Here is a 56,773-nt window from a genome sequence, read left to right on the forward strand (position 1 = left end):
TCACCCCGATATCAACGAACGCCCCAAAGTCGATGACGTTTCGCACCGTCCCTTGGAACTCCATCCCCACTTGAAGGTCCTCCAAGTTCATAACGTCGATCCGAAGCAATGGTTTCTGAATATCTTCGCGCGGGTCACGTCCAGGCTTCGCGAGCGACTTCAAGATATCTTCGACTGTCGGTAATCCGGCATCTAGCTTCTCACTTAGCACTTTGGCATCGACCGTCTTTAATCGTTCCCGCAGTTCGGCCGTGCCTACCGCTTGCTTCGAAACACCGAGTTCCTTCAATAGAGAGAGTGTCAATTTATAGCTCTCTGGATGAATCTCCGTCTGGTCGAGCACATCACTCCCATTCGTGATCCGTAAAAAGCCGGCTGCTTGTTCATACGCCTTCGCTCCAAGACGTGGTACTTTCTTGATTTCTTTCCGTGTATCAAACCGGCCGAACTCGTCACGATACGCGACAATATTTTTAGCCGTCGTCTTATTCAATCCGGATACATACGTGAGCAGTGACTCCGAAGCCCGGTTCACATCGACGCCGACCATGTTGACGACACTCTCGACAACGAACTCGAGCGACCCTTTCAACTTGTTCTGACTGACGTCATGCTGATATTGCCCGACCCCGACAGACTGCGGATCGACTTTGACGAGTTCCGCCATCGCGTCTTGAATGCGTCGAGCAATCGAGACGGCCGAACGTTCTTCCACTTTCAATTCCGGGAACTCTGATCGGGCAATTTCTGAAGCCGAATAGACACTCGCCCCCGCCTCGTTGACGATGGCATAGGCTATCTCGCGTTCCGCCTTCTTTAGCCAGTTCGATACGAACTGTTCCGTCTCACGGGATGCGGTCCCATTCCCGATGACGATAACCGAGATTGGATAACGTTTCACGAGTGACGCCAACACTTTCTCTGAGCCCGCGACATCGTGTTTCGGTGCCGTCGGATAGAAGACACCGACCTCTTCGACTTTTCCGATTTCATTGACGACGGCCCATTTACAACCTGTGCGATAGGCTGGGTCAATTCCTAGGACGACGACCTCACGAAGCGGTGGTTGCATGTAGAGCTGTTTCAAGTTTTTTGAGAACACGTCGATTGCCTGTTCTTCAGCCGTCTCAGTCAACTCGCTCCGGACCTCGCGTTCGATGGCCGGGAACACCGACTTCTTGAAGGCGTCCTTCACGGCGAGCGTAACGAGTTCACGTTTCTCCGTCGGCAAGCGGTCAAACTTGCCGAGCGCTTGTCGCATGAAACCCGTCTCGTCGAAGACGATCTTCACTTGCAACACATCCGTGCGCTCTCCACGGTTCAAGGCGAGGATTCGGTGTGGGACGATTCCTGCGATTTTCTCTTCATATTCATAATACTGGGCGAACACTTCTTTCTCATCTTCCGCCTGCTTTTTCTTCTGTGAACGAAGGAGCGCCTCTTTCCGGACTCGTGTACGGAGTGATTGTCGAAGCGTCGCCACTTCGCCCCACTCCTCCCCGATAATCGATTGGACGAACGGAAGTGCTTCTTCAAGCGAGAGGTCCCCTGCTAACGACTGCGCTTCGGTCACCGAATATGGTGTTGGTTGACGATACCAGTCAGCGAGCGGTTGGAGCCCTTTCTCCCGACCTTGTTCGGCTTTCGTCCGTCGTTTCGGACGATACGGAAGGTAGATGTCATCGACTTGTTGCAGGCTCGTCGCCGTTTCAAGCGCACGGGTCAACTCTGGTGTCGCCTTCTCGAGTTCTTCGAGTTTGGCGAGGACGTCCGTCTTACGTTTGTGCAAACTCTCTTCATATTGTAAGGCATCGAGAATGGCTTTGATTTCCACTTCATCGAGATTACCGGTCATTTCTTTACGGTACCGGGCCATGAACGGAATCGTCGCTCCGTCCGCGGCGAGTTGTTGCACCGTCTCGACTTGACTCGTCTTCAACTTCAAATCTTTTGCGATTTTCGTAATCAATCGAATCACTTCCTTTTCTCTTCTCTCTTGAAGTGTAGCAAACTCACGCGTGGACGACAAAAAAACGATGACCGTTTAGTCATCGTTTGAGAATACTTCATTGAGCGGGACTTTGATGGCCTCGCGTAATTTCTCGAGCGCACGACGCTGTAAGCGCGATACGTGCATCTGTGAAATCCCAAGGAGCTCACCCGTCTCTTTTTGGCTCATGTTTTTATAATAAGCACATTCCAGAATCGCCTGTTCCCGTTCATTCAACACGCTGAACGCTTTTTCAAGGATGAGGCGCTGGTCAACCGATTCGTAACCACGTTCTTGACTCCCGACGAGGTCTAGGAGCGTGACGGTCGAACCTTCGTTGTCCGCTTCGATTGAGCTGTCGACGGAAAGGGCTTGGTAGCTCTTACCCATCTCGAGCGTTTCGAGAATCTCTTCATCCGATACGCCAAGATAATCGGCAATCTCATCTATGCGCGGTGAGCGTTGCAATTCGGTCGTCAATTCTTCGACCGTCTTCTTGATTTTCGGTCCAAGCTCTTTGATTCGGCGTGGGACGTGGACGCTCCACGTCTTGTCCCGGATGAAACGCTTGATTTCACCGATAATCGTCGGAACGGCGAACGACTCGAAACTGCGTCCAAACTCAGGGTCGAAACGGCGGAGGGCAGCGAGAAGTCCGATCATGCCGACTTGAACGAGGTCGTCATGAATGGCCCGGCCTCGCGAAAACTTTCGTGCAAGCGCCTCAACGAGGTCCGAGTATCGGTTGATGAGGAGCATTTGGACTTCTTCATTTTGATCGTCCTGTTGATAACGCTCGATCCACTCTAATACTTCATCATCACTGTGATGGCGTTGTTGAGATTTTGCTGGCACTCTGATCCACCTCGTCCCTGTTAAGGAGTTTCGTCATCGTCACCTTGACACCATTGTCCTTGTTGATCGAGACGTCATCCATTAAGGCTTCAATGAGGAAAAGACCGAGTCCTCCTTCGTGAAGCGATTCGATTTCAGCCGTCTCTTCGACTGGCGCCGCTTGGCGTTTCACGTCGTCGGCAAATGTTTTGCCCGAGTCCTCGATCGTCATTTCGAGACGATCTTCATAGACGCCGCACGTGAGCTTCACTTCACCCTCTTGATCTTCATAGGCATGTTGAACAGCATTGCCACAGGCTTCCGAGACCGCGATTTTAATATCCTCGATCTCGTCGTACGTATATCCCATACGGTTAGCGATTCCTGAGACGACTAAACGGACCACACCGACATACTCCGGTTTGGCCGGGAACGTCATCACCGTCTGTTCGATGTTACTCATTGCGTGCCACCTCTTACGTTTGTATTGATTGAAAGCAACTTGTGCAGTCCTGTCAATTCAAAGAGACGGTTGACGCGGTCGGTGACGCCGACGAGCGACAACTCTTTCTCATTACGTTTGGCTATTTTAAGGGCACCGACAAATACGCCGAGTCCAGTTGAATCCATATAGTCCACTTCATCCAAATGAACGGTAACATCTTGTTCCGTAATAGCCGGGTGCAAGACTTCCTTCAATTTTGGTGCGGTATATGTATCCACTTCTCCGGATACGTAAAGGTGTAATTGGTCTCCAATGACTTGCTCGCGAATCGCTAAATCCATCGTATATTCCCTCCTAATGTGCGTACAGAAAAATTGAGTACGATTAAACTAAATTCCCGTTTTACAGAATTCTAAACTATTTTTTAAGATTTTTTTGAAAAAAAACCGATACCCATGTATCGGTTTCTTTATATGTAAGCTAGAGAGGGATTAATCCCAGACTAATCTCTAGCGCTCGGTCAACTTTGTGCATCGTCTCATCATCGAGATGAGTGACTTTATCTGTCAGACGACGCTTATCAATCGTTCGAATCTGTTCAAGCAAAATCACGGAATCTCGTTCGAGACCATGTTTGACTTGATATACCTCTACATGAGTCGGCAGTTTTGCTTTCTGGATCTGAGCCGTAATCGCAGCGACAATGACGGTCGGGCTAAAGCGATTGCCGATATCGTTTTGAATGACGAGAACCGGACGAACTCCACCTTGCTCTGAACCGACTACGGGCGACAGATTCGCATAAAACACGTCACCACGCTTTACGATCACTCCGCTCACACCCCGCTTACTTGACGTAAGAGAGCATGTTCGGCTTCCGTCTCAATCATCAGCATCTCTTCTGCCATATTCAAATTAAACGCGGCCATCTCTTGATAGCCCCTCGCCAATTCTTCGCGCAGTGTTTGTTGTCGATCAGCAATTTCTTTGGACAAGTACGTCACTACATCGTTCAATGACAATGATTCACGATCTTTCATCGAAATCGGACCCACATGTTGCGAGAACCGATCTGGAACGGACGCTAAAGCACCCGCAGTTCGCTGTTTCAACATCTTACACCTCCAGAATCGTTTCAATGACTGGCGGAAATCTTCCCGCGTTCTTTACCAATATAACACGCGAGTTTGGGAAAATATAGAGGATTCCCGAAAGAATTCAGATAATTTCACACGTTTTCCGCTTTACACATAACGTCGTGGGAGGCGGCTCGTCAATTGACAGACGACCTCGTAGTTGATTGTCTCGAGATGCGTGGCCAGTTCATCAATCGCGACCGGTCCACCGATGAGCGTGACGACCGTCCCGACCGGAACTGACTCGGGAAGCCTCACCATGAAGCGGTCCATACAGACACGACCGACAATCGGACAACGGTGACCGTTTACGTCGACTTTGAATCCGCTCGCTTTACGAATCCAGCCGTCGGCATATCCGACCGGCACGGTACCAATCCACTCATCTTCAGTCGTCGTATACGTCGCCCCGTAGCTGATCGTCTGTCCGGCCTCGAGTTGCTTCACTTGCATGAGCTTGCTCTTCAACGTGAAGGCCGGACGTAAGAATGAATAGAAGGAAGCCATCTCGGCCGACGGATACAATCCATACAGCGCGATGCCGACCCGGACCAAGTTATACGGCACATCTTGTCCCGCCATACGGATGGCCCCGGCCGAGTTCGATGTATGAATGTAACGGAATCGTGAATGGAGACCGTCCATCAATTGAGCGAACCGCTCCTGTTGCTCATAATACAGCTGGCTGTCCGGCTCATCCGCCGTCGCGAAATGCGTATAGATACCTTCCACAACGAAGCGGTCATCGACCGCCTCGAGCAGCGCATCGAGTTCAGTGCGAGTCCGTAGACCGAGACGCCCCATCCCAGTATCAACTTTCACATGGACGGTGAGCGGTCGGTCAGATAAATAGCTGCTCGCCTCGCGCAACCAGTCGGCTGAAAAGACAGATAACGTCACATCATGCTCGGCCGCGACGCCTGCAAATTCTGGAAACTGGGCTTCCATAACGAGAATCGGTGCTTCAATCCCAGCCTCTCGGAGCTCGATGGCTTCTTCAAGCAAGGCCACGCCGAGCATCGTTGCCCCGTTCTCGAGTGCGATTTTCGCGACTTCGACGGCTCCATGTCCGTAAGCGTTCGCTTTGACGACGGCCATGAGCGCTTGCGGGATCCGTTTTTTGATTTCGATTACGTTATGCTTGATCGCCGCCCGATCAATTTCAATCCAACTTGGACGAAACATCGTGATCCCCCTCTTCAATGATGACTTGTGCCACGGCGTATTGCTCGCTGTGGCTGATACTCACATGAATCCGGCCTGAGTAAGGCGCCGTCATATGTGGTCGCCCGGCCTCATCCGGTAAGATTTCGATTTGTTGCCACGACAGGCCCCGGGCAATCCCGGTCCCGACCGCTTTGGCATACGCTTCTTTCGCCGCGAACCGTCCAGCGACGAATTCGATGCGGCGTTGTTCTGGATAGGCGTCGGCGAGCGCCCGCTCAGCTTCGGTCAACAGACGCGCGACGAAACGGTCATTCCTGATCGAGCGAGCAATCCGCTCGAGCTCGACGATATCGATTCCGATTCCCACAATCACAGGACACTCGCTCCTTTCCTTTTTCACTCGTTTCCTTATACAATTAAGGAAAGAGGTGATGCTATGTTTAGTCGTACTGAGAATGTTCAAACGTTCGTCCGAGCGTATCCGCTCGTAACGCTGTTCATTGTAATCCAACTGCTCGTGTTTGTCATCGATTCTTTGGTACCTGACCTCCGAATCGTCGCACTCGGTGGGTCGTTCCATCTCGCGCTCGCCCAAGGGGAATGGTACCGTCTTTTGACGGCCAACTTCATCCATTTAGGGCTCGGTCATCTGCTGTTCAACTCGTTCGCTTTGATTATCTTCGGTCCTGCCATGGAACGCATGGTCGGTCATATCAAATTCGCCGTGTTTTATCTCGTCGCCGGTGTCGTTGCCAACTTGCTGACGTTCTTCACGGTAAGTGAACTGTTCTACCTGCAGGCCGGTGCGTCAGGTGCGATTTTAGCGATTCTCGGCTTCTATGTGTACATCGGTCGGTTCCGCCGGACGCTCATCTATAGCCAGGACGCGCGACTCGTCTATATTTTCGTCGCCATCAGTGCCGTGTTCACGCTCATCGGGGCGAACGTGTCGCTCTGGGGACATGTGTACGGCTTCCTTGCCGGGTTCTTGCTCGCGATTCCGCTTTCCCGGTTCGCGGTCCCGTACTCGCGCCCGCTCCGTTACGGGAAGTACAAACCTCGCAAGTATTCGCCGCCCATCATTCATACGGGTGAAGGCAAATGGATTTTCTACGTGATCGTCGGACTGGCCGTGTTCGGTCTGTTCGCCCGCTTTTTATGATAGTAATAAAGAGAGGATTCGCCAAAGCGGCGAATCCTCTCTTTTGGGTTAGGCGAGCAGCGTGAGCATGAGCGCTTTTTGCGCATGTAAGCGATTCTCAGCTTGATCGAATACGACCGATTGCGGACCGTCGATGACGTCGGCCGTCACTTCTTCGCCGCGATGGGCCGGGAGGCAGTGCAGGAAAATCGCCTCCGACTTCGCTCGTTGCATGAGCGAAGCATCGACTTGGAACGTCGCGAACTGCGTCAACCGTTCTGCTGCTTCCGCTTCTTGTCCCATGCTCGCGAATACATCTGTGTAAATGACGTCCGCACCCGAGGCAGCAGCAATCGGGTCTTCCCATAAGGCAACGCTGCCCCCTGTCGTCGCAGCCAGCTCGTTCGCCCGTTCGAAAATGTCAGTCTCGACCGTATACGCTTCCGGCGAGGCGATGCGGATATGCATCCCGCTGAGTGCGCCCCCGATCATGAGCGAGTGGGCCATATTGTTCCCGTCGCCGATGTACGTCAACGTCTTCCCTGTTCTCGTGCCGAACACTTCCTCGACCGTCAACAAGTCGGCAAGCACTTGGCACGGGTGATGGGAATCGGTCAATCCGTTGATGATTGGAATCGAGCCTGCCGAAGCGAGCGTCTCGACCGTCTCGTGGGCATACGTCCGAATCATGAGCGCGTCGACATAGCGGCTCATGACTTGAATCGTATCCGTCAGTGGTTCCCCGCGTCCAATCTGTAAATCACTGCTGCTCAAGAACAACGGATAACCGCCGAGTTCGACGACACCGACCTCGAACGACATCCGGGTGCGGGTCGAGGCCTTCTCGAACAAGAGCGCCACTTTCTTGCCGGCGAGCGCCGACTGGAACGCTTCCGGTTGTCGTTTCACCTCGGCCGCCAGTGCAAGCAAGTCGTCGAGGGCGGACGGCGTCAGTTCCTCGAGTGTCAGTAGATGATTGATCGTTTTCGTCGTCATAATGGTAGTCCCTCTCCTGTCTGCATCGTTTGAAGTGAACGTACCGGCATCGGTTCCGCTCGCATCGCTTGTTGATAGTACTCGGCAAGATGTGTCTCTGAGATGACGTGGACGCCGTTTCGGACCGCCGCCTCACGTGCCGCTTGTTCCTCTGGTGCGTTCGAGAATAGGACCGACACGTTTTGGAACTTGGTCGTCTCATCAAGCGGTTGATCACTATATGCCGACCAGCCTTGGCCGGCTACAATCTCAGTCCGATTCATGACGCGCGTCGTCGTCGCGTCGTAACAGAACCGTTCCGACACGTAAGGGGTCATGCTGAATTGGAGTGTCTCCCCGGTCGAGCGCATGACCGGACCGGTGAGCGGGTCGACGCCCGGCAATTTCAAACTCGAGAATACCGGTGTTTTGATGGCATATCCGTTCCATACCGGACGTGCGTCGGGGACGACGGTTGCCAACTCATGGCCGAACGCCGCGAGCGTCGCCCATTCGATGAGCGGTTCGCCGGTCACTTTGCTGACGATCGGGACCGTCCGCGAAGCACGCGGGTTGATTTCGAGCACGTAGATGACGTCGCCTTTCAAGACGAATTGGATATTGAGCGCGCCCCGGTATGTGAGTGCTTGTCCGATCGTTTGAACGATGGCTTCAATCTCGTTTTGTTGCGCGCTCGACGTCTTGACCGGCGGCAGAATCATCGTCGAATCGCCAGAATGGACACCGGCTGCCTCAATCTGTTCGAGCAAGGCCGGGACGTAGACGGTTTTCCCATCGGTGACACAGTCGACTTCGAGCTCACGCCCATCGACATACGCATCGACGAGGAGCGGATAGGTCAAATGCGGTTCGATTTGATGCAATTCCGCCCCGTTCCGGATGATATGCATACCTTTCCCACCGATGACGTAGGAGGGACGGACGACACATGGATAGCTGAGACGATCGATTGCGGACGTCAACTCGTCTGCCGACCCGACCTCTTCACCTGGGATGTGAGCCACCCCGATCTCGTCGAGGAATTGATAGAACCGATCCCGGTCCTCCATTTGATCGATGACGGCTGCCGTCGCCCCGAGCAAATGATAGCCTTTGGCTTCCAGCGCATGGGCGAGTGAGATGCCGGTCTGGCCGCCGAACTGGATCAACACGTCCTGACACCCTTCGGCCTCCAATACGTGGACGACATCTTCAATCGTCAACGGTTCGACGTACAGTTTGTCGGCGACCGTGAAGTCGGTCGACACCGTCTCCGGATTGTTGTTGATCATAATCGTCTCGACCCCGAGCTTTTGAAGGGCCCAGACAGCGTGCACCGAACTGTAATCGAACTCGATACCTTGCCCGATGCGAATCGGCCCTGACCCGATGATGGCGACTTTCGGGCGCTCGCTCGGCACGACTTCAGACGTCCCGTGCCACGACCCGTAAAAGTACGGTGTGTGGCTCTCGAACTCGGCGGCACACGTATCAATCATCTGATAGACCGGATGGATGTCGTGTTCTAGCCGCATCGCTGCGACTGCGTCGGCCGTGACGTTCATCTGTTGCGCAATCTGGGCGTCAGTGAAACCGAACCGTTTCGCTCGCAACAAGTTTTCTTTCATAGACAGGTCCAGACGGATTGTCGTCACGAGTCGCTCGAACGTCATCATGAAGTGCGGGGCGATACCCGTCAGCGCTTCAAGCTGTGACGCCGTGGCGATTCCCCGATCGAGTAACGCGAGGCACGCCAGGAGACGACGATCGGTCGGTGCCGAAATTTCAGCGTAGAGCGCGTCAGGATCAGCTGTCGCCATCCAACTCGGATAGAGCGGACTCTGCTCGACACCGGCACCGCGCCACGCTTTCTGTAGCGCTTCTTCGAGTGTTTTGCCCATCGCCATGCTCTCCCCGGTCGCTTTCATCTGTGGTCCGAGCGTCCGGTTCGTCCCATTGAACAAATCGAACGGGAACGTCGGCACTTTCGCCGTCACATAATCGAGGGCCGGCTCGAAGCTCGCCATCGTCCCGTTCGTGACGGGATTGATGCAATCGTCGAGTCGTTCCCCGAGGGCAAGACGGGTGGCAATCTTCGCAATCGGATAACCGGTCGCCTTCGAGGCGAGCGCCGAGCTACGTGAGACACGCGGGTTCACTTCAATCACGTAATAGGCGTCTTCCGTCGGATGAACGGCGAACTGGATGTTACACCCGCCGACGACACCAAGTGCCGAGACGATTCGGAACGCGGCGCTCCGTAACGTCTGATGCATGACATCCGATAGTGTCTGGGCCGGGGCAAACACGACCGAATCGCCCGTATGGACGCCGACCGGGTCGATGTTTTCCATGTTGCAGACGATGATACACGTCCCGTTGGCGTCGCGCATGACCTCATATTCGAACTCTTTATACCCGGCGATACTCTGCTCGATTAAACACTGCGAGATGGGACTCGCCTCGAGACCACGTTGCGCAAGCGTGTAGGCGGCATCAATCGTCTCCGCAATCCCGCCGCCGGTACCGCCGAGCGTGAACGCCGGACGGACGATGAGCGGGACGCCCGTCTCGGCGATAAAGCCGTCAAGGGCTTCGATCGATTCGATGGTCGTGCTGATCGGGAGCGGTTCCCCAAGTTCGTTCATCTTCTGTTTGAACCGTTCGCGGTCCTCCCCGTCGCGAATCGTCTCGAGCGACGTCCCAAGGAGGGCGATCCCGTATCGTTCGAGCACACCGGCCTCGTCCAAGGCGAGCGCCAAATTGAGGGCGGTCTGCCCGCCGACCGTGGCAAGCAAGTGGGTCGGACGTTCTGTCTCGATAATCAACTCGGCCTTCTCTAACGTCATCGCCTCGATGTATGTGTGATCGGCCAAACCGGGATCGGTCATGATCGTGGCCGGGTTCGAGTTGAAGAGCACGACCTCACAGCCTGCTTCTCGAAGCGCTTGGCACGCCTGTGTGCCCGAATAGTCAAACTCGGCCGCCTGTCCGATGATAATCGGACCTGAACCGATGACGAGTACTTTCTTATGCATAGACGTTCACCCCTTGCTGAATCATTTCGTCGAAGCGGTCAAAGATGGCTTGTGCTTCCTTTGGTCCCGGACTGGCCTCCGGATGAAACTGGGCCGAGAGAATCGGGGCCGTCCGGTGCAATGTCCCTTCGACTGATAAATCGTTAACGTTTTCAAATAGCAGTTCGAGCGGCGTCGCTTCCAAACTGTCCCGTTTGACGACGTACCCGTGATTTTGCGACGTCATCCACACTTCACCCGTCTGGACGTTCCGGACCGGATGATTGGATCCGCGGTGTCCGTAAGCCTGTTTTTCAATCTCACACCCGAAGGCGAGCGCGAGCAGTTGATGGCCCATACAAATGCCGAGTGTCGGATACGCCAATGCCACTTCACGCACATGATCGAGGTAGTCGACCAAATCACGTGGATCTCCCGGACCGTTCGACACGAGAATCCCGGTCGGCGCGAGCGCATGGACTTGGGCGGCCGTCGTATCGAACGGAACGACTGTCACCGCGTACCCTCGCTCCACCATCGCTTGAACCATCGACGCCTTCACGCCGAAATCAAGACAGACGATATGTCCGCTCGCCCCGTCGCCGTGACGCACATGACGTGGCGTCGAAACGGTCTCCGTAATCTGATGTAGATCCCCATCGAACGACACATCTGATTCAGACGTCATCACACCCCACTGATCCCCGTGTTCACGAAGGGCATGGACGAGCGAGCGCGTGTCGACGTCAGACAGTACCGGCACTCCGGACTGCTCCAACCAATCCTTCAAGTCGGTCGCCGCCCCGTTGCCAGCTAACGTCTGGACGAGCACGCCCGCCACTTGAATGTCCGCACTTTCAGATACTGCGTCGGTCAACCCATATTGTCCGATGAGCGGATATGTGAACGCGACGATTTGACCGGCGTACGAAGGATCGGTCAACACTTCTTGATAACCGGTCATCCCTGTGAAGAAGACGACCTCCCCTTTCGCCGAGCGCGCACTCGTCTCCCACGTCCCGTTGAACTGTTGACCGCTTTGTAACGTCACTGTCCCCGTCATGACACCATCTCCTTTGTAATCACATGTCCAATGATTGCGAGCGCCTCATCCACTTCGGCTTCTGTAAGCAACAAAGACGGCAAGAAGCGAATCACGTCAGGACCTGCCGCAACGACCAAGAGGCCAGCGTCTCGCAACTGTTCGATCCATGCCGCGACCGATTGCGTCGCGACGAGCCCGAGCATCAAACCGAGTCCACGTACCTCGGTGAATGTCTCTCCGTCGACAAATTGTTCCAAGCCCGCTCGTAATCGCGCGCCCATCGCATTGACGTGGGCAAGTGCGTCCGCCTCGAACAAAATGTCGAGCGTCGCTTCCGCCGCGGCCATCGCGAGCGGATTGCCGCCGAACGTCGAACCGTGACTGCCAGCCGTGAAGACGTGTTCCGCACCTGCTGCTGTCAAAATCGCTCCGACAGGAAAACCACTACCGAGCCCTTTCGCGAGCGTGACGACGTCCGGTTTAAGCGGTGTCTGTTCGAACGCGAAACGGGTACCTGTGCGGGCAATCCCGGTCTGCACCTCATCGACGACGATTTTGACACCATGCTCAGTCGCTTTCGCTTGAAGCGCTTCGAGCCATGCCGCGTCAGCGACGACGACCCCACCCTCGCCTTGGACGATTTCGAGCCAGACCGCAGCCGTCTCGTCATCGATCATGTCGAGTGCATCCATATCGTTGAACGGCGCGTGTACAAAATCAGACACCATCGGGCCGAATCCGGCTTTGACCTTGTCTTGTCCGGTCGCCCCGAGCATGGCGAACGAGCGACCGTGGAACGATTTCGTGAACGTCACGATTTTTGTCTTGTTCGTCCATTTCCGAATCAATTTGAATGCCCCTTCGTTCGCCTCGGTCCCGCTGTTACAGAAGAACGCATGCGTCAAATGCGTCCCTGACATGAGCGTCTCGGCGACGCGCGCTTGCCCGCTGATGTTGTAAAGGTTCGAGGTGTGCCACACTTTTTGAAGCTGCGCCTCTAGCGTTTGGCTCACGTGCGGATGACGATGACCCGTCCCGCAGACAGCGATGCCCATGACGAAATCGAGATACCGCTTCCCCGCCGTATCGGTCACGTAGGACCCGCTCGCCTGCTCAATCTCAATATGTCGTTGTCCGTATGTCGGTAGTAGTGAATGCATGGTGCACCTCCTGTAGTGTTGTCCCGGGATGAACCGGGTCCTTGCCGTCACGGATGACGGCGACTGCAATCCCTCCTGCTAGAGCTGCTAAGAGCGCCTCGGTTTTCGGGATCATCCCCCCATAGATATCCCCTGTGGCGATGGCCGTTTGGACGTCTTCACGTGTCAGCGTTTGACGGAACGTCCCATCAATCCGGATACCTGGGACGTCAGTGATCATTTCGAAGCAGTCGGCCTGCAGCGCGACCGCGACGGCAATCGCACAATCGTCCCCATTACAGTTCAACGTGCCTTCCGTACCGTGTAATAATGATGTCACGACAGGCACATAGCGACCCGCGAGCAACAGCTCGAACAAGTCTGTCTCGACCCGGTCGACTTCACCGACCGCCCCGAGTTCCACCAATTGCTTTCCTGTCAGCGTCTGTCCGTCCACACCCGAGAGACCGACCGCTTGAATATGATGACGACCGAGGGCAGCGACGATTTCGGTCTGCATCTCCCCCGCGAGCACGCGCTCGGCACCGGTCAACACGTCCGCTGTCGTGACACGACGTCCGTCTTGAAACACCGGTTCGATTTGTTGGTGCTCGCAATAAGCGGACAACGCAGGTCCACCCCCATGAACGATCACAAGTTCATGCCCTGCGTCGAGCCACGTCCGCCACTCGTTGAAATAGTCCGGATGGAGCGTGTCCCAAACGCTCCCGCCGAGTTTGACGATTTTCCGTTGTTTCATGTCCGGTAACTCGCGTTGATTTTGACGTAATCGTAAGTCAAATCGCAGCCGTACGCCTGACCTTGTCCGGTGCCGTCCTGCAATCGGATTTGGATCGAGACGACGTCTTGTCCCATCTCTTCTGTCGCGAGCGCCTCATCGAACCAGACCGGCGCACTTTCCATCAGCACATGCTGTGACCCGATGCGGATGTCGACGTGGTTCACGTTAATCGGTTGCTCCGATGCACCGATGGCGGCGATGATGCGTCCCCAGTTCGCATCTTGTCCATAGACGGCCGTCTTCACGAGCGACGAGCCGACGACTTGTTTCGCAATCATCCGAGCCGCCTCATCCGTCTTCGCCCCGACGACCTCGACCTCAATCAATTTCGTCGCCCCTTCCCCGTCACGAGCAATCGCCTTGGCGAGATCTGTGCACACGTCCGTCAACGCTTGGCAGAAGCGGTCATAGGCTGGTGTCCCTTCGATGATTTCATCCATCTCGGTCAGTCCGCTCGCCAAAGCGAGCACCATATCGTTCGTCGAACTGTCCCCGTCGACGGTGATGCTGTTAAACGAGGCGTCCACGCTCTGTTTCAGCGCCCGTTGTAACACGTCGGGCGCGATGACGGCATCGGTCGTGATGAAGCCGAGCATCGTCGCCATGTTCGGATGAATCATTCCCGAGCCTTTGGCCACACCTGCGATTGTCACGGTCGCGCCTCCTTCGGTGTACTCGACGCCCGTACATTTTGTTCCCGTATCGGTCGTCAAAATCGCTTCCGCGAACGACTCCGCCCCCGTCTCCTCATGGATCGGTTCAAGCAAATCGATCCCGTTCAAGAGCGTCTCCATCGGTAACAGTTGACCGATGACACCGGTCGAGGCAATCGCCACTTCTTCCGGTTTGACCCCGATATGTTCGGCCGCCTTATCGCGCATCGTATACGCGTCCTCGAGCCCTTGCGGACCGGTGCAGGCGTTGGCGTTTCCACTGTTAATCAAGACGGCACGAATCTTCCCGCTCGACGCGTGTAGCGTTTCTTTCGTCACTTGAATCGGAGCCGCTTGAAATTGGTTCGTCGTATACACCGCGGCGGCACTAGCCAACTGTTCGCAGACGAGCAGGGCTAAATCCTTACGCTTTCGTTTCAGTCCGGCGTGAACCCCGCACGCTTGAAACCCTTTCGGCGTGACGACGTGGACGACAGGGCTGATCGTTGTTTCAATCATTCATTCTACCTCCTTATATGTACTGGGGTTGTTCATTCAACCCGGCTGTTTCGTTTAATCCAAAGCGGACATTGGCGTTTTGAATCGCTTGTCCGGCCGCACCTTTTTGCATATTGTCGATGACCGAGATGATGGTCAGTCGATTCGTTCGTTGGTCGAGATACACCCACAAGTCGCAGTAGTTCGACCCGACGGCAGTTCGAATCTCCGGTTCGCCTTGTTGCACCCGGATAAATGGTTCATCCGCGTAAGCCTGTCGCAATGCGTCCACCCAATCCGCTTCGCTCTGCTCAAGCGTCGGGACGACGCTCATCGTCGCCATGATGCCTCGATTGATGGGCAACAGGTGTGTCGAGAGTGACACGGTCGCTTGCGTCCCGCTCACTGCATAAAGCGTCTGTTCAATCTCCGGGATGTGTTGATGCGTATGGATTTTATACAGTTGCACGTTTTCGTTGGAGCGGGCGTGGTGCGTCTTGGCGCTGAGTCCCTTCCCGGCTCCCGTAATTCCGGAGCAGGCCGAGACGATGATTTCGTTCGGGTCGATCCAGCCTCCGTTCACGAACGGCAATAAGCCGAGCGCGACCGCCGTGGCGTAACACCCGGGATTGGCAATCCAATCGGCCGACCTTACAGCGTCTCGATTCCATTCCGTCAATCCATATACCGCCTGTGCTTGAAGCGATGCCGGTACGGCCGGTTTGCCATACCACGTCTCGTAGCTCGATGCCGGCAGGCGTAAGTCTCCACTCAAATCGATGATGACCCCTTCATATTCCGTCAACTGCGTCACGTATTGCGCCGACACTCCGCTTGGCGTTGCTAAAAAGATGACGTCGATGTCGTCCAATGCGTCAACCCGGAACGGTTCGAGCGTCAAATCCTTAATCTCTAACCACGGATACAGTTGCGCAAGCGTCAACCCGGCGCTCGAATCGCTCATCGCCCGGACGAGCGTGAACTCGGGATGTTTCCCGATGAGCTTCAACAGCTCCATCCCGGCGTATCCCGTGACGCCGACGATTCCACAAGTGATCATCTGCCGAACCTCCTTAAAAGAATAAATTGATTAAAACACACGTATATTTATACTGTCAATTGTATTTTTATACAAAGTAAACAAAGAGAGTCTTGCCAGAACATGAAAACACGGCCCGGCGCAACAGCACCGGACCGTGGATATGAATTAAATTTGATTTTTATGACGAGCGTCTTGAAGCGCGTCGACCAAGTCTTTCACGTCTTCGACGAGATTTTGAATCGTATCTTGGTTCTCTTCATAGAGCGCCTTCAAATCCATGACACGATCTTTCAAACTCGCTTTCGAAGAGGCTTGAAGGCCGACCGAATGAGCTTGTGTAGACGTATCGTGTGACTTGAGTCGTGATTTCATATGCTTGAGCTGGCTGACTTGTTGCTCGCGCGTCTCTCTGTGGAGAAGCGATGCCCCGGCTCCGATGACGGCACCTGCGGCCATACCTAACCAGAAATAGTTCTTGTTCATAAAAAATCCTCCCCTAACGTGACGTTATGTTTATTATAGGTCATCTGTTGCATCGACGACATAGTGTTTTATGATTGGACCTGCTCCTTTTTGTTCGACGGCTTCTTTCAGCCATTCTTGGAACAAGATGTAGTCGGTCGAATCACGAAAACGATTCCCGCCTTCGGTGAATTGAATGAAAACAACCCCGTGGTTGTCTTCAGGGTCGACACCGAGCCGATAGGCGGCAAAACCGCTATGGCCAGACCCAAGACGTGATTTGTCTTTCAACAAACGATGGAACAAGAGCGACCGGGCGTTCGAATCGACCGGAATGTTCGCATAGACAATATTCCCTTTCGGGGCAAATTGTCCTTCTGCTTCTTCGATTTGAAACGTCTTTCCGCTCTGGAACGGAGACTTGTCCCCTTCGGCGAGTAAAATCGTTTCCGTCCCGTTTGCGACGAGCACACCCGGTTGTTGACGCAATCGTTCAGCGACCGTACCTGAGGCGAATGTCATGAATAGCTTAGACAAGCTCCTCACAACCTTTCGCGAGCATGATATCTTTCTCCGTGATTCCACCTTCGTCATGCGTCGACACGGTCAACGTGACGTTCCGATACTCGATTAAGATGTTCGGATGGTGATCGAGCGACTCCGCCAAATCGGCGACGAGATGGACGAATTGAATCGCCTCTGGAAACGTCTCGAGACGATACGTCTTTTGCAATTCCCCTTCGACAACGTCCCAGCCGTTTAAGCGGGACAGTTGCTCTGACAGTTCGGTTGATGACAGCAGCATGTGCTGATTCCCCTTTCGCAAACAGTTCTTCTTACACCTAGTACCCGACCGCGATCAAAAATAATCTTTTTCGCTTCATGCAAAATGATTTAGAATAAGAAAGATAGCCAACTATTCTTTACATGAGAGAGGAGATCTCGCCATGCGTGGATTGATTGTGATCGACTACACGTTTGATTTTATCGCAGACACGGGTCGTTTGACTTGTGGAAAACCAGGGCAAGACATAGAAGAACGAATCGTCCAGTTGATTGAGGAGTTCGCGGACGAGGATTATGTCGTCGTCGCGAACGATGTCCACGACGCTGGTGACACGTATCACCCTGAGACGACGCTCTTTCCGCCTCATAACATTCGTGGGACTGAAGGCCGCGAACTTTACGGCGCCGTTAAAACCGCGGCGAGCCGGGCCGATCATTGGATCGATAAGACACGCTATAGCGCCTTCGCCGGTACCGACCTTGATTTGCGTTTGCGCGAACGGGCCATCACGGAGATTCATCTCGTCGGTGTGTGCACGGACATCTGTGTGCTCCATACGGCAGTCGACGCGTACAACCTCGGCTATACAATCGTCGTTCACGCCGATGCCGTCCAAAGCTTCAACCCAGTCGGTCACGATTGGGCGCTCGAACATTTTGTCACGACACTCGGGGCCACTGTGACCGGGAAGTGACATAAAACAGAAAGGAACGATTATGTTACATCGCAACCTAGCGCTTCATACCGACCTATACCTCCCACGTTGGATGTATATTTATTGGAAACAAGGCCGTCACAACGAACAAGTCGTGTTCGACCTGTATTACCGCTCGAATCCATTTAGCGGAGGCTACGTCGTCTTCGCCGGCCTACAAAACATCGTCCACTACTTGGAGAACGTCTCGTTCACGGAAGAGGACATCCGTTACTTGAAGCAACAACTCGACTTCGAGGACGAGTTCGCGGACGTGCTCCGCAACTTCAAGTTCACCGGTTCGCTTTATAGCGTCCGCGAAGGAGAAGTCATCTTCCCGAACGAACAAGTCGTCCGAATTGAATCGACAATCTTTGAGGCGAAACTGTTCCAGACGGCGCTCTTGAACATCGCCAACCATGAGTCACTCATCGCGACGAAATACGCGCGCATCCGTCAGGCAGCACCGAATGAGACGTTGCTCGAAGGTGGGGCCCGCCGCGCCCAAGGCGTCGATGCCGCCTATTACGGCACACGAGCCGCGTATATCGCTGGCTTCGACGTCACGAGTTTGGTTTCGGCCGGACGTGATTTCGATGTCCCGACCGGCGGAACGATGGAGCACGCCGACATCCAGTTCCATGATGAAGAGCTCGAGGCGTTCCGCTCGTTCGCGGAGATGTATCCGGACAACACGAGCCTGTTGATCGACACGTACGACACGCTCAAGTCGGGTCTTCCGAACGCGATCACGGTCGCCAAGGAACTCGAGGAAAAAGGCTATCGTTTGAAGTCGGTCCGACTCGACTCGGGCGATTTGGCTTACTTGTCGAAACGGGCTCGCAAAGCACTCGACGCGGCCGGGCTCGACTACGTCAAAATCGTCGTCTCAGGCGACCTCGATGAGTACGTCATTCAAGACTTGCGGATGCAGGGCGCTGAAGCCGACACGTTCCTCGTCGGGACGCGCGGCATCACGGCGTATGAACAGCCTGCACTCGGCATGGTGTACAAACTCGTCGCCCGCGAAGGCGCCGACGGGAAGTTGAAGCCGGTCATCAAAGTTTCGTCTTCGAAAGTGAAGACGACGACGCCGCACAAGAAAGAATTGTATCGCATCATCGATAACGAGACCGGGAAATTCAAAGGGGACTATATCGCCCTGGCTGATGAGCCGGTCGAAACGTATAACGAGATCGACTTGATTGACGTCCGCGACCCTGCGTTCCGGATCAAGACACGCAACTTTAGCGTCAAACGTTTGCTCGTCCCGATTTTCCAAGACGGCGAACGCGTCTATGACTTACCGAACGCGAAAGCGATTCGCGCGTATCATCATGAGCAGATGAACGGTCTATGGGAAGAGTACAAACGCCTCCGTTTGCCGGAAGTGTACTCGGTCACGTTCAGTAAACCGCTCTGGGACTTGAAACTCGAAATGATTCGTCAAACACGGATCCCGAAATAAAACGAAAGGCTACGGATTTGTTCCGTAGCCTCTTTTGATGATGGTTTTATGCCGTCGTCATCTCGTTCGCATGGATTTTATCTTCTTTTCTCCGAAAGTAAAGAGCGATTGAAAGAGAGATCAAAATCAATATGAAGTAAACGGTCCGTTGCCAAAACGTCGCTTCCGTATCCCCTTGGAACAACGCGATGATATAATCACTCCCGCTCACGAAGAACAATCCCGCGAGCAAGAGAAAGATTCGATATCCGGCCCGACTCCGCTCCTGCTTTACTTTGAAGAAAAGGACACCATAATAACCGATTGCTAGAATCGCGATATACCCGATTATGCCAACAACCCAACTCATCTTGATGCCTCCTTGTCCTCTATTTTTTACGTCGCTTCCCCGCTATCGTAACACAATCTTCGAACCAGACTATGTTAAGATGGATTAAAGAAAATGTGGAAGGGATCGATACGATGAAAACGTTCCGCCTAGTCCAAGTTCGCCTCGTCCAAGACGAGTATGGCAACGAGTTGAACCTCCCCGTCGAACTGCTCGATGGGTTGATTATCTCGAAAGAGCATGACAACGAATGGCTCCTCGAGATGCTCGTTCCGACCGAATTTGCCGTCACGCTTCATCACTATTTGAATAAGCGAATCCTACTCCTTGCCGAAGCCGTCATCACGTCACCGGCGAACCGCCCGGCCGCACTCGCGCTGACGTTCACGAGCGAACGGTCGCTCAGCGACCACCACACATTCGTCGCGGAAGGGCTCATGCTGATGCCGAAACAAGACCCGACCAAGCAAGTGCTCGATTCGTTGATTTCCGAAGGCGTGGCGAACGCCGAACTCAAACCGTCCTTCTTCGAAAAACAAGTCGAACAGCAGCAGTCGTTCAGCCGCTCCGCCTTCACACAGCTCGTCAAGACAGGATCGTTCGAATAAGTCGAACGGTCTTGTTTTTCTTTCCCCGTTTTTATAAATAACTCAACCCAAAAAGGCGAAGAAATTTCTTCGCCTCAAATGTAGATGAAAAACAAGATGACCATCATCGTCATCCCGACAACTTTGAGCACCGTGCTGCCGAGGAAAGCGAGTACGGTCCCGACACCGATACTCCACGCTTCACGCGTCGACTTACCGAGCGTGAGTTCCGCTAAAAATGCGAAGATGAACGGGAAGATGAGCACCCCGACGAGCGGGAAGATGAACGGTCCCGCAATCAAACCGATCGTCGCTCCCCATTTCGCCCGTTCAGAACCGCCTCGTTTATCGACCGTAGCCCGGGTGACGATATAGTCGACCACGAACAGGAAGATCAAGAACAAAATCTGCCAGAGCCAAAATGTCCATGTGAGCGGCTCGAACGAGAAGCCGAAGCCGTAAATCACATAACCGATGAATAAGAACAAGACGCTCGGGATGACCGGATAAATCAATCCTGCGAACGCGACAATAAATGATGCGATGATGAATATCCAGAGCAATGTCGTCATGAGTTTCTCCTCACTTCGCGACAATCACATTCGTAATATGGTCGGCGACATTGACCGCCTTGACCACGAACTGACCATCTTGATGTTCGATATAGTTCGAGCAGGCGTTGCGCATGGCATGACGGAACGTATACGTGTCGTCAATCGCCGATAGCGCAGCTTTAATCGCATGTGAATGACAGACGACAATGACACGTTTTCCGGCATGCGTCTCGACGAGATCATGCATACCGCTCAAGACACGGGCTCGCATCTCGTCTTCTGACTCGAGACCAGGTACGCGGTCTTGGTCATCGGCTTGGACGGCTTCATAGATGCCCGGCACCGGTTTTCCCGACGCGGCCCCGAATTCACGCTCGATGAAACGCTCGTCTCGGATGATATGTGATTCGTCGATGCCGCACGCCTCCGCGATGTAACGCGCCGTGTCGACGGCCCGTGACAACGGGCTCGCCACGATGACGTCCCATGATTCTTGACTTAAAAAGGCCGCACTCTCTTCGGCCTGCCGATGTCCGAGTGCGTTGAGCGGGATGTCTTCCCGTCCTTGAATGATTTCTTGAAAGTTCCAATCGGTCTGACCATGTCGGACCAAGCAAAGTTCTGTCACGCGAGTCACTCCTTTATGATTCCTAAATCCTACCCCATCGTACCATCTTTGCGAAAAAGCGCAACGTCACATCATCGCGTCATCGATGAAACGATCGATGCGGGCCATGAGTTGCGTTTCTTTGATCGGGTTGTCGGATTGGAGAAAGCTCGCTAACGAATGCGTACCGTTCGGGAAGGAAATCAGTTGCACGTTCGCACCGACTTCGCTCGCATGTTCCACGAAATGGAGCGCCTGTCCGAACGGGACGATTGGGTCTTTCTTTCCGTGCAAGATGAGGATGGGCGGGGCGTCGTCATAAAGATGCGTGACCGGTGAACACTTCACCATCAGCTCGCGCCACGCCTCCCGGCTCCCCTCATAAAATTTCAAATGCGCGAGCCACGTCTGGATGAACTTGAACAATAAGAAGTTCGTCGGTGGATAGAGGGCGATGACCCCTTTAATCGGCGGGACGTCATCACCTAGTTCACCGGTGAACTGTTTGCTTCGATCGAGCGCCGTCGCTAAGACGAGGGCCGCACCTGCCGAGTCACCCCAGACGATCAGTCGGTTAATATCCAAGTTGAGCAGACCATCGTGCTGTTTCAAGTAGCAAAGCGCATCGGAGACGTCGATAATGTTATCCGGGAAATAGACCCCGTCCTCGAACAGACGATAGTCGATGCTGATGACCGCGAACCCTTTGGCGAGAAAATGGTCGAGCAACGGATGGAACAATGTCACCATACCTCGATTCCCTCGTACGAACGCCCCCCCATGGGCATAGACCGCGACCGGGAACGGTCCATCCCCTGGCGGATAATACACGTCAAACTGGAGCGGACGGTCATTGACAATCTTGTACGTGTGAGTCCGGCGTTTGCGGGTCGAGGGGCGCACCGGCAACTCGGGCTCTTGCCAACGCACGAGCGATCCATACTGGTTCCACACGCTGGCCCCGGCTGCCGTGGCGGCCGCGAGCGCCGCGCCACCGACGAACCAGGCGGTCTCCTTTCTCATATACATCCACTCCTCGTTCTTTTTTTAATCATATTCCCTTTTTCTCGAAAAACCATCCATCTGAAGTCGGACTTGACGTGCACGGATTCGCCACCTATAATATAACTCGCAGTCACAGAACGTAACGGTTACGATTTAAAGGTTCACATAGAGAGGACAGGTGGAAGAGTTCATGAATAAAAAGTTATTAAGTGTCGCCGCTGCCGGCACACTTCTATTAGGTGGATGTGCAAGTAATGAAGAGAGCGGTGCGACGGAGGAGACGAGCGACCAGTTGACCGTTTACGCGTCAACGTTCGCCTTGAAATCATTCGCCGAGGAAATCGGGGGCGATCGCGTCCGTGTCGAGATGGTCATCCCGCCTGGCGCTGATCCCCATACGTACGAGCCGACCTCAAAGCAGATGACCGACATCGCCGAGGCGGACTTGTTCTTGACGGTCGGCCATGACCTCGAACCATACGTCGAGTCGATGGAAAAGAGCTTGGCCAATGAGAACGTCACGTTCGTGAAAACGGCCGAGGACGTCACACTCCTCTCGGCAGAAGACACGGTCCACGTCCATGGTGAGGACGAACATAGTGAGGACGAGCACGGACACGAGGAAGATGACCATGCCGAGGAAGAGGCCGGTCATAGCGAAGATGATGGCCATAACCACGGCCAGTACGACCCACACGTCTGGCTCGATCCAATGAATGCCGTCTCGATGGCTGAAGCGGTCGAAGCGGCATTCAGCGAACAGGCCCCTGACTATAAAGATGAGTTCGCGGATCGTTTGAGCACCTTCAAAGAAGAGGCCGACACGCTCGACGCCGAGCTCAAAGCAGCAGTCGACGGCGGCTCGAAGTCTGAGCTCCTCGTGACGCATGCAGCCTACGGTTACTTGGCGGAACGGTACGGCTTTGACCAACTTCCAATCACGGGTCTCACACCTGCAGAAGAACCGTCGCAACAAGCGTTGAAGCGCGTCATCGAAGAGGCACAACTTCACGACTTGACGCACATCGCTTTCGAAGACACGGTGACACCAAAAGTCGCCCAGGTCGTTCAAAACGAAATCGGTGCGGAGACGGTGACGATTTACAACTTGGAATCGGTCACGAAAGAGCAAATGGATAAGACTTACTTCGACCTCATGCGCGAGAACGTCAAAGCGCTTGAGACGGCATTGAAATAAGAGTCTCAAAAAAAACAGCTCGGCGCGTTAGCGTCGAGCTGTTTATGTGTGTTCTGGTTCCCGGTCGATTTGTCGAAGCCTCGCCCAAATGACGCCGCATACGAAAATCGGCACCGTCAGCATCACTGTTTGAAGAAGCGTATCGCTCATCACGTTCGTCGGGTACATCAGTTCAATGAACACGAAACAGAGCACCGTCAAACAGAGAAGCGTCGCGAGCAGCTTCTTCAAACTCAGCAATGGATTGCGTTCGCGTAGGAAGAGCACACTATTCCCTATGGCGAAGCCACAGTTCACTACAATCAAAGCGTAGAAGAGCATCGAAATCGGATGATTATAGGCTGGACCCGTCGAGATGACGTAAAACCATATAATCAAAAATGCAAACACGGTGACGAGATTGATTCGACCTAACTGTTTACGACCTGCCCGATACGCGAAGATTGGGCTTAAGATACCGATGACAAACGTCATTTGGGCAAAGAAATCAAGCATACGTCCACTCCTTGAGAAACCATTTGTAATAGTTTACCAATTTTCAAGTTGTTTTCATAGCCTGTTCATTCATAGTAAATCAACACGAGCTCATCCCGCTCACTCGCCTCTTCACAGAATCGTTTCAACAGCGTCCATTTGAGCCAAACGTCATCGAACCCGTCATGGTCGACGAACGCCATATCGGCCACATCTTCTTTCGTAAATGCGTTCATCGCATCTTTGACGATATGGAGCAACTGCGGCGTCAAAATCCCGACGACGACCGCCTGCTTCTCATTGACGATCAACTCTTCCCCGATGACGGCCATCTCTAAATTATACGTGTCATCCCCATCGATATAAATCTCGATTTGTCCAAGAATCTTTTGGAAGCGTTCGATCCTCGGGAGCGTCAACGTCTCATACGTGTCACGTTGTTGACTGTGCACGTGCAACAGCCAATCTAAAATCATTTCCGGGTCTTGGCCGAACGAGACCCATACTTCCGGGGAAATGCGTATATAGTGTGTCGTCTCCATCATTGAACGCCCCCCTTTTCTTCAGTTTACCCATCTTTCGGGCGCAAAAAAACCGTCTACGCGCTTTCGTAGACGGTTTGTCGTTTATGAACGGATCGTGCCTGTTTTGACTTCTTCTTCTGATTCCCAAGCTTCGATGTACTCGCGACCTGGCAGATCTTCAATCGAATCGGCGTAGAAGACCGGATCTTCACCTTGACGGCGTTGCTCCAAGTAATCGTCGAGGACGAGACGGGCAACTTTTGCGAGGCGGAAAATCGCATACAAGTTGACAAGTGCCATGAGACCCATGAACACGTCCGCGATTGACCAGACGAGACCGGCCGAACGGACGGCTCCGAAGAGGACCATGCCGACGACACCGATACGGTAGAGTGTGACGTAAATCTTTTTATCCGAGATGAACTGGATGTTCGTCTCACCATAGTAGTAGTTTCCAAGAATCGAACTGAACGCGAATAAGAAAATCGCGATCGTGAGGAACGATGTCGCCATCGGACCAATCTCTGCTGTGAGCGCTGCTTGTGTCAATTCGACACCTGCGAACGACTCTGAACCGGCGACACCTGACAACAGGATAATCATCGCTGTCGACGTACAGACGAGAAGCGTGTCGACGAAGACGCTGAACGATTGAATCAATCCTTGTTTGACCGGATGCGATACTTCAGCAGTCGCCGCCGCGTTCGGGGCTGAACCCATCCCCGCTTCGTTCGAGAAGAGACCGCGTCGGATTCCTTGGAGCACCATCGCTCCGATGGCACCACCGAACAATTGTTGAAGTCCGAAGATTCCTTCTGAGAAAATCAAGCCGAAGACTTCCGGCAACAATGAGGCATTCGAAATCATGACCCACCCGGCGAGCAAGATGTAACCGCCAGCCATAATCGGCACGATGATACTCGAGAGCACGGCGATTGATTGAATCCCGCCGAAGATAACGATGGCTGTCACGACAGCCAAGACGAGACCGACTGTCGTCGTGCTAATCCCGAACTGGTTGCTGACTGACAACGAAATCGTGTTCGATTGAACCGAGTTGAAGGCGAAGCCGAACGAGAACGTGATCAAGATGGCGAATAAAATCCCGAGCCAGCGCTGACCGAGCGCACGTTCCATATAGTAAGCCGGACCACCGCGCCATGTGCGACCGTCGCGAATTTTATAGACTTGCGCGAGCGTACTTTCGACGAATGCCGAAGCCGATCCGATGAGCGCGATCAGCCACATCCAGAAGACGGCTCCCGGGCCTCCGAGCGCGATGGCAGTCGCGACACCGGCAATGTTCCCGGTCCCGACGCGTGCAGCCGTCCCGATGGCGAACGCTTGGAATGACGAGACTTGGCCTTTTTCACGCTTCATACCGTCTTTGAACAAGAGGCGGAACATTTCAGGCAACATCCGGAACTGGACGAACCCCATGCGAACGGTGAAATACAAACCTAAGGCGACAAGGACAACGATTAGCACTGACGACCAGAGCAGGTCGTTGGCATTTGTAACGAGATCTTCTACGAATTTCTCCATCTTTAAATCCTCCGTGTATGTGTAAGTTATAAGAAAAAGTTATGTCAACTTTCTTTACATGAGTAGAATTATAGGAAAAACGTTAAAAAAATGCAATCTTTTTCGACAATTTTCATTTTTGGTGTCGAACAACAAAAAAGCGACCGGTCACGTGACCGGTCGACTAGATTATCTCATTTGATTAGATAAAGAGGTTCAAGTTACCACCTTCGGCTGCCCCGAGGTATGCTGCCACACCACCGAGATCGATGCCGTCGATTAACTCTTCTTCTTTAATTCCCATGACGTCCATCGACATCGTACAAGCGACCATTTTGACGCCTGCCTCTTGAGCCGATTTAATCATTTGATCGAGTGACGGGACATTTTTGTCGCTCATCACTTTCTTCATCATCTTCTGACCAACGCCACCGAAGTTCATGTTCGAGAGCGGAAGCTCACCTGCATGAGATGGCATCATCATGCCGAACATCTTCTCGAGGCCTTGCTTTTTCACTTCTGGTGCATCTGGTTTACGGATGACGTTGAGTCCCCAGAACGTGAAGAACATCGTGACGTCTTTACCCATTGCCGCTGCACCTTGCGCGATGATGAACGATGCGAGTGCACGGTCGAGGTCTCCACTGAACACGACCATCGATGCGCCGTCGCCTGCCGGTGCGCCCGCTTGGACGGCTGCAGGGCCTTGGCCTTTTTGAAGGACGGCTTCGACGCGACCGTTCACAAATTGTTTCGAGACGAGCTTGTTGCCCGTTTTCTTCGCCCATGCTTCGATGTCCGCAAAGAAGCCAGGATCACTTGCGAGGACGCGGAGCGTCTCGCCTTCGCCGAGTTCGGCTACTTTTTTATTGACTTCTAAGATTGGTCCCGGGCATTGCAGACCGCACGTATCTAGGAAAATCGGTTCCCCGATTGGTTCATTCATCATTACTGGTGGTGCCTCCTCCGTTGCTGTTGCGGCAGTCTCATTTGCTGCCGATGCGTCTGCCTCGATGGCATCGAAATCGCGTTTTACTTGTGACCACGTCTTGTAGCCACCGCTCAAGTTTTTAACCTTGAATCCGTTTTGACGCAAGATGCGGGATGCGAGATATCCGCGAAGTCCGACTTGGCATGTCACATAAATCGTTTCGTCTTTGCTGTAGTTGTCCAAGTGATCGCGTAGCGAGTTGAGCGGAACGTTGATTGAACCAGGAATTTTGCCAAGTTCATGTTCTGACTCGTCACGGACGTCGAGCAATGTCGCGCCGTTTTGGACCAACTCGTCAATCTCATTCCAGTGCACGACTTCGTTATCGCCGAGGACGACGTTCGACGCGACGTAACCGATCATGTTGACCGGATCTTTCGCTGAGCTGAACGGTGGTGCGTAGCTGAGTTCAAGGTCTGGAAGGTCAAGGACCGTCAAGCCACCTTTCATCGCTGTCGCAATCACATCAATCCGTTTATCGACGCCGTTCATCCCCACGCCTTGCGCGCCGTAGATTTCACCTGTCGTCGGATGGAACAAGAGTTTGAGTGATACGGGTGTCGATCCTGGGTAATAACCCGCATGTGAACCCGGGTGCACGTGGACGGCTTCGAACTCTTTACCGGCCGCTGTCAAACGCTTCTCGTTCCAACCTGTCGAGGCGACGGTCATATCAAAGACTTTGGCAATCCCAGTCCCCATCGTTCCGTTGTATTTAACGTCACGACCGTTGATGATATCGGCGACAAGACGACCTTGGCGGTTGGCCGGCCATGCAAGTGGAACAACCGTCGGCTCTTTAAAGATATAATCGAGCACTTCGACGGCGTCACCAATCGCGTAGATGTTCGGGTCTGACGTGAGCATCTTCTCGTTGACGCGGATGGCGCCACGAATACCTGTCTCAAGACCTGCTTCCGTTGCAATCGACGATTCGGGCACGACACCGATTGATAAGACGACCATATCGGTCTCGATGACGCGACCGCTCTTCAAGTGGACACGTTTCCCTTTCTCAGAGAACGAGTCGACACCGTCAGAAAGCTGAAGATCGACGCCGTGAAGGCGCATGTGCTCGTGAACCGGTGAGACCATCTCGCGGTCGAGCGGTGTCATGACTTGATCGGCCATCTCGACGAGCGTGACGTCGACGCCACGCTCCCGTAAGTTTTCAGCCATTTCGATTCCAATGAAGCCGCCACCGATGACCGTCGCGTGTTTTGGCGCTTTATCATCGACGTAGCTACGGATTTTATCCGTATCTGGGATGTTACGGAGCGTGAAGATGTCTTCTGCTTCTTCAATCCCAGGGATGTTCGGACGAATCGGTTTCGCCCCTGGTGACAAGACGAGCACATCATATGACTCATCGTACGTCTCACCTGTCTTGACGTTTTTCACCGACACCGTCTTCTCGGCACGGTTGATTTTCGTCACTTCCGTCAAGTTACGGATGTCGAGTTGGAAACGCTTGTTCATCCCTTCGACGGTTTGAACGAGCAATTTTTGACGGTCTTGAATCACGTCACCGATGTAATAGGGAAGACCACAGTTCGCGAACGAGATATACTCGCCCCGATCGAACATGACGATATGATTCTCTTCATTTAAGCGACGAAGGCGGGCGGCTGCCGAAGCACCACCGGCGACCCCACCGACGATTACGATTTTTTTACTCATTGCGCATTTCCTCCTTTGACGACTTCACCTGGCCAGCTCATCAAGCCATCTTCTATATTGACCACTTTATAACCTTTCGCTTCCATTTGCCAAGTCGCCTGCGTGCTGCGAGCACCTGAGCGACAAAGGACGATGTACTCTTCTTCAGGATTGAGCGTCTCAATCCATTCCGACATTTCGGAGAGCGGATAATTTGTCGCGCCAGCAATGTGCGCTTCTTGGAACTCGTCACGTTCACGAACGTCGACGATGTTGACTGGTACTTCAAAATCCATTTGACGTTTCAAGGCAGATGCTTTCATGTTTGTTTACCCATCCTTTTGATCTATAATATTTCACTTATTTATTCGTCAGCTTGGTAGCGGGCGTTCGACGAAAGTTTGTGATTCGTTGAACATATCGCTTCCACGTCATTAATATACCCCCTGTGGTATTTGATTGCAAGGGATTTGTTTGTCGAATCGGTAAACGTTTGAAAAAATTTCACATCAAACGTTGTTGCTCGACACATACTCCCCCACGTATTAAGATGAGACTACACAATAAATAGTTGGGTTACTGAACGATTTGAATATAGAGGTGAATCTAATGGAACAGTATCAATACGATGCAAAAGTGTTGAACCGGATGAAACGGGTCGAAGGACAAATCCGGGCCATCATCCGCATGATGGAAGAAGGGAAGGAGTGCCGTGACGTCGTGACACAGTTGAGTGCTGCTCGATCAGCGCTTGACCGCGCCTCGACCATCATCGTCGCGAAGAACTTGGAGCAGTGCATCATCACCGCCCAACAAGATGGCGAAGATACGTCAGAAACCGTCGAAGAAGCCATCAAAATGTTGATGAAACGCTAGTTCCCCTTGCTTTCCCTCCGCAAATGGGCGAAAGTTAGAGTAACGACTTTTAAGGGGGACTTGTTTGTGAACTTCGAAGAAAAAGTAGAATCATTTAAAGCGCTCGTCGCTGAACGCAATATGACGTTCAAAGAGAGCGAGACTGAAACGCATGTCACATTTTTGACGCGTGAAACGACTAAATCCGGGGCTCAGCCCGTTATGATTATCGCCTTCAATAAAAAGACGACAGATGCGGAACTGTATGCCGCGACGGTCACACACGTGCCGGATTACGTCGAAGACCTACCGATTCTGAACGCCTTGAACGAGTTCAACCAAGAGTTCAAATACTTCCGCTGCGTGCTCGACAGCGACCGTGATGTCACGCTCGCCTCGACGCTCGACCTCGACCTCGGCTTCTCGCCAGAGATCATCTTGCAACATTCATTCATGATGTTCCAAGCGGCCGATGAAGTGAACGAGTATATGCAGAAGTTGTATACGCAAGTCCAATAACAAGCAGCCGCCCCGGACGAATCCAGGGCGGCTTTTTTTGAATCATTCTTTCGATTGGGCTCGTATAAGGAGGAAAAGGAGGAATTGCTGATGATGACACGCTATACGCATTACCTCGAAGCGCTCGAGGCAATCAGAGGAGCGACAAAGTGGTTCACCGATGATTTCCGACGCTTGATGGCCATCAATTATGCCATACACGACACCCCGTTCGATGAAACTCGGTTCGAGCAGGCTCAAGCGGCCGTCAAACGGAAAACGAAAGCCTTCTCCAAGTTTCGCGGCAGCAATAATTTCGTCTGGCTGTCGTTTCTCGATGCCAAGTATGAAGACATCGAACCGGCCATCGACGAGGCACTCCGGCTCGATACGTTGCTCGACCGGAAACACTTCCGCTTCAGTATGTTGCGTCCCTTCATCGCGAGCCAACTGATTAACGTCGATGAGCCCGAGCGCCGGCTTGACGAGGCGAGCGCACTCTATCAAACGTTCAAACGAAACCATCCTTGGCTGACGAGCGAAGAAGACCTTCTGTCTGCCCTCGTCCTCGTTCAAGCGTTCGATGACCACGATACGTTGAGTCAACGGATTGAGACGTATTACGAAGCGTTGAAAGCCGAGTTGCCCCGCTCAAACGAGCTCCAACTCGTCTCCCATCTGCTTGCTTTTAGCGACTTGCCTTCAGACGAGGTCATCAACCGCCTGCTCGAGTGGCGCGCGCGGCTCCAAGGACAAGCAATCGCCGTCAAAAATGAGCATCTGCCAGCGCTCGCCCTCTTGGCCATCGTCGCGGCTCCGAACGACAACGACGAGCGCGACCTGATCGACATTACGAACGCTGAGAAGGAAAAGCATCGCTGGTTCCACACCCACGCGTTGACGGTCGCCCTGCAACTCGTCGCGGCAAACAACATCAAGGAAGATGCAAGCGATTTACTGTTGCACGGGACGTTCGCCCATCTGCTCGCCATGCAACAGGCAGCAACGGCAGCGGCGACCGTGGCTATCATTTCGAGCACATCTTCGAGCGACTAAAAAAGAAGGGTTTCCCCTTCTCAACTAAATAAATACCAACTGAGACAACCGAGCACGAACACCGAGTTGGCGATTTCGACGATCCCGATCTTCATGATGGGGATTGTTTTGCCGTAGAATGCGACCGCCCGGACGAGACTCGGCACGTAAGCGAGTGCCAAGACCGGATAGCCAAACGCGATGAAGATGGCGACGAGCAAAAAGTGATATCCCCATGATACGTTCCGATAAAACAAGCTCTTCTTCTCCCGAATCATCGTTTTGACGAAAAAGATACTTCCGAGGAAATATAAGTACGGCAAAGTGAACATCCACACTATCGTCCCGTCCAAAGCATGTGACCCGAGATAATAGCTCGCCATCCCGCCGATGCAAAATGAGGTGACGGCGCTGACGTCGTTCCAGACGTTGCGCTCATCCTTAATTTTGGCGAAGTAGGCGTTGGTGAGACCGAATGGAATCATAGCAAGGACAAACCAGACAAGACGCCACTCGGACAAAAATACCGGGATGGCGGCTACAATCGCAATCGTCAAATACGTCACGACCGTGCGCAACAGCTCTTGTGACTTCTTCCGTTGCTTAATGTATTGGAACAAGAAAAATGTACCCATATAAACGAACAACCAGGCGATGGCGAACGGGATGTGCGCGAGCGTCCACCCTCCGACAATGCCGCCGAGTAAGAACGGTAAAATCAGCATCGACCACGCGCCGTGCTGTTTTGGAATCATCCATTTCATGTGACTCCCTCCTTCTATGTGTAGTGTAGAAGAAAGATGACTGTAAAACTGTGATAAATTTTACAAAACAAAAAACGATCTCACGCGAGATCGTTTTTTGTTTTTAGTTTGGTCACACTTGGCACGGTTACTTCGACCACATCGTCCGTCAACATTTTCGTGACGACACGACCTGCAATCGAGACCGCGAGAAGCGTATAAAGCGCATTCGCCAATGGCAAATAGATGAGCGAGATCGCCAAAACGATGACATCAAATATGATGAGAATCGTCCCGACCGATACGCCGATCCATTTTGATAGGCCGAGTGCGAATAAATCGTCGCCCCCGGTCGCCCCGCCCGATTTCAAGACGAGACCGAGACCGTACCCAGTCACAATCCCGCTCGCGATGGCGGCGAACAACGTCGCCGGCCACACTTGGATATCGAACGTGAGTAAATCCAACCGATCCCACATGGCGTAGCTGAGCGACAGTGACGCCGCGGCAAGCACGGCTTGCCCGACGAAGCGCCAGCCTTTCCACCAAAGGGCGATTAAAAAGAAGGGGATATCGAGTACGATCATCGAGATCGCCGGATCGATATCAAATAAATAGCGGCCGAGCAATGCTAGCCCGACGAAGCCCCCTTCTGCCAAACCAAACTGTTCATTCAAATAATAATAACCGAACGCCATGATCAGCGTTCCGAGCACTATGGTAGCAACTCGTTTCATTCCGATTGTCCTCCCCGTTTTCAACGGAGAGGAGGATCCTCAGTCGTAGCCGCGGTTCCATCTGTTCCATCTCCGATCTTCCGTTTGTTGATTTTTACATTGATGTCGCTTGTAAAAACTCAACGCTAGAAGTCCGGTAATTGAAACAGAGGCCATGTCCTCTCGGTATCCATAAAGACCTTCCTTTCCCAAATTGCGCGTAATCATGAGACTATTTTAACATACTCTCGCGATTGTTTCATTAAATGTATATTTAGTGTAGATTACGTTTCGGTAAATCTTTCTTACCGAACCACCACCAGTTCCAGTCCCCAAGCAGTTTCATCAAGGACGGGACAAGTAAAATCCGGATGATTGTCGCATCGATAAAGATCGCGAGCGCGATGCCGACACCGAGCTGTTTGATCGGACTAACACCGGTAAAAGCGAACGCCCCCGTGACGACAATCATGATGACTGCGGCCGACGTGATGATTTTACTCGTCTTGGCGAGTCCCATCTCCGTCGCGTAATCGTTATCCCCGGTCTCCCGATAATATTCCTCAATCCGCGAGACGAGAAACACCTCGTAGTCCATCGATAGGCCGAACACGAGCGAGAAGATGAACACCGGGGTCAAGATACTGATCGTCTCGGCATCGTACACGTAGCCTGATTCGAAGATGATGACGAGCAGACCGAACGTCGCCCCGAGACCGAGCACGTTCATGATGATCGCCTTAATTGGAATCAAGACTGAGCGGAACGCCCACATGAGAATGACCATCGTCGCCAAGATGACAGTCACGACCGCATACGGGATGCTGTCATAAATCTCTTCATAAATTTCTTCGTTGAACGCGGCTGGTCCCCCGACGTCAAAACCGCTCTCGCGCCAATCTCGGACGAATGCTTGCGCGTCTTTATCACTCGGCGGGACGTTGAAACTAACGTTGACGAGGGCAAGGTCTGTATTCCCTTCAAGCGTGACGAGACGTTCGAACGCCTCGAGTTGCTCTGGTGCCGCTTCAGCGAGTTGTTGGAATTCGGCTGGTTCGAGACCGGATGCCGTCAAGAACGTCGTGACGTTGTCGACAATCGGATCCTCGGATAGCTCATCGGTGAGTGCAGTCAATTCATCGAGAATCATCGAATCGGTCAAGTCATTCGTCTCAAACAAGAGCACCGCATCGGTCGACGTCTCCCCGAACACGTCGTCCCACCGCTCAAGGGCGGCCCGCGACTCGTACGAGGTCGGGAGTGCATCGGCGTCCGGGATGTTCAGTTCGAGGTCACGAACGAACCAGAGGCTTGGCAATAGCAGCAAGAGCGCGACGAGTGTCATCGTGACGGGACGTCTCATGACGAAACGGGCCAACTTCTGCCACCGTACTTCAGAACGCGTCTCATTCGTTTTGATAAGACGCCCTTTATTGATCGCATCTCCGACGATATATAAGGCGGACGGCAACAGCGTGAGCGCTGATAAGACCGCGCCCGCCACCGCAATCAGCGCACCGAGCGCGATGGCTTGGAACACGTCGACTTGGATGAATAACAACCCGGCCAGTCCGACGAACACGCAAAGCCCTGAGAACAGAATCGAACGTCCGGCCGTCGCGACCGTTCGGACGATGGCTGCCTCTCGCGACTTCCCATGTGCGAGCTCTTCCCGGTAACGGTTGACGAGCAATAGGGAAAAATCGATGCCGAGCGCGATGGCGATCATCGCGACCGCATTCAAGACGAAAATAGACAGTTCCATCGTTTGGGCAAAGAAGAACAACGAGCCGGCAGCCACGATGAACGTAATCAATCCAACGAATAACGGCATGACCGCGGCGAGCGGCGTCCCGAAGACGAGCAAGAGGACGAGCAACGCGACCGGGATTCCAATCAACTCGGCCCGAATCAAGTCATTCTTCGACGCTTCATTCAAGTCATCCGCGAAGACCGGCTCTCCGGTCAATCGCACGTCTGTATCCGTATCTCGAATCAAGGCGTTGCGAACGTCATCGATTGACGCCTCGGCCGTATCGTAATCCTCGAACTCGAGCAATAAGTAAGCTGCGTCCCCTGAGCGGGCATCGGGATTCTCGGCTGGCGTGATCACGCCGTCGACCCCATCGACGTCAATCAGTCGATCCCGTTGCTGCTCGATGACCGTATCAAGGTCGCCACCTTCCAACAAGACGATCATCGAGGCCCCGGCCCGGTCGAACCGGTCGTTCAACGTATCTTCCACTTGGGCGAAGCGCCCGTCTTGAATCGCAAATCCATTGCCGCGCAGTTCACTTGGCAACTGTAAACCGAAATATACCGATACCGCGAGCAATACCGTCCAAATCAACACGACAGCGTAGCGCCATCGGACTAACGCTTGTCCTAATCGTTCCATCCCTGTCCACTCCTCTCCATCTAAGAAGACTGTTCCCGTTTTTAGACGAGATTCTGTAAGCCTTCGTAAAAAAATCCTGAACCATGCCCTGGTCCAGGATTGTCAACGCTCGAACACTTGCAGCCAACTATGGCAGAAGCGACGCGGCGTCGATAGGACGACAAGTCTGTCGCCCGGCTCGTCCAATAAGACGACTTTCAACAATTCGGTCTCGGCACATACTTCTGATGAGAACACTTCACAATCGCGCTCAAACAGTTGGAACGATGTCATCGAGGTGATGGCGGTCGTCACACCCATTTGATCGACGATGACCAAGTCACGGTCACCCCCGTATGGAATCTTCCAACGCGCGCCCGCTTCGACGTCCTCGACCATGAACTGTTGATTCCGTTCATCGTACAAGGTCACGAGGCCAGGTGCCGTGAATCGTTCGAAATCATAGGTCGATTGATATGCGAGTTCGATGATGTTCCCGAACTCCGGGATCTCCTCGTAACGGCTATACCGAAACGTGTGATCGTTCAAGTTCAAGGCGACGATATCTGATTCGGCCGAGTACAAATACAAATCGTCCCCTGACCAGTAGTGCAGGTTACTGAACCAATCGTCATGGAACGTCCGTGGAATTGGGTGACGTTCCATCGTCCCGTTCGTCAAATCCATGACTCCGTATGTCTGCAAATCTCGAAATAGCGCGACGGCTCTTCTACCATGTGGTTCAATATATAGTGCGCAAGGTGCCCATTTCCACTCGAGTTCCCATCGGATTTGGAACGTCTCGTCAAAAAACAGAAACCCGGTTTGCGCCAAATACAACATCCATCCTCCACCAACGCGCTCTAACCATTCAACCGTTTGATGAAATTGATAGTCTGCTACTTGTTTGTACATTTGATCACTTCCTAGTTTCAGCTTAGCAACGCACGACGCATTTTTCGATTTTGAATGTGTTCACAGAACACATTCTCCATCTGTCCGCTTTTCCTGTATACTGGCAGTAGCATACCCGTAATTGGAAAGGAGGAACCCTCATGCGCCCACTTCAACTCTCTCCCGAGACGGCGGTTGAGCTTGCCAAAAAGCTAAACGTCCCACTCGAGGAACTCATGCATATGCCAAAACACATCATCGTCAAAAAGATGATGGAGCTCGAGGCAGCCAAAACTGAAACGAACGAGGAAAAGGAGACGGAATGACGTCTCCTTTTTTCGCGCTTACTTTTGTTTCGGTTTCCGTTTTTTCGCAACATACCAGAGACCGAGGATAGCCAAGGCAGCTCCACCGGCGACCGCATATTTGCTGTAATCCGGACGGCGTTCCGTCACGACGAGTGTCGATAACGGCGCGACCGTGACATGCCGCTCCTCGAGGAGACGTGGTGCCGTCAAATTGACGGTGTGATCTTCGACATGGACCTCGAACTTGCCGGACGGTAGTTTCACCTCGACCGCTTCTTCGAGTCCGTTATGGTATACGAGATGGCGTTCGACGTAACCTTCGACGTGGCGACTCAGTTCAAAGGCGATGACGCCCTCTTCTTCATCGAAGAAACGTAAATGTTTACGAATCTGTTCCGCGTTCTCAAGACGGAACAACGGATATTGTTTGCGCAGGCTGATCAAGCCCTTCACATATTCGACGCTCGGCGTCTCTTGCTCGGCCCGCGTCCAATCCAAACGGTTGACGACCTCCCCCGAATTGAAGCTGTTCTCGTCCCCGTCTTTCGTGCGGAAGAACTCTTGACCGCTATGCAGGAACGGGATGCCTTGACTGAGCAACACAATCGATGTCGCGAGACGATGCCGGCGGCGGCGTGTCGTCTCATCGTCGTCCGGATTCGTAACGGCCAGTTTGTCCCAAAGCGTCAAGTTGTCATGGCACTCGACATAGTTCACGACTTGGTTCGGTTCGTCAGCAAAGCTTTGGCTCGTGACTGCACCGGCAATCCCACGTTTGACGTCCGCCGTCATATCCGCGTTGCCGCTGATCCAACCTGGCAAGTCTTCGATGAACACATCACCACGGACACCGTCGCGAATCGCGTCGTTGAACTGGGCGATGCGCGGCATCTTATGGGCGTTATGTTGGTTCGCTTTTTTACGGACCGGAAGCGGTGTGTCGAGATCCCAGCCTTCTCCGGTCACAAGAATCGATGGGTCGACGCGATCGAGCGCCTTGCGGACCTGGTTCATCGTCTTGACGTCATGGAGTCCCATCAAATCGAAGCGGAAGCCATCAATCATGAACTCTTTCGCCCAATACGACACACATTCGACGATCAATTTGCGCATCATCGCCCGTTCGGACGCCGTATCGTTCCCGCACGCCGAACCGTCGGCGAGCGTACCGTCCTCGTTCAAGCGGTAATAGTAGTCCGGTACGAACTGTCCGAGCGGCGTCGTCAATGCATCATACGTATGGTTGAACACGACGTCCATGATGACACGGATGCCACGATCGTGAAGTGCTTGAATCATCGCTTTCAACTCGATGATGCGAGCGGCCGGATCATCTGCTGAGGAAGCGTATGAGCCTTCGACGGCAAAATAGTGGACCGGGTCATAGCCCCAATTATAATTCGCCTCACTCTCGCGTGACTCATTCACTGAACCGTAATCGAAGAACGGCATGAGTTGGAGATGCGTGACGCCAAGCCCGGTAATATAGTCGAGACCCGTCGGATAACCCGTCGGTGTCTTCGTTCCGACTTCGGTCATCCCGAGGAATTTCCCGCGATGCATGACACCACTGTCCGGATGACTCGTCAAATCACGGACGTGCGCTTCATAGATGACCGCTTCTTGTGACGAGTGGAAGAGCGGACGTTCTTTAACCCAATGGTCTGGGTTGAGCGTAGATGGGTCGAGCAGACACCCGCGCTTCCCATTGACCCCGACGACTTTTGCATACGGGTCGAGCGATTCGATACGCTTCCCAGCTACGACCGCCTCGAACACATAAAACTGACCTTCAAACAAAGCACGATCGAGTTCGATGACCCACGTCCCTTTCTCGGCCCGTTCTAACGACAACCGTTCGAACTTCCGCGCTCGCGGTGTCCGGTATAGTTTTACCGTCATCTCTTCGGCAACCGGTGACCAGACCCGCAACCGGATGAGGTCACTTTTAAACGTCACCCCGAGGTCTTTGCCGTGATATGCCATATGGTCTAAATCTACATTTGTCTGTTGATCGATAGTATGTTCCATCTCTTTCACTCCTTCACTACTTCAAATCTGCTATCATTATAACAAAACCCTTGTAAAGGATGGATGAAACATGGCAAAAGACAATTCTTTTGATATTGTGTCAGAAATGAACCTCGAAGAAGTGAAGAACGCGATTCAAATCGCCGAGAAAGAAATTTTGAACCGTTACGACTTTAAAGGTTCGAAGAGTGAGATGTCACTTGATAACGGCGACCTCGTCCTCGTCTCAGATGACGACTATAAGCTCGAGCAATTGAAAGACGTCATGATCACGAAATTGATTAAACGTGGCGTACCGACGAAAAACCTTGATTATCAAAAAGTGGAACGTGCGCTCGGCGGCACAGTTCGTCAACGCGTCAAATTGAAGAGCGGCATCGACAAAGACGATGCAAAAAAAATTAACAACGCCATCAAAGAATCAAAACTGAAAGTGAAGTCACAAATTCAAGACGATCAAATCCGTGTGACAGCCAAGTCGCGCGATGACCTTCAAGCCGTTATGCAGCTCGTCCGTGAGCTCGAATTGTCCGTCGATGCCCAATTCACAAACTACCGATGAAACTCGCCATCATCAGTGACCCACATGGTTCGTTTGATGATTTGAAAGCCGTGCTCGAGTCGGTCCGCCGCGAGACGGAGCACATCCTTTGCCTCGGCGATCTGTACGAGTGTCATATCGGTAAGAAACGGCGCAACGAGCGCTTCCATGAAGTGTCCGATGTGGTGACTTACGACCCTGACTACGAGGCGCTCCTCACCTTCCCTAGCCTGCGCGGCAATCAAGAAGAGCGGATTGACGAAGTGCTCGTGGTGTCGCATCCGGTCAAGACACGAATCGCCTTATTACCGGAGCAGACGACGCTCGATGAGGCGCTATTCTTGCATGGACACCAAGTGAAATGGAGTCCGGACTGGGAACCGCTTGTCGAGAAAGGGAAGTATCCGCTCGTCTTTATCGGACACAGCCATATTCCGGGGATTTACCGGAAAGGCCGCTCGATTCCCTGGGAAATCGGACAGCCGTTCGTCCTAAAGAAAAAACGTTACGTCATCAACGTCGGCGCCGTCATCTTCGACCGGGAGTGGTGTCTGTATGACACGAAAGCTCGGACGGTCACGCGGATGAAAGCATAAGAAAAGGGACCCCACGAAACGGGTCCCTTTTCTCGTCCTTACATTTCTTCTGGAGCTTGAACACCGATCAAACGGAGTCCTTCCGTCAATACGATCGTCACCGCTTTGACGAGGGCGAGACGTGATTGTTTGCCTGCATCTTCTTCAAGGACACGGACATGACCGTAATACTTGTTGAATGCTTGCGCCAAATCGAGCACGTAACGGCTAATGATCGATGGTTCGCGGCGTTCGTGGGCACGTGTGATGACGTGTGGGAACGCGTTGAGCATCGTCACGACGCCCCACGTGTGGTCGTCGTTTGCGCCAGTGAACGTCGAGCCGTCATAGTTGCCTTTACGAAGGAGCGAGTTCGCACGCGCGTTCGTGTACTGCACGTACGGGCCCGTCTCACCTTCGAATTTGAGCATGCTATCGAGGTCGAACTCGATGTTGTTGATGCGTTCATTCTTCAAATCGTGGAAGATGACCGCGCCGACACCGACCATGCGTGCCACGTCGTCCGCGTTCGCAAGTTCCGGGTTCTTCTGAGCGATGTTCGCTTGTGCTTTCTCGATTGCTTCTTTGAGCACTTCCTCGAGCAAGACGATGCGACCTTTACGTGTCGACATCTTCTTCCCTTCTTGCAAAATCAAGCCGAACGGCACGTGATGCATGCCATCTACGAAGTCATAGCCGAGCTTGCGCAACACTGAGAACAGTTGTTTGAAGTGAAGCGCCTGCTCGCCGCCGACGACGTAGTTCGCCTGGACGAAGTTGTACGTCTCATGACGATAGACGGCAGCTGCCAAGTCGCGTGTCGCATAAAGCGTCGCGCCGTCTTTCTTTTTGATCAAGCATGGTGGCAAGTTCTCGTCCTCGAGTGAGACGACCATCGCCCCTTCACTTTCGACGAGAAGGTTTTTCTCTTCGAGCATGGCGACGACGCGGTCCATCTTGTCGTTATAGAACGCTTCCCCGTTAAAGCTGTCGAATTCGACACCGAGGAGGTCATATACTTTTTGGAACTCTTTGAGTGATTCTTCGCGGAACCACGTCCAAAGCTCAGTCGCTTCCTCGTTGCCGTCTTCGAGTTTCTTGAACCACGCACGGCCTTCGTCCTCAAGTTCCGGTTGTGTCTTCGCTTCTTCGTGGAAATGGACGTAAAGCTTCAAGAGCTCAGCAATCGGATGTGCCCGGACCGCTTCCTCGTCGCCCCATTTTTTATAGGCGACCATCAGTTTACCGAACTGTGTGCCCCAATCCCCGAGGTGGTTGATGCCGACGACGTCATAGCCGTTTTTACGGGCGATTTGGTTGATGGCATTCCCGATCACCGTTGAACGAAGGTGTCCCATCGAGAACGGTTTGGCGATGTTCGGTGACGAGAAATCGGTGACGATTGTCTCGTTGCGTGTCGCATGCGTCGCATAGTCCGCTTGTTCATCGAGCACCGTGTTGATGATTTCTTGTGAGACGACGTCACGGCTCAAGAAGACGTTCACATACGGGCCGGCCGCCTCGACTTTCGTGAACAACTCGTCGTTCAAGTCGTTCGCGATATCCGTCGCGATCATAACCGGTGCTTTACGATAGGCTTTCGCAAGTTGGAAACACGGGAAAGCAAGGTCCCCGTGTGCCTCATGTTTCGGTTTTTCAATCAATGCTTCAATCTGGTCGAGCGTCAACTCGTCCCCGATGACACGGGACAAGGCTTCCGCATATTTGCGTTCATAACTCATTCTAATTCCTCCTTATCATTTGTTCATAAAAAAAACGCCCTTTGCACAGATGCAAAGAGACGGGATGGCCCGCGGTACCACTCTTCTTGCCTGCTTGACGCAGACCGCTTTATCGGTGATAACGGGGGTCCCCCGGCTACGCCTACTCAAGTTCGGATAGCATCTCAAAAGTGCGTTTCGCGATGTTTGTCAGCCTAGGCTCTCACCAATCCCTAGGTCGCTTTGTTGACGGAACGATCGTTACTCTCTTTTTCATCGACTTTCGTCTATGTGGTTGAAAAGCAATTTCATTATAGAGGATATTTCATATAGACTCAATGCTAGAATTCCGCCATTATGATGGATAGGCAGGACTCAGGCGTGATTGTGCCGAATCTCCTACCATACATAATTGAATTTTTCCCACATAGGAGGGAACCATGAACCATTTCCGCAAGATGTCCGTCCTTGGTTGGAGTATTTGGAGTATGCTATTCGGTTTGACGCTCATCTTGTTCGCTACAGGCGTATTGAACATGCCGGCCATCGAGCCGTTACCGTTCATCTTGATCGCGTTGCTCGTCATTATTTTTCAAATGGACTCCATTGAACGGAAAGGCGTCTACTTTACCTTTTCAGAAAGTATCGTCTTAATTATTTTTCTATTCTTTGATTTTGAGACAGCGCTGTTCGTCAATCAGATTGGACTACTCGTCTTCCAGTTCGTCAACTTGAAACCGCGCGTCGCGCTTCGACGGTTCCGTTTTACGTATCCGTGGAATGCCATCACGTCATTTTTGGAAATCGCCATCCCGGCCAGCGTCTACTTGGCACTTGGTGGTGTGACCGGTCTCGGATTCTATTCCCAAGACTCGTTCCTCCCGCTTGCCGGTTTGATTATTGCCATCATTTTGAACACGGTCGTCCAAAAGTATCAAGTCGGCTGGTGGTTCCGCGTCGACATCCCGATCCGCGACTTTTTAAGCATCGCGTTTTACACGTATATCGTCAGTCTCGTCTTCATTTTGGCGGCCTCGCTCTTCCGGGAGACAAACTTGCTCGTCGTCAGCAGTATCGCCGCCGCACTCACGTTCTTTATTAAGCGACTCATCATTCAAAAAGGTCGACAAGACGCCTTCAAATCGTTGATTGAACAATATGATGAAGCAAAAGAAGCCGTATCGCTATCGCAAAGCGAGGCACAAGCCATCGAAGTGTTCCTCAGTCAATGTGAGCGACTCAACGAGTACGATGAAGGGTACGTCGAGTTCAAACTGTTTGATCGCACACTTTACTTTGATTTGAAGACGCGCCAGCCGATCGATCGCCATGTCGTCTTTGAATTACTCGATGCAACCTATCCGAACGAAGCCTCGGTCGAGTACGAGATGCGCTTCGAATGGGACGCCCCGCTGTCGAACGAATTTAATGAAGACTATCATAGCTTCATCTCGGTCCGTTCCGAGGAAATCGAAGGAATCCGCACGTGGATTGTGATGACGGGCGAGCACGTCTATGGCTATCCGCCCATCATTCAACGCGAGATTTTCAAACTGCTCAAGTCGTTCAATCGGACGATCAGTCGTTGTCATGAACGCGACCGCCTCTATACCGAGAGCCGGACGGACAGCTTGACGCTGCTTGCCAATGCACGGGCTTTTTATGAATACGGGATTCAACAGATCTCGGACGGCTCGATGTATCCGATTTCCGTCGCGATGCTCGATATCGACTTCTTCAAAAAAATCAACGACACGCACGGTCACCAAGTCGGAGATAGTGTGCTCCAAGAATTCGGTCGCCGCATTCGTCAAGTGCTCCGCACCGAAGACTTTGCCGCCCGTTACGGCGGTGAAGAGTTCATCTTGCTCTTAAACCGTTGTGATGTTGAGGCCGCCGTCGAGATTGCCGAGCGCATCCGTCAACAAATCGAGAACAAACCGTTCCACGTCGACGGAATCGATATACCCGTCACCGCTTCAATCGGTGTCGATACGATTCAGTCGTTCGGCGACAAACGTCTTGACGATACGATTCGTAACGCCGACCGCGCGCTCTACGTCGGCGGGAAATACGCCGGTCGCAACCGCGTCGCCCATTATAATTTCTTAACGACCTGACTCGCCCCCACGTTCATCGCGTGGGGGTTTGCTATTGACAAGCAGATTTGAAACAGGTACGTTAGGGAACGTGTCTTATAACTAAATATCACAACTTTTTTATCAAGAGAGACTGAGGGACTGGCCCGATGACGTCTCGGCAGCGGGTAACCTGTGCCAAATCCAGCGAGCGGTCTGCTCGAAAGATGAAAAAAGTGTTTCTTGTCGAGAGAGCCTTTTTTCAGAAGGCTCTCTTTTTATTTTTATGAATGAGGTGAATCGATTGGAACAACCAACAGCTAACAAATGGGCGCTCTTGCCCTTACTCGTCTTCCTCGTCTTCTTTATCGGGGCAGGCATCTACTATGACGACTTTTATAAATTCCCCGTCTTGATCGCGGCCTTGATTGCCGTCATCGTCGCGGCGATGATGACAAAAGGGAGCGTCACCCAGACGGTCGAACGCGTCGCCCAAGGTGCCGGGAACCCGAGCATCCTCATCATGGTGTTCATCTTCTTGCTCGCCGGTGCGTTTTCAAGCGTCGCCGAAGCAATCGGTGCGATTGACGCGACCGTCAATGCGGCATTGACGTTACTACCGCCCTCGCTCCTATTGAGCGGCCTGTTCGTCATCGCAGCCTTCATCTCGATGGCGATGGGTACGTCGACCGGGACGATTGCCGCACTGGCTCCGATCGCTCTCGGCATCCATGAGGAAAGCGGCGTCAATATCGCCATCGCGGCAGCAGCCGTCGTCGGGGGTGCCATGTTCGGAGATAACTTGTCGTTCATTTCAGACACGACGATCGCAGCCGTCCGCACCCAGCGGACGAACATGCGCGACAAGTTCCGGACCAACTTTTGGATCGTCTTGCCGGCAGCCGTCATCACAACGATTTTACTCGCTGTCCTATCGAGCGGAGAATCCACCATCGAGCCGGCGGCGTTTGAATGGTATAAATTGATTCCGTATCTGGCGGTTATCGTGCTCGCTTTGACGGGAATGAACGTCATCCTTGTCTTGCTCGGCGGCATCGCCCTAACCGGCATCATCGGTCTGTTGGATGGCAGTCTAGCCGTCACCACGTACGTCACCGCCATGGCGGACGGCATGATGGGCATGGCCGAGATTTCACTCCTGACATTGCTCATGGGTGGGCTCGTCGGACTCATCTCGCATAACGGCGGACTCACGTACTTGCGTGACGCGCTCACGTCCCGAATTAAAAGACGGGCCGGCGCGGAGTGGAGCATCGCCGGGCTCGTCAGTGCGACAAACGTCGCGACGGCGAACAACACGATTTCGATTCTCGTGGCTGGTCCGCTCGCTGCGAACATCGCCGACGATTATGACATCGAACGTAAAAAGTCTGCGAGTGTACTCGATATCTTCTCGTGTGGGGTCCAAGGTCTGTTGCCTTACGGGGCACAGCTTCTCATTGCGGCCGAACTGACGAACACGGCATCACCGGCGCTCGTGCCGTATATGTTCTATCCGTTCTTGTTGTTCATTTGCGGAGGATTGGCCATCGCCTTTAACTTCCCGCGTTTCAAAAAACGCGCTTAACGAAAACGACCTTGTGAAGCAGTCGCTTCACAAGGTCGTTTGTCGTTTCGCTTCAAGTTCACGTTTCAGCTGCTCGTTCCGTTTTCTGAAAGCACGCCGTTTGAGCAGTTCTTCGAGTCCGCGGCTGATGACCCACAGAACGAACAGTAGCAGGGCGAGCATCGATAATCGCAACGGGCTTTGGATAAATTCTTCCCACTGGTCGCCGATCACGGAAAAAATCAAGACGACGAGCAGTTTCCCGAACCCGGCCGCCATGATGAACGTCCGGAGCGGCATTTGGATAAGAGCGAGTAAGTACGTAATCAGACTGACCGGAATGAACGGGAGTGAATAAAGAAAACCGAGCGAGACGGGGCTCATATGATTGATGCGTTCGAGCCAATACACGCCTTGCTTATGTTTTTCGAGCCAACGCGTCATCGGCTTTCGAAAGACATAACGGACGGCCGTAAAGACGAGAATCGTCCCGAGTAAGCTCCCGACCCAAGATAACAACGTTCCGAGCAAAAAACCGTATGTCGCTGCGTTCGCCGAGATGATGAGGACGAGTGGGAGAAACGGAAAAATCGCTTCGAGGAACGGGGCTCCAAGTCCGGCCCAAGGGCCGCCCGGAAGACCTTGCAACCATTCAATCAAGTTTAAAATATATTTTTGGAGTGATGTGAGCATATCGGTTTCCACCTTCAACTTTCGTTAATCCTTTTTACCCGATTTCGCTCAGGAAGACGCATCCCCCTGCCCACTGTCGTAAAAAAATAAAAAGTATTTGCGAAATTTCGCTGTGATATCTATCATATAATATGGACTTGTGGTTGCAGGCAAGTCCGTTCGTCGAACGACACAACCCAACGTTCGTTTTCCTGCAAAAAACTGAACACAGGGGAGTAACACACATGGAAACAAAACCAATGCGGGTCTTGCTGTACTATAAGTACGTCAATATCGAAGATCCAGAAACGCTCACACAAGAGCACCTCAAGTATTGCAAGGACCTCGGCATCAAAGGACGCATCTTGATTTCTTCCGAAGGAATCAACGGGACGTGCTCTGGGACTTGGGAACAGACCGAGCAGTACATGAACGACTTGAAAGCGAACCCGCTCTTTAGCGACATCGAGTTCAAAATTGATGAAGTCGAAGAGCATGCGTTCTCGAAAATGTTTGTCCGTCATAAGAAAGAGCTTGTGACGTGGCGCTTTGATGGTGAGTTCGACGTACCTAAACAACACGGGGCGTACCTCGAACCGGCAGAATGGAAAGAGATGATGAATCGCGACGATGTCGTCATCCTCGATGTTCGTAACAACTATGAGTACGATCTTGGTCACTTTAAAAACGCGATCAAAATCGATGTAGAGGCTTCTCGTTACATGCCCGATTGGCTCGAAGAGAACAAGGACCTCTACGAAGGGAAAACGTTACTCACGTATTGTACCGGAGGCGTCCGTTGCGAGAAATTTACCGCATATATGCGTGACCAAGGTCACGACAATATTTTCCACCTTAAAGGCGGCGTCGCCATGTACGGCAAAGACGAAGCCACGAAAGGTGAGGACTGGGAAGGCGAGCTGTACGTCTTCGACGAACGCATCAACGTCCCGGTCAACACGGTCAATCCGTCAATCGTCTCTGAATGCATGCACTGCGGAACGAAGACGGTGCGCTACGTTAATTGTGCCAACCCGGTGTGTAATGCCCAACACTTCTGTTGTGAAGAGTGTGAACCGAAACAAATGCGTTCATGCTCGAAAGAGTGCCAGGAGCATCCACGTAACCGCTATATCATCGAGAATATCGCGGACAAACTTCAGCAGACTGAAGGCGTCGTCGGGTAACAAAAATCGACCAGAAAGCACTTCGAGCCTATGCTCGGGGTGCTTTTTTGACAGAAACCTTACGTCTAGCCGATGACAGAATCGGGTATAGTGTAGATACCATTGTCAGACAGGAAGTGAATCGATTGCTCTTTAACGAACCTTTACTCGCCGCCTTGCTCGCTTGGTTCATCGCACAAGCAGCCAAGCTCGTAACCGAACTCATTAAAACACGAGATTTTGAATTAGAAATCATGTTTGCCTCGGGTGGGATGCCAAGTTCCCACTCTTCGACCGTCGTCGCCTTAGCGACCGTCATCGGTCGAATCGAAGGGCTCGATTCCAGCATGTTCGCGCTCGCCTTGATTTTTGCGACGATTGTCATGTACGATGCGACCGGCGTTCGTCAGGCGGTCGGATTCCAGGCCCGCTTGTTGAACGACTACTTCAAAGGAATCAAGCACGAGACGCCCATCTTAAATGAGCTGGTCGGTCATACCCCGTTCCAAGTCATCGTCGGGGCTTTACTCGGTCTCGTGGTCGGACTGTTTTTCCCAATTTAATGTGAATGATGCAGGCATGTCGTTCCCCCCTTCTAAAAACTCACCATCTTTTTGTGAACTTTCACAACAGAGACGGTATAGTGAGAGAGAGGAGGAATCGACATGCCTTTTTTGCAGAAATCTTATGAGTCGCTCGATACGCTCGCCGAAGCAATCGGACAAGCGATTCGGGCCCCCATCACGATTGAAAATCGACACCATCAGTTGCTGGCCTATAGCACCCACCCCGACTCGACCGACCCGGCACGAATCGCGACGATTATCGGCCGCCGTGTCCCGGAAGCAGTCATCGAAGACTTATGGGAAAGTGGCATCCTTCAAGAAGTGATCGACCGCGACGAACCGGTCGTTATCCCGGCCCGAATGGCCGTTGGTCTCGGTGAGCGGGCGGCCGTCGTCATCAAGCAACAAGGTGACGTGCTCGGTTACATTTGGAGCCTGGCCCGAACGACGCCGTTCTCAGAACAAGAACTCACCGTCCTACAAGAAGGGGCGAACATCGCCAAAAAATTGCTGATGACCATCGCGATGCACGAACGGCGCATCGACGCCGAATTGGAACATTTCTTTTTAGAAGTGCTGGCCACTCCCGTCTTATCGCCATCCCACCGCGATCGCTTGAATGAGCTCGCACCGATTGCCGTCGCCAGCCGCCTCACCGTGATTGAATGTGCCCAGCCGGTCACCCCGCAACTGGCGGAACGACTGTTTTATGTATTGGCGACCCAGCAAGCGATTGAAGTCGTCCTGCACGCGATCGATGGCCAGCAGTTACTCGTCTGGCATTATATGAAATCGGACTTGGCCGAGGAAGAAACGGCGCTCTTGCAGTGGGCCGACCGCTTTGAAACGCAGCTCCGAGACAAGTTCATTGAAGCGGAGCCGCGCCTTGGCATCAGTCGACGCTTTTTTGAGAGCGACATGCTCTATGCGGCGATGGAAGAAGCACGACGCGTCACGTCGCTTCGCCGAAAGTTCCCGTATGAGCTTGCGACATCGCGCACGTTCGAACAGATCGGAATTTATCAGCTCGTACCCGATTTGGCCCGACGCATCGGGCTTCGTCTCGAGACGCATCCGACCATCGAGCGCCTACAGGCGTATGATGTCACACATCATACCGAGCTCGTCACGACGCTCGAATGGTATTTCTATTTTGATGGGAACGTCAAGCGTGTCGCCGCTCATCTTCACATCCATCCGAATACCGTGCTCTACCGGATTCGGCGGATTGAAGAACTGACGAACATCACACAAGTCTCGCTCCCTGAACGGGCCGCCGTTTATCTTGCCATTAAGGCCGGTCAATACCGCCAAGACGATTGACGCCTACTTTGTGTTTTTTCACAAAGTGGGCGTGATCACTTTTAGAATCCATGCTAAAGACAGCGTTTTCGGATGGGTCTATACTAGAGGTGTGAACAAATTGTGTCAGTAGAGAAAGGGGAACTTTACATGAAAATCGGGGTATTGAAAGAGATTAAAAACAACGAAAACCGCGTCGCCTTGACGCCGATGGGTGCAGCTGTATTAACTGAACTTGGACACGAGGTCCTCGTCGAGACGGAAGCGGGCGTCGGTAGCGGCTTCACAAATATGGAGTATGTCGATGCGGGGGCAACCATCGTCGACACCGCCGCGGACGTTTGGGGAAACGTGGAATTGGCGTTGAAAGTAAAGGAACCGCAACCATCGGAATATCATTATTTCCGTCCTGACTTGACCCTCTTCACTTACTTGCACTTGGCGGCCGAACCAGAACTTACGAAAGCACTCGTCGATTCTGGTGTGACGGCCATCGCCTATGAGACGGTCGAGATCGACCGCACATTGCCGCTCCTCACACCGATGAGCGAAGTGGCCGGACGGATGGCTGCTCAAATCGGCGCCCAAATCCTTGAAAAACCACACGGTGGAAAAGGGATTCTCTTGTCTGGCCTGCCAGGCGTACCACGTGCGAACGTCACCGTCATCGGGGGCGGTGTCGTCGGGATGAATGCCGCCCGCATCGCGATCGGTCTTGGTGCCAACGTCACGATTATGGACATCAGCCCGGCTCGCCTGCGCCAAATCGATGATCAGTTCGGCAACACAATCAACACACTCATCTCAAACAGCTACAACATCGCCAAACAAGTCGCTGAAAGTGACCTTGTCATCGGTGCCGTCCTCATTCCAGGCGCGAAAGCACCGAAGCTCGTCACGAAAGAAATGGTCCAACAGATGTCACCAGGTTCGGTCATCGTCGATGTCGCCATCGACCAAGGCGGAATCTGCGAAACCATCGACCATATCACGACACATGACGCGCCGACGTACGAGCGTTACGGGGTTCAACACTATGCCGTCGCCAACATGCCAGGTGCCGTCCCACGCACGTCGACACTCGGTTTGACGAACGCAACGATGCCGTATATCGTCGAGTGCGCACAAAAAGGGATTTTCCCGGCACTCCGCGAGAACGCAGCCTTGCTTAAAGGATTGAACGTCATCGACGGGACGGTCACGTATGAAGCCGTCGCCCGCGACCTTGGCTACACATTCGTCGCTCCAGCCGAAGCCATCACGAAGCAACTACAAGCATAAACGTAAAGCCGTCAGCATTATTGCTGGCGGCTTTTTTGATGTCGGCACTCTATAAAAAAACGCTCGAACCGATCGGTTCGAGCGTTTGTGTGCTTATGCGTTCTCGACGGCGATGTCCTCACCGATGATTTTCACTTCTGGTTCAAGCTCAATCTCGAACTTCTCCTTCACCGTCGCCTGGACGTGACGGATGAGCGAGATGTACTCAGTCGCTGTCGCTTCATCGATATTGACGATGAATCCGGCATGTTTGAGTGAGACTTCCGCTCCACCGATCCGCTTCCCTTGCAGGCCACAGTCTTGAATCAATTTGCCGGCGAAGTAGCCCGGTGGTCGTTTGAAGACGCTACCGCATGATGGATACTCGAGCGGTTGCTTCGACTCGCGCTTGTACGTCAAGTCGTCCATGACGTCTTTGATCGCTTCATAGCCGAGCGGTTCGAGTTCAAACGTCGCTTCGAGCACAATCAACCCGTCTTTCGAAATCCGGCTCGTCCGGTAGTCGAGATCGAGTTCGTCTTTCGTAAGTGTCATGAGCTGCCCTTCAAGCGACAATACGACCGCACTCGTGATAACGTCTTTCGTTTCTCCACCGTAGGCGCCTGCGTTCATATACACCGCGCCACCGACCGTTCCCGGGATGCCACAGGCAAATTCTAAGCCAGATAACTCTTCGGTCAACGCTTGACGTGAGACGTCGATGATGGCCGCACCGGCTTGGGCGATCAGTTGATTCCCGTCTCGACGAATCGTTTTCAGTTCGTTCAAGTTTAAGACGATGCCACGAAGGCCTCCGTCACGGACAATCAAGTTCGACCCGAACCCGAGAATCATGAATGGGACGCTCTCGCGATGGGCGAGCTCAAGCACGGCTTGAACTTCTTCATACGTGTGCGGGGCCACGAAATAATCGGCCTGCCCACCTAATTTTGTATACGTGTGTGCCGACAGCGGCTCATCTTGCTTCACGCGATCGGCCGGAATGATAGTGAGTAGTTGATTTAAAAAGCTCATGCGTTGCCTCAATCCTTTACGTTCAATTTTAAAGCATGCCTCGGTTCGTCAAGAGAGAGGCAGGCACGTCACTGAATGATTTCAGTACGAAACACAGTATACAAATCTTTGACAGGGGTGACAAGCAACGTTTTCTTTACAATGAAGGAATTGGTTTATAACAATAATGATGCAGCAACGGCAACGACGATAGGAATTGTAAAGTTATCCCAATCTCGATACGAAATTGCTTCTGTGAGTGTGGCAATGATTGAAATAATGAATCCATATGTTACCACTTGCCAAAGTGGAATATCATCCCACAAAAATAATAAAAAGAGGACGGCATACGAGCTGAGGAACATGGCCATGCTACCTTGGAACGAGCGCTTCTGTCCGTATAAATCATAGGTCACTGTCCCGTACTTCCGACCGATGAGCGCGGCCAGGCCATCGCCCCACGCCAAGACGAGCGATCCTGCCAAAAAGGCGAGCGGCTCTGATTCAAAGAAGAAGAACAGGATGACGAGCAAGGCGATTGGATAATAGACGGTGCCGAGCGATTTACGTTCCGTCTGATGAACCGGTGACGGACTCTTATAAAGAAGGAACGCGTTCGCGAACGTGAAAAAGACGAGCGGCACGGCGGCGACGTACCAAGTTTCCATTAACCAAACTGCAAGCAGCGACCAATGGCCGACCGCGATATGTACACTTTTACGAATTGTCTCATCCGTCCAGCCGAGGCGTTTGCCAATCTGTTCAAGACCGACGAGAAACACCAGGACAATGACGATGGACAGGATGGAACTGACCCATTCATTCATCTTTGAACCACCTTTATCTACATTTTTTGTACGTTTTCATTATACCTTAATCAAGCGATAGCCTAGCTTCCTTTTCAAACATTTGGTAGAATGAGGTCAAATGACTGTATAGCCAACGAACGAAGGCGGCTATAGAAAGGATGCCTGTATGCGCGACGCAATTTCGATTCAAACTTTGGCTGATTGCCTTCACTATATGCGGGTTGGCGACGTTGACCGGGCCATCTCACTCTTCCCTGAGGACGTACGCGAGCATTTCCCGAAAGAACTTCGCAAAATCCACTTGTTTCATATTGAAAAGAACGGGCTGTCAATCAATCAAATCGTCGCTTTGGCGAACACGTTGACCGGAGAGCATTTGTCCGCTACCACGATTCAGAACTGGACGAAGCGAGAAGTCCGTAAAATTATCGGGGTTCCCCGGGTCGGAAAGAAATACTCGCTCCAACAAGCGGCCATCATTTATTTGCTGGATGATTTGAAGCACTTGTTCTCACTTGAAGAGACGAGTTCTCTCCTCGCACTCATCTTCAACAATCCTGACCGCGACGAGGACGACCTCATCTCGCCCATCGACTTTTATCGCCTCTACGCCGAGTACGCCAAGTCGACGAGCCCGATCGAGCTCCTCGACACGCGTGCGAAGCGCTCGATCGAAAAGATGGGGGTCACCCACCCGAACATCTTGCACGTCCTCAAACTCTGTCTATACGCCCATCGCGTGACGACACTCGAGATCGAGGCGAAACATTACTTGAACCGCTTCATTTGACCTTCGTCGAATGAGGCTTTTTTTAGAAAAAAACACCAGTCGCAGTGACTGGTGTTCGTCATATTCGTTACACCGATACCGCGATTGGCATCCGTGATTTGACTGTCAGCGTTTTAAGGACAGACAACAACTCGAACATCGAGAGTTGGTCGGCCTCTTTCGTCAGGCAGAAGCAATCATCGTCTTGTTTGCGGAGTTCCGCCACAAGCTTACCTGCTTTGTCTCGAACGCTGAACTTGTAACGCTCGACATCGTATTGAATCGTATAGAGACCGCGTTCGTAGACGTTGTACTCACACTTTTTCCCGAATAACGAGAATTTGTCCTTCAACTGACCAATCGCTTGTCCATCGTGGTTCATGACGACCCACTTCTGACAGTTCGGGATATATTTCCCGTGAGCGATTTGACGGCCTGACAAGTTGTGCACTTGAACACTGCCCTCCGCGTCGCGGTGAACAGATCCGATCGCATCATTTGTCTCGTCATAAATGGTCGCTTCGCCTTGCGTAAAGACGCAACCTTTTACATAAATTAATTTGCGCACCGCTTTTCCTCCTAATACGTTCCAACCGTTGATTTGTGTGTGTTTGGTTGGTATTTCTATGAAACCCCCAAATTGGTACTGTGCGTCGCTTTTTCTCGTTTCAGCGACTACATATTTCATATGACGAAGATGATTATTGCACCTATTCGTGAAAAAGACAACCCCTTTTTCTTCGACACAATCCGCCATTCTGTCAAACTTGTGAACACGCCTGATATTATCGCTTGAAACCGGCCTGTTTCAACATCTCTTCGAGCTCCGTTCTTGCAATCAGACGAACTTGATTTGGCTCCGCCAATTCGTATGCACTATCGGTATAAGAGGAGTTCGTCACGACCCAACCTTCGTTCACCCCATAGTATGGAACGGAGGCAGCGACTTGTTGGACTGCCTCAAGCCCGACCGCTTTCTCATAACGTTTCGCTTGGACCGCGATTGACCATCCGTCCTCCGCTTCAAGGAGCAGGTCCGCCCCGAAGTCACGCGACGCCGGCGTCACCGTCACCGTGTAACCGAGTGCGGTGAACACTTCTTCTAAAAACAATTCAAATTCACGGCCGTCCATCCGATCGATGCGGTGAATCGTCGATAGACGCATGCGCCAGATGAGCCAGAGCAGGCCGATTCCTAAACACGCGACGATACTCCATATCGGCGCATCTCCCCACCATAATCCGATGGCGATCAACAAGCTGAGCCCCATTCCCTTCACATCTATCGTCCTCTCTATCTGTTCTTGTCTTCACTTTACCGTTTGGAGGCAGGAAAACAAAGGGGGAGCTGTCGAATGTATTGAAGATGTACCCGTGTGACATACAGAAGGAGGGATCATCGTTAATGGAGAACCGAGGACATCTCCAAAACGAATTGCTGCACGCCTTGCCTTACGGTGTAGCGTTAATCATGACGGACGGGACAATCGTCCAAGCGAACCGGCCGTTTTTAGAGCAATTCCCTGAAGACTTACAAACGAGAACAAACATCTTTCATATGGTCAACCAATCACCGATTACGATGGAGCTATCGAGACGAATGGAGCAAGGCTTGCCTTGGACGTACGAGATGCCGACAATCCGCATCCACGCCATCCCGAACGGTGACGTCTATATCTTATCGATTGAACCTCTCCCGCTCGATACGCGGGTGACCGTCCAACATAACGCGTTCGAAGCGATGATGCACACCGAACTCGACATGGCGATGGTTATGACCGATGCCAATCTGTTAATCAATCGCTTCAATAAAGGAGCGACCGAGCTGTTCGGTTACGAGCCGCATGAAGTACTCTACGAAATGACCCCGTTCGGTCTATTCGAGTCGCGCGAGCTGAGCGAGAAACGGACCCATTATCAAGACGAGACAGAGCGGTTGTTGTCATTCGAACAGATGCTGCGTGTGGCACTAGACCGTGGCGACCGTGAATGGAAGTTTCAACGAAAAGACCGGACTCATTTCGTTGGAAAACTGTTCATGCATCCGGTCTACGAACAAGCTCGCGTCATCGGCTTTTTCTTTTTCGTCTTCGATGTCAGTCCTGAAATCGCCTTGAAAGGCGAGTTGCTGCATAAAGAACAACGGTATCGCATGTTCGCCGAATCGGTCATCGAAGCCGTCCTGTTTCACGAGGGCGGGACCATCTTAGATGCGAACAAGGCGGCCGAATCGATTTTCCGAATCCCGGCCGAACAGATGGTCGGTCGCCAAACGATTGAATTTATCGCTGAAGGCTATCGGGCCGACGTGTTGCGCCGGATCCGGAACCACATCCAGACACCTTACGAGGTCATCGGCCGTCGTGAGGACGGGACGTTCCTCGAGATGGAAGTGTATCCGAAAGAAGTGACGTTCCAAGGCCAGACGCTCCGGGTCGCCGTCATGCGCGACATTAGCGATCGGAAGAAAGTCGAGCGGATGCTCGAGCGGGAGAAGAATGCCATCGCCCGGCAACGAGATATCATCCAATCGATTTTACAGGCCTCCAATGAAGCGTTCGTTTTGACCGAATCGAACGGCAGCGTCCTGTTCATGAACGTGCACGCCCGTCGCCTGCTCGATTTGCCAGGAATCGCCCCGAACAAGATGCAAGAGCGGATCCCGCTCCTGTCGACGTTCCGCACGCGCGACCGCACCGAGATGTTGAAAAAAATCGACTTATTACTCGACGGCTCTGCCCGCGAAGTGTCGATGCGTTTCTCCATCCCGCAACCGAACGACCGGGATGAACAGTATTACGAGATGTACGGAACCGGTATGGATACAAAACGCCAAATCGGAATGGACAGCGGCTTCTTATTCGTGTTCCGCAACCGAACCGAGGAAGAGCGGATGGACCAAATCAAAAACGAACTGGTCAGCACCGTCTCACACGAACTTCGCACCCCGCTCTCGTCACTGTCGGGATATATCGAGCTGATGCTTACCCGCGACTTGAATCCCGAGAAGCGCGAGCGTTACTTAAAGACGATGGCGAAAGAAGCGAAGCGTTTGACCGACCTGTTAAACGATTTTCTCGACATTCAACGCATGGAAGACGGCAATCAAGAGTATAAGAAAGACCATTTCGTCTTGAACGAACTCGTCCGTGACGTCGTCGAACGCTTCCGCGAGACGAGCAACCACTCCATCCATTTCGATGATGCCGATGAAGTGCTCCACCTCATCGCCGATCAGGACCGCATCGAGCAGGTCATCATCAACTTGTTATCGAACGCCATCAAGTATTCGCCGAACCATCACGAAATCGAGGTACGGGTGCGCAAAGAACGAAATCAAGCCCACGTCTCGATTCAAGACTTTGGTATCGGGATTCCGGAGCATGCGTTCGAAGAACTGTTCAAGAAGTTTTATCGAGTCGACAACTCGGATACACGCCAAATCGGCGGGACGGGTCTCGGGCTATCTATCTGTAAGGAAATCATCGAATCGCACGGCGGAAGTATCGAAGTCGAATCGAGCGTTGGCGTTGGCTCGACATTCACGTTCACGTTGGACTTAGCGGAGGAGACACTATGAACCATTACGCTTTCACCGGTTTCCCCGGCTTTTTAGCCGGAAAGATGATCACGCACCTCGCGTCATTGCCGAATCAGATTGGGACGATTTACGCACTCCACCTCCCGACCGAACGTTCCGGCGCAGTCACTTTAAAACAGGAGCTGTTGGAAGCGACGTCGTTACAAGATGATCAGCTCGTGCTCGTCGAGGCCGATATCACGCTACCTGAAGTCGTGCTTGATCCAATCATGCGCTCCGTCATCGAGCGCGAAGTGAATTACGTCTTCCATTTGGCGGCTGCCTACGACTTGAGCATCCCGTATGACGTCGGGTATCGCATCAACTTGCTAGGGACGAAACACATCACCTCATTGGCGAAACGGGCACCCTATTTAAAGCGGTACGTCTACTTCAGCACCGCCTATGTGTCTGGACGCCGTCAAGAGACCGTTTATGAGAACGAGTTATGGCACCGCGTTCGTTTTAAAAACCATTACGAGGCGACGAAGTATGAGGCCGAGGCCATCGTCTCGCGCGAGCTCGGCTCGATGCCGGTGACCATCATCCGTCCGGGCATCGTCATTGGCCATAGCGAGACCGGCGAGACGAAGAAGTTTGACGGGGTCTATTTCGTCTTAAAGTTAATGGACCAACTTCGTCAAGCTGCCCCGCTGCCTTACATTGGACGACAGAATATCGAAGTAAACCTCGTTCCTTATGATTACGTCGTCGAGGCAACCGCTTATCTCGCTCACGCTCCGGTCGGTTTGAAGCGGACGTTTCATTTGACCGACCCGTTTCCACACGGGGCCCGCGAAGTGTACCGTATGATTCACGAAGAGATGTTCGGTCGCCCTCCACGCGGGACCATCCCGCATGCGGTCGCGGAGACCGGATTCTCGGCGCTACATCTGTCGGAACGTTACGGCGTTCCGCGTGAGCTACTCGCCTACTTTAAGCATCAAGTC

58 protein-coding genes, 1 riboswitch and 1 other annotated feature (2 of these 60 only partly in view) are annotated in these 56,773 nt (G+C 52.7%); of the genes, 20 read left to right on the plus strand and 38 right to left on the minus strand.

Going from position 1 to position 56,773, the window contains the following annotated elements:
- The 8 genes from ACZ2GZ_RS13895 to acpS form a co-directional block, all read right to left on the minus strand.
- On the minus strand, positions 1 to 1,969 hold the 5' portion of the coding sequence (locus tag ACZ2GZ_RS13895; protein ID WP_470295614.1) for a Tex family protein. It extends 158 nt beyond the left edge of the window; only the first 1,969 of its 2,127 coding nucleotides appear in the window; its start codon is at positions 1,967 to 1,969; its stop codon lies beyond the left edge, outside the window.
- Between the two features lie 75 nt (positions 1,970 to 2,044).
- A complete protein-coding gene (gene sigB, locus ACZ2GZ_RS13900; RefSeq protein ID WP_016510526.1) occupies positions 2,045 to 2,845 on the minus strand; it encodes an RNA polymerase sigma factor SigB in 801 nt (266 codons plus the stop codon).
- Positions 2,811 to 3,287: an anti-sigma B factor RsbW gene (gene rsbW / locus ACZ2GZ_RS13905; protein WP_029596221.1), complete on the minus strand. Its 477-nt coding sequence runs from the start codon at positions 3,285 to 3,287 to the stop codon at positions 2,811 to 2,813. The genes sigB and rsbW overlap by 35 nt, the downstream gene beginning before the upstream one ends.
- Complete coding sequence (locus ACZ2GZ_RS13910; protein ID WP_131471548.1) at positions 3,284 to 3,610, minus strand: STAS domain-containing protein; 327 nt, start codon at positions 3,608 to 3,610, stop codon at positions 3,284 to 3,286. The genes rsbW and ACZ2GZ_RS13910 overlap by 4 nt, the downstream gene beginning before the upstream one ends.
- A gap of 139 nt (positions 3,611 to 3,749) precedes the next feature.
- A complete protein-coding gene (locus tag ACZ2GZ_RS13915) occupies positions 3,750 to 4,100 on the minus strand; it encodes a type II toxin-antitoxin system PemK/MazF family toxin (RefSeq protein ID WP_029596222.1) in 351 nt (116 codons plus the stop codon).
- A 5-nt stretch (positions 4,101 to 4,105) separates the two neighbouring features.
- Positions 4,106 to 4,384: a hypothetical protein gene (locus ACZ2GZ_RS13920; RefSeq protein ID WP_021068181.1), complete on the minus strand. Its 279-nt coding sequence runs from the start codon at positions 4,382 to 4,384 to the stop codon at positions 4,106 to 4,108.
- Positions 4,385 to 4,513: 129 nt separating this feature from the next.
- Positions 4,514 to 5,590: an alanine racemase gene (gene alr / locus ACZ2GZ_RS13925; RefSeq protein WP_470295358.1), complete on the minus strand. Its 1,077-nt coding sequence runs from the start codon at positions 5,588 to 5,590 to the stop codon at positions 4,514 to 4,516.
- Positions 5,568 to 5,945 (minus strand): holo-ACP synthase, encoded by a 378-nt coding sequence (acpS, locus tag ACZ2GZ_RS13930; protein WP_214799351.1) that lies wholly within the window; start codon positions 5,943 to 5,945, stop codon positions 5,568 to 5,570. The genes alr and acpS overlap by 23 nt, the downstream gene beginning before the upstream one ends.
- Positions 5,946 to 6,008: 63 nt before the next feature.
- On the opposite strand from acpS, the gene ACZ2GZ_RS13935 reads away from it, so the two are divergent.
- Complete coding sequence (locus ACZ2GZ_RS13935; protein ID WP_131471554.1) at positions 6,009 to 6,734, plus strand: rhomboid family intramembrane serine protease; 726 nt, start codon at positions 6,009 to 6,011, stop codon at positions 6,732 to 6,734.
- 48 nt (positions 6,735 to 6,782) lie between these two features.
- Here the strand turns inward: ACZ2GZ_RS13935 and argF are convergent, their stop codons facing one another.
- From argF to ACZ2GZ_RS13985, 10 genes are all read right to left on the minus strand, one after another.
- Complete coding sequence (argF, locus tag ACZ2GZ_RS13940; protein ID WP_029596225.1) at positions 6,783 to 7,709, minus strand: ornithine carbamoyltransferase; 927 nt, start codon at positions 7,707 to 7,709, stop codon at positions 6,783 to 6,785.
- A complete protein-coding gene (carB, locus tag ACZ2GZ_RS13945; RefSeq protein ID WP_470295359.1) occupies positions 7,706 to 10,726 on the minus strand; it encodes a carbamoyl-phosphate synthase (glutamine-hydrolyzing) large subunit in 3,021 nt (1,006 codons plus the stop codon). The genes argF and carB overlap by 4 nt, the downstream gene beginning before the upstream one ends.
- Positions 10,719 to 11,768, minus strand: a complete 1,050-nt coding sequence (locus tag ACZ2GZ_RS13950; RefSeq protein ID WP_470295360.1) for a carbamoyl phosphate synthase small subunit — start codon at positions 11,766 to 11,768, stop codon at positions 10,719 to 10,721. The genes carB and ACZ2GZ_RS13950 overlap by 8 nt, the downstream gene beginning before the upstream one ends.
- A complete protein-coding gene (locus ACZ2GZ_RS13955; protein ID WP_214714962.1) occupies positions 11,765 to 12,910 on the minus strand; it encodes an aspartate aminotransferase family protein in 1,146 nt (381 codons plus the stop codon). The genes ACZ2GZ_RS13950 and ACZ2GZ_RS13955 overlap by 4 nt, the downstream gene beginning before the upstream one ends.
- Entirely contained in the window at positions 12,870 to 13,649 is a 780-nt protein-coding gene (gene argB, locus ACZ2GZ_RS13960) for an acetylglutamate kinase (RefSeq protein WP_214714969.1), read from the minus strand. Before argB ends, ACZ2GZ_RS13955 begins: the two co-directional genes overlap by 41 nt.
- On the minus strand, positions 13,646 to 14,863 hold the full coding sequence (gene argJ / locus ACZ2GZ_RS13965; RefSeq protein ID WP_214714971.1) for a bifunctional glutamate N-acetyltransferase/amino-acid acetyltransferase ArgJ: 1,218 nt from the start codon (positions 14,861 to 14,863) through the stop codon (positions 13,646 to 13,648). The genes argB and argJ overlap by 4 nt, the downstream gene beginning before the upstream one ends.
- 13 nt (positions 14,864 to 14,876) lie before the next feature.
- Positions 14,877 to 15,902: an N-acetyl-gamma-glutamyl-phosphate reductase gene (gene argC, locus ACZ2GZ_RS13970; protein WP_214714978.1), complete on the minus strand. Its 1,026-nt coding sequence runs from the start codon at positions 15,900 to 15,902 to the stop codon at positions 14,877 to 14,879.
- Positions 15,903 to 16,049: 147 nt separating this feature from the next.
- Positions 16,050 to 16,367 (minus strand): hypothetical protein, encoded by a 318-nt coding sequence (locus ACZ2GZ_RS13975; RefSeq protein WP_021068170.1) that lies wholly within the window; start codon positions 16,365 to 16,367, stop codon positions 16,050 to 16,052.
- Positions 16,368 to 16,400: 33 nt separating this feature from the next.
- A complete protein-coding gene (locus ACZ2GZ_RS13980; RefSeq protein WP_235045196.1) occupies positions 16,401 to 16,883 on the minus strand; it encodes a hypothetical protein in 483 nt (160 codons plus the stop codon).
- Entirely contained in the window at positions 16,876 to 17,151 is a 276-nt protein-coding gene (locus tag ACZ2GZ_RS13985) for a 4a-hydroxytetrahydrobiopterin dehydratase (protein ID WP_021068168.1), read from the minus strand. The genes ACZ2GZ_RS13980 and ACZ2GZ_RS13985 overlap by 8 nt, the downstream gene beginning before the upstream one ends.
- A gap of 142 nt (positions 17,152 to 17,293) precedes the next feature.
- On the opposite strand from ACZ2GZ_RS13985, the gene ACZ2GZ_RS13990 reads away from it, so the two are divergent.
- Together ACZ2GZ_RS13990 and ACZ2GZ_RS13995 are read left to right on the plus strand one after the other, a co-directional pair.
- Entirely contained in the window at positions 17,294 to 17,827 is a 534-nt protein-coding gene (locus ACZ2GZ_RS13990; RefSeq protein ID WP_131471576.1) for a cysteine hydrolase family protein, read from the plus strand.
- Positions 17,828 to 17,849: 22 nt separating this feature from the next.
- Complete coding sequence (locus ACZ2GZ_RS13995) at positions 17,850 to 19,295, plus strand: nicotinate phosphoribosyltransferase (protein WP_131471578.1); 1,446 nt, start codon at positions 17,850 to 17,852, stop codon at positions 19,293 to 19,295.
- A 46-nt stretch (positions 19,296 to 19,341) separates the two neighbouring features.
- On the opposite strand, the gene ACZ2GZ_RS14000 is transcribed toward ACZ2GZ_RS13995, so the two are convergent.
- Positions 19,342 to 19,644 (minus strand): hypothetical protein, encoded by a 303-nt coding sequence (locus ACZ2GZ_RS14000; RefSeq protein WP_021068165.1) that lies wholly within the window; start codon positions 19,642 to 19,644, stop codon positions 19,342 to 19,344.
- A 113-nt stretch (positions 19,645 to 19,757) separates the two neighbouring features.
- Here ACZ2GZ_RS14000 and ACZ2GZ_RS14005 point away from each other — a divergent pair, with 113 nt between their 5' ends.
- Entirely contained in the window at positions 19,758 to 20,231 is a 474-nt protein-coding gene (locus tag ACZ2GZ_RS14005) for a YwpF family protein (RefSeq protein WP_021068164.1), read from the plus strand.
- A 74-nt stretch (positions 20,232 to 20,305) separates the two neighbouring features.
- On the opposite strand, the gene ACZ2GZ_RS14010 is transcribed toward ACZ2GZ_RS14005, so the two are convergent.
- The 3 genes from ACZ2GZ_RS14010 to ACZ2GZ_RS14020 form a co-directional block, all read right to left on the minus strand.
- Entirely contained in the window at positions 20,306 to 20,782 is a 477-nt protein-coding gene (locus ACZ2GZ_RS14010; RefSeq protein WP_021068163.1) for a DUF456 domain-containing protein, read from the minus strand.
- A gap of 10 nt (positions 20,783 to 20,792) precedes the next feature.
- Entirely contained in the window at positions 20,793 to 21,392 is a 600-nt protein-coding gene (locus ACZ2GZ_RS14015) for a histidine phosphatase family protein (protein WP_131471586.1), read from the minus strand.
- Between the two features lie 66 nt (positions 21,393 to 21,458).
- On the minus strand, positions 21,459 to 22,394 hold the full coding sequence (locus tag ACZ2GZ_RS14020) for an alpha/beta hydrolase (RefSeq protein WP_214714980.1): 936 nt from the start codon (positions 22,392 to 22,394) through the stop codon (positions 21,459 to 21,461).
- Positions 22,395 to 22,566: 172 nt separating this feature from the next.
- Between ACZ2GZ_RS14020 and ACZ2GZ_RS14025 the strand changes: the two genes are divergently transcribed.
- Positions 22,567 to 23,574, plus strand: coding sequence for a metal ABC transporter solute-binding protein, Zn/Mn family (locus tag ACZ2GZ_RS14025; RefSeq protein ID WP_470295361.1), 1,008 nt, complete (start codon positions 22,567 to 22,569; stop codon positions 23,572 to 23,574).
- A 42-nt stretch (positions 23,575 to 23,616) separates the two neighbouring features.
- Here the strand turns inward: ACZ2GZ_RS14025 and ACZ2GZ_RS14030 are convergent, their stop codons facing one another.
- The 5 genes from ACZ2GZ_RS14030 to ACZ2GZ_RS14050 form a co-directional block, all read right to left on the minus strand.
- Positions 23,617 to 24,069 carry a hypothetical protein gene (locus ACZ2GZ_RS14030; protein ID WP_214801489.1) on the minus strand — a complete coding sequence of 151 codons (453 nt, stop codon included), beginning with the start codon at positions 24,067 to 24,069 and terminating at the stop codon, positions 23,617 to 23,619.
- Positions 24,070 to 24,134: 65 nt separating this feature from the next.
- Complete coding sequence (locus ACZ2GZ_RS14035) at positions 24,135 to 24,593, minus strand: DUF1877 family protein (RefSeq protein WP_021068158.1); 459 nt, start codon at positions 24,591 to 24,593, stop codon at positions 24,135 to 24,137.
- An 81-nt stretch (positions 24,594 to 24,674) separates the two neighbouring features.
- Positions 24,675 to 26,117 carry an alanine/glycine:cation symporter family protein gene (locus tag ACZ2GZ_RS14040; RefSeq protein WP_021068157.1) on the minus strand — a complete coding sequence of 481 codons (1,443 nt, stop codon included), beginning with the start codon at positions 26,115 to 26,117 and terminating at the stop codon, positions 24,675 to 24,677.
- 181 nt (positions 26,118 to 26,298) lie between these two features.
- Entirely contained in the window at positions 26,299 to 28,767 is a 2,469-nt protein-coding gene (locus tag ACZ2GZ_RS14045; protein ID WP_021068156.1) for a CoA-disulfide reductase, read from the minus strand.
- On the minus strand, positions 28,764 to 29,069 hold the full coding sequence (locus ACZ2GZ_RS14050; RefSeq protein WP_021068155.1) for a rhodanese-like domain-containing protein: 306 nt from the start codon (positions 29,067 to 29,069) through the stop codon (positions 28,764 to 28,766). The genes ACZ2GZ_RS14045 and ACZ2GZ_RS14050 overlap by 4 nt, the downstream gene beginning before the upstream one ends.
- Positions 29,070 to 29,355: 286 nt before the next feature.
- On the opposite strand from ACZ2GZ_RS14050, the gene ACZ2GZ_RS14055 reads away from it, so the two are divergent.
- From ACZ2GZ_RS14055 to ACZ2GZ_RS14065, 3 genes are all read left to right on the plus strand, one after another.
- Positions 29,356 to 29,622, plus strand: a complete 267-nt coding sequence (locus ACZ2GZ_RS14055; protein ID WP_021068154.1) for a metal-sensitive transcriptional regulator — start codon at positions 29,356 to 29,358, stop codon at positions 29,620 to 29,622.
- Between the two features lie 66 nt (positions 29,623 to 29,688).
- Positions 29,689 to 30,120 (plus strand): type III secretion system chaperone family protein, encoded by a 432-nt coding sequence (locus tag ACZ2GZ_RS14060; protein ID WP_016509669.1) that lies wholly within the window; start codon positions 29,689 to 29,691, stop codon positions 30,118 to 30,120.
- A 90-nt stretch (positions 30,121 to 30,210) separates the two neighbouring features.
- A complete protein-coding gene (locus tag ACZ2GZ_RS14065; RefSeq protein WP_021068153.1) occupies positions 30,211 to 31,155 on the plus strand; it encodes a DUF4003 family protein in 945 nt (314 codons plus the stop codon).
- Positions 31,156 to 31,175: 20 nt separating this feature from the next.
- Here ACZ2GZ_RS14065 and ACZ2GZ_RS14070 read toward each other — a convergent pair whose 3' ends face one another.
- The 4 genes from ACZ2GZ_RS14070 to ACZ2GZ_RS14085 form a co-directional block, all read right to left on the minus strand.
- A complete protein-coding gene (locus tag ACZ2GZ_RS14070) occupies positions 31,176 to 31,898 on the minus strand; it encodes a YwiC-like family protein (protein ID WP_214827683.1) in 723 nt (240 codons plus the stop codon).
- An 80-nt stretch (positions 31,899 to 31,978) separates the two neighbouring features.
- On the minus strand, positions 31,979 to 32,614 hold the full coding sequence (locus tag ACZ2GZ_RS14075; RefSeq protein WP_470295362.1) for a YitT family protein: 636 nt from the start codon (positions 32,612 to 32,614) through the stop codon (positions 31,979 to 31,981).
- 253 nt (positions 32,615 to 32,867) lie between these two features.
- Positions 32,868 to 34,991 (minus strand): MMPL family transporter, encoded by a 2,124-nt coding sequence (locus ACZ2GZ_RS14080; protein WP_029596244.1) that lies wholly within the window; start codon positions 34,989 to 34,991, stop codon positions 32,868 to 32,870.
- A 102-nt stretch (positions 34,992 to 35,093) separates the two neighbouring features.
- A complete protein-coding gene (locus ACZ2GZ_RS14085; protein WP_021068149.1) occupies positions 35,094 to 35,885 on the minus strand; it encodes a hypothetical protein in 792 nt (263 codons plus the stop codon).
- Between the two features lie 140 nt (positions 35,886 to 36,025).
- Here ACZ2GZ_RS14085 and ACZ2GZ_RS14090 point away from each other — a divergent pair, with 140 nt between their 5' ends.
- Positions 36,026 to 36,190 carry a YycC family protein gene (locus ACZ2GZ_RS14090; protein ID WP_021068148.1) on the plus strand — a complete coding sequence of 55 codons (165 nt, stop codon included), beginning with the start codon at positions 36,026 to 36,028 and terminating at the stop codon, positions 36,188 to 36,190.
- An 18-nt stretch (positions 36,191 to 36,208) separates the two neighbouring features.
- On the opposite strand, the gene pulA is transcribed toward ACZ2GZ_RS14090, so the two are convergent.
- Positions 36,209 to 38,203 carry a type I pullulanase gene (gene pulA / locus ACZ2GZ_RS14095; protein WP_214827689.1) on the minus strand — a complete coding sequence of 665 codons (1,995 nt, stop codon included), beginning with the start codon at positions 38,201 to 38,203 and terminating at the stop codon, positions 36,209 to 36,211.
- A gap of 70 nt (positions 38,204 to 38,273) precedes the next feature.
- Between pulA and ACZ2GZ_RS14100 the strand changes: the two genes are divergently transcribed.
- Positions 38,274 to 38,765 carry a YajQ family cyclic di-GMP-binding protein gene (locus ACZ2GZ_RS14100; protein WP_021068146.1) on the plus strand — a complete coding sequence of 164 codons (492 nt, stop codon included), beginning with the start codon at positions 38,274 to 38,276 and terminating at the stop codon, positions 38,763 to 38,765.
- Complete coding sequence (locus ACZ2GZ_RS14105) at positions 38,762 to 39,340, plus strand: metallophosphoesterase family protein (protein ID WP_214715006.1); 579 nt, start codon at positions 38,762 to 38,764, stop codon at positions 39,338 to 39,340. Before ACZ2GZ_RS14100 ends, ACZ2GZ_RS14105 begins: the two co-directional genes overlap by 4 nt.
- Positions 39,341 to 39,378: 38 nt before the next feature.
- Here the strand turns inward: ACZ2GZ_RS14105 and argS are convergent, their stop codons facing one another.
- On the minus strand, positions 39,379 to 41,061 hold the full coding sequence (gene argS, locus ACZ2GZ_RS14110; RefSeq protein ID WP_021068144.1) for an arginine--tRNA ligase: 1,683 nt from the start codon (positions 41,059 to 41,061) through the stop codon (positions 39,379 to 39,381).
- 52 nt (positions 41,062 to 41,113) lie between these two features.
- Positions 41,114 to 41,326, minus strand: a binding site (T-box leader).
- Positions 41,327 to 41,480: 154 nt separating this feature from the next.
- Here argS and ACZ2GZ_RS14115 point away from each other — a divergent pair.
- Positions 41,481 to 43,160: a GGDEF domain-containing protein gene (locus ACZ2GZ_RS14115; RefSeq protein ID WP_470295363.1), complete on the plus strand. Its 1,680-nt coding sequence runs from the start codon at positions 41,481 to 41,483 to the stop codon at positions 43,158 to 43,160.
- A 96-nt stretch (positions 43,161 to 43,256) separates the two neighbouring features.
- Positions 43,257 to 43,352, plus strand: a riboswitch (SAM riboswitch).
- Between the two features lie 52 nt (positions 43,353 to 43,404).
- Positions 43,405 to 44,706, plus strand: a complete 1,302-nt coding sequence (locus ACZ2GZ_RS14120) for a Na+/H+ antiporter NhaC family protein (protein WP_034804307.1) — start codon at positions 43,405 to 43,407, stop codon at positions 44,704 to 44,706.
- Between the two features lie 27 nt (positions 44,707 to 44,733).
- Here the strand turns inward: ACZ2GZ_RS14120 and ACZ2GZ_RS14125 are convergent, their stop codons facing one another.
- The gene (locus ACZ2GZ_RS14125) at positions 44,734 to 45,378 is read right to left on the minus strand and encodes a TVP38/TMEM64 family protein (RefSeq protein ID WP_470295364.1); all 645 of its coding nucleotides are present in this window, start codon (positions 45,376 to 45,378) and stop codon (positions 44,734 to 44,736) included.
- Between the two features lie 224 nt (positions 45,379 to 45,602).
- Here ACZ2GZ_RS14125 and trhO point away from each other — a divergent pair, with 224 nt between their 5' ends.
- The 4 genes from trhO to ald all read left to right on the plus strand — a co-directional run bounded on the left by trhO (position 45,603) and on the right by ald (position 49,672).
- Positions 45,603 to 46,544 (plus strand): oxygen-dependent tRNA uridine(34) hydroxylase TrhO, encoded by a 942-nt coding sequence (trhO, locus tag ACZ2GZ_RS14130; protein WP_470295365.1) that lies wholly within the window; start codon positions 45,603 to 45,605, stop codon positions 46,542 to 46,544.
- Positions 46,545 to 46,660: 116 nt separating this feature from the next.
- Positions 46,661 to 47,086, plus strand: a complete 426-nt coding sequence (locus ACZ2GZ_RS14135; protein WP_029596250.1) for a divergent PAP2 family protein — start codon at positions 46,661 to 46,663, stop codon at positions 47,084 to 47,086.
- Between the two features lie 102 nt (positions 47,087 to 47,188).
- Positions 47,189 to 48,412: a PucR family transcriptional regulator gene (locus ACZ2GZ_RS14140; RefSeq protein ID WP_470295366.1), complete on the plus strand. Its 1,224-nt coding sequence runs from the start codon at positions 47,189 to 47,191 to the stop codon at positions 48,410 to 48,412.
- 129 nt (positions 48,413 to 48,541) lie between these two features.
- Complete coding sequence (ald, locus tag ACZ2GZ_RS14145) at positions 48,542 to 49,672, plus strand: alanine dehydrogenase (RefSeq protein WP_470295367.1); 1,131 nt, start codon at positions 48,542 to 48,544, stop codon at positions 49,670 to 49,672.
- Positions 49,673 to 49,765: 93 nt separating this feature from the next.
- On the opposite strand, the gene murB is transcribed toward ald, so the two are convergent.
- Together murB and ACZ2GZ_RS14155 are read right to left on the minus strand one after the other, a co-directional pair.
- Positions 49,766 to 50,686: a UDP-N-acetylmuramate dehydrogenase gene (gene murB / locus ACZ2GZ_RS14150; protein WP_470295368.1), complete on the minus strand. Its 921-nt coding sequence runs from the start codon at positions 50,684 to 50,686 to the stop codon at positions 49,766 to 49,768.
- A gap of 155 nt (positions 50,687 to 50,841) precedes the next feature.
- Complete coding sequence (locus tag ACZ2GZ_RS14155; protein ID WP_470295369.1) at positions 50,842 to 51,492, minus strand: diacylglycerol/polyprenol kinase family protein; 651 nt, start codon at positions 51,490 to 51,492, stop codon at positions 50,842 to 50,844.
- Positions 51,493 to 51,640: 148 nt separating this feature from the next.
- Between ACZ2GZ_RS14155 and ACZ2GZ_RS14160 the strand changes: the two genes are divergently transcribed.
- On the plus strand, positions 51,641 to 52,264 hold the full coding sequence (locus tag ACZ2GZ_RS14160) for a DUF1836 domain-containing protein (RefSeq protein WP_029596252.1): 624 nt from the start codon (positions 51,641 to 51,643) through the stop codon (positions 52,262 to 52,264).
- Positions 52,265 to 52,331: 67 nt separating this feature from the next.
- Here ACZ2GZ_RS14160 and ACZ2GZ_RS14165 read toward each other — a convergent pair whose 3' ends face one another.
- Complete coding sequence (locus ACZ2GZ_RS14165; RefSeq protein WP_021068133.1) at positions 52,332 to 52,811, minus strand: LURP-one-related family protein; 480 nt, start codon at positions 52,809 to 52,811, stop codon at positions 52,332 to 52,334.
- 217 nt (positions 52,812 to 53,028) lie between these two features.
- Positions 53,029 to 53,514, minus strand: coding sequence for a restriction endonuclease (locus ACZ2GZ_RS14170; RefSeq protein ID WP_021068132.1), 486 nt, complete (start codon positions 53,512 to 53,514; stop codon positions 53,029 to 53,031).
- Positions 53,515 to 53,648: 134 nt separating this feature from the next.
- Between ACZ2GZ_RS14170 and ACZ2GZ_RS14175 the strand changes: the two genes are divergently transcribed.
- Positions 53,649 to 55,823, plus strand: coding sequence for a PAS domain-containing sensor histidine kinase (locus ACZ2GZ_RS14175; RefSeq protein WP_021068131.1), 2,175 nt, complete (start codon positions 53,649 to 53,651; stop codon positions 55,821 to 55,823).
- On the plus strand, positions 55,820 to 56,773 hold the 5' portion of the coding sequence (locus tag ACZ2GZ_RS14180) for an SDR family oxidoreductase (RefSeq protein ID WP_470295370.1). Its footprint extends 117 nt past the window's final position; 954 of the gene's 1,071 nt are visible here — the first part of the coding sequence; its start codon is at positions 55,820 to 55,822; its stop codon lies off the right edge, out of view. The genes ACZ2GZ_RS14175 and ACZ2GZ_RS14180 overlap by 4 nt, the downstream gene beginning before the upstream one ends.

This window comes from Exiguobacterium sp. KKT215 (assembly GCF_055635335.1).

Coding starts and splice junctions, on each gene's coding strand:
- ACZ2GZ_RS14090 (WP_021068148.1), top strand. CDS start 36,026: ATGCGCCCACTTCAACTCTCTCCCGAGACGGCGGTTGAGCTTGCCAAA.
- rsbW (WP_029596221.1), bottom strand. CDS start 3,287: ATGAGTAACATCGAACAGACGGTGATGACGTTCCCGGCCAAACCGGAG.
- argC (WP_214714978.1), bottom strand. CDS start 15,902: ATGATCACTTGTGGAATCGTCGGCGTCACGGGATACGCCGGGATGGAG.
- ACZ2GZ_RS14045 (WP_021068156.1), bottom strand. CDS start 28,767: ATGAGTAAAAAAATCGTAATCGTCGGTGGGGTCGCCGGTGGTGCTTCG.
- ACZ2GZ_RS13910 (WP_131471548.1), bottom strand. CDS start 3,610: ATGGATTTAGCGATTCGCGAGCAAGTCATTGGAGACCAATTACACCTT.
- ACZ2GZ_RS14085 (WP_021068149.1), bottom strand. CDS start 35,885: ATGTACAAACAAGTAGCAGACTATCAATTTCATCAAACGGTTGAATGG.
- ACZ2GZ_RS14170 (WP_021068132.1), bottom strand. CDS start 53,514: ATGGGGCTCAGCTTGTTGATCGCCATCGGATTATGGTGGGGAGATGCG.
- carB (WP_470295359.1), bottom strand. CDS start 10,726: ATGCATAAGAAAGTACTCGTCATCGGTTCAGGTCCGATTATCATCGGA.
- ACZ2GZ_RS14005 (WP_021068164.1), top strand. CDS start 19,758: ATGAAAACGTTCCGCCTAGTCCAAGTTCGCCTCGTCCAAGACGAGTAT.
- ACZ2GZ_RS14120 (WP_034804307.1), top strand. CDS start 43,405: ATGAATGAGGTGAATCGATTGGAACAACCAACAGCTAACAAATGGGCG.
- ACZ2GZ_RS13955 (WP_214714962.1), bottom strand. CDS start 12,910: ATGCATTCACTACTACCGACATACGGACAACGACATATTGAGATTGAG.
- argB (WP_214714969.1), bottom strand. CDS start 13,649: ATGAAACAACGGAAAATCGTCAAACTCGGCGGGAGCGTTTGGGACACG.
- argS (WP_021068144.1), bottom strand. CDS start 41,061: ATGAGTTATGAACGCAAATATGCGGAAGCCTTGTCCCGTGTCATCGGG.
- trhO (WP_470295365.1), top strand. CDS start 45,603: ATGGAAACAAAACCAATGCGGGTCTTGCTGTACTATAAGTACGTCAAT.
- ald (WP_470295367.1), top strand. CDS start 48,542: ATGAAAATCGGGGTATTGAAAGAGATTAAAAACAACGAAAACCGCGTC.
- ACZ2GZ_RS14080 (WP_029596244.1), bottom strand. CDS start 34,991: ATGGAACGATTAGGACAAGCGTTAGTCCGATGGCGCTACGCTGTCGTG.
- ACZ2GZ_RS14070 (WP_214827683.1), bottom strand. CDS start 31,898: ATGAAATGGATGATTCCAAAACAGCACGGCGCGTGGTCGATGCTGATT.
- ACZ2GZ_RS14040 (WP_021068157.1), bottom strand. CDS start 26,117: ATGGAGAAATTCGTAGAAGATCTCGTTACAAATGCCAACGACCTGCTC.
- ACZ2GZ_RS13920 (WP_021068181.1), bottom strand. CDS start 4,384: ATGTTGAAACAGCGAACTGCGGGTGCTTTAGCGTCCGTTCCAGATCGG.
- ACZ2GZ_RS14115 (WP_470295363.1), top strand. CDS start 41,481: ATGAACCATTTCCGCAAGATGTCCGTCCTTGGTTGGAGTATTTGGAGT.
- ACZ2GZ_RS14010 (WP_021068163.1), bottom strand. CDS start 20,782: ATGACGACATTGCTCTGGATATTCATCATCGCATCATTTATTGTCGCG.
- ACZ2GZ_RS14175 (WP_021068131.1), top strand. CDS start 53,649: ATGGAGAACCGAGGACATCTCCAAAACGAATTGCTGCACGCCTTGCCT.
- ACZ2GZ_RS14025 (WP_470295361.1), top strand. CDS start 22,567: ATGAATAAAAAGTTATTAAGTGTCGCCGCTGCCGGCACACTTCTATTA.
- murB (WP_470295368.1), bottom strand. CDS start 50,686: ATGAGCTTTTTAAATCAACTACTCACTATCATTCCGGCCGATCGCGTG.
- ACZ2GZ_RS13990 (WP_131471576.1), top strand. CDS start 17,294: ATGCGTGGATTGATTGTGATCGACTACACGTTTGATTTTATCGCAGAC.
- ACZ2GZ_RS14055 (WP_021068154.1), top strand. CDS start 29,356: ATGGAACAGTATCAATACGATGCAAAAGTGTTGAACCGGATGAAACGG.
- ACZ2GZ_RS14160 (WP_029596252.1), top strand. CDS start 51,641: ATGCGCGACGCAATTTCGATTCAAACTTTGGCTGATTGCCTTCACTAT.
- ACZ2GZ_RS13985 (WP_021068168.1), bottom strand. CDS start 17,151: ATGCTGCTGTCATCAACCGAACTGTCAGAGCAACTGTCCCGCTTAAAC.
- argF (WP_029596225.1), bottom strand. CDS start 7,709: ATGACGACGAAAACGATCAATCATCTACTGACACTCGAGGAACTGACG.
- ACZ2GZ_RS14125 (WP_470295364.1), bottom strand. CDS start 45,378: ATGCTCACATCACTCCAAAAATATATTTTAAACTTGATTGAATGGTTG.
- ACZ2GZ_RS14000 (WP_021068165.1), bottom strand. CDS start 19,644: ATGAGTTGGGTTGTTGGCATAATCGGGTATATCGCGATTCTAGCAATC.
- alr (WP_470295358.1), bottom strand. CDS start 5,590: ATGTTTCGTCCAAGTTGGATTGAAATTGATCGGGCGGCGATCAAGCAT.
- ACZ2GZ_RS14065 (WP_021068153.1), top strand. CDS start 30,211: ATGATGACACGCTATACGCATTACCTCGAAGCGCTCGAGGCAATCAGA.
- ACZ2GZ_RS14020 (WP_214714980.1), bottom strand. CDS start 22,394: ATGAGAAAGGAGACCGCCTGGTTCGTCGGTGGCGCGGCGCTCGCGGCC.
- ACZ2GZ_RS13950 (WP_470295360.1), bottom strand. CDS start 11,768: ATGACGGGGACAGTGACGTTACAAAGCGGTCAACAGTTCAACGGGACG.
- ACZ2GZ_RS13995 (WP_131471578.1), top strand. CDS start 17,850: ATGTTACATCGCAACCTAGCGCTTCATACCGACCTATACCTCCCACGT.
- ACZ2GZ_RS14030 (WP_214801489.1), bottom strand. CDS start 24,069: ATGCTTGATTTCTTTGCCCAAATGACGTTTGTCATCGGTATCTTAAGC.
- ACZ2GZ_RS13935 (WP_131471554.1), top strand. CDS start 6,009: ATGTTTAGTCGTACTGAGAATGTTCAAACGTTCGTCCGAGCGTATCCG.
- ACZ2GZ_RS14100 (WP_021068146.1), top strand. CDS start 38,274: ATGGCAAAAGACAATTCTTTTGATATTGTGTCAGAAATGAACCTCGAA.
- argJ (WP_214714971.1), bottom strand. CDS start 14,863: ATGATTGAAACAACGATCAGCCCTGTCGTCCACGTCGTCACGCCGAAA.
- pulA (WP_214827689.1), bottom strand. CDS start 38,203: ATGGAACATACTATCGATCAACAGACAAATGTAGATTTAGACCATATG.
- ACZ2GZ_RS14140 (WP_470295366.1), top strand. CDS start 47,189: ATGCCTTTTTTGCAGAAATCTTATGAGTCGCTCGATACGCTCGCCGAA.
- ACZ2GZ_RS14075 (WP_470295362.1), bottom strand. CDS start 32,614: ATGAAACGAGTTGCTACCATAGTGCTCGGAACGCTGATCATGGCGTTC.
- ACZ2GZ_RS13975 (WP_021068170.1), bottom strand. CDS start 16,367: ATGAACAAGAACTATTTCTGGTTAGGTATGGCCGCAGGTGCCGTCATC.
- ACZ2GZ_RS14105 (WP_214715006.1), top strand. CDS start 38,762: ATGAAACTCGCCATCATCAGTGACCCACATGGTTCGTTTGATGATTTG.
- ACZ2GZ_RS14035 (WP_021068158.1), bottom strand. CDS start 24,593: ATGATGGAGACGACACACTATATACGCATTTCCCCGGAAGTATGGGTC.
- ACZ2GZ_RS14155 (WP_470295369.1), bottom strand. CDS start 51,492: ATGAATGAATGGGTCAGTTCCATCCTGTCCATCGTCATTGTCCTGGTG.
- ACZ2GZ_RS14050 (WP_021068155.1), bottom strand. CDS start 29,069: ATGAAAGCATCTGCCTTGAAACGTCAAATGGATTTTGAAGTACCAGTC.